Genomic DNA, 54,913 nt, shown 5'->3' on the forward strand with positions numbered 1-54,913 from the left:
ACGGCAGGCAAAAGCCTGCACATTGGCGACACCTGTATAAAAATCAATCCGCGTCATCTTCAGTCGTTTCTACCACTTCACGACGGGGACGGCCGCGGCGTACCACATTACCCAGGGCGATGTCGGCGCGGTCTTGCAGGAACTGCACCAGCATTGGCACCGGGCGACCGGTAGCACCTTTGTCCTTGCCACCACGCCATGCGGTACCGGCGATATCCAGGTGAGCCCAATCATAAGCTTTGGCAAAGCGCGACAGGAAGCAGGCGGCGCTGACGCTGCCACCGGCACGGCCACCGATATTGGCCATATCGGCAAACGGGCTCTTCAGCAGTTCCTGGTATTCGTCCCACAGCGGCATGTGCCAGGCGCGGTCGCCTACCTCTTCACCGGCAGCCCACAGCTCTTTGGCCAGGCTGTCCTGGTTGCTGTACAGGCCGGTAGCAATGTGGCCTAGCGCTACCACGCACGCGCCGGTCAGCGTCGCCACGTCTACCACGGTAGCCGGGTTGAAGCGCTCGACGTAAGTCAGCGCATCGCACAGTACCAGGCGGCCTTCGGCGTCGGTGTTCAGCACTTCGATGGTCTGGCCGGACATGGAAGTCACGATATCGCCCGGCTTCAGCGCACGGCCGGACGGCATGTTTTCGCAGGTAGCCACCACGCAAATCAGGTTGAGCGGCAGTTTCATTTCGACAGCGGCACGGAAGGCACCGATCACGGCAGCAGCGCCACCCATGTCGTACTTCATTTCGTCCATGCCCTCGCCCGGCTTCAGCGAAATACCACCGGAGTCGAAGGTCAGACCCTTGCCTACCAGTACGATAGGACGGTCGTTTTTGTCTTTGGCACCAAAGTGTTTGAGCACCACGAAGCGCGCTTCTTCGTCGCTGCCTTTGGCCACGGACAGGAAGGAATGCATCTTCAGCGCATCCAGCTCGGCCGGGCCCATTACTTCGGCCTCGGCACCAAAAGCCAGCGCCATGTCGCGCGCAGCTTCGGCCAGATATACCGGCGTGCAGACGTTGCCCGGTGCGTTGGCCAGATCTTTGGCCAGCTTCATGCCGGCAGCAATGGCCTGGCCACGCTGCTGACCGCGCTCGCCGTCGGTCAGGTCGCTGCGGCGTGGCACAGCCAGCGTCATCTTGCGCGGCTCGCGCACTTCATCCAGGCGCGACTTGAACTTGTCAAAACGGTACAGGGTATCCAGCGTTACCACGGTGGCCTGCTCTACCATCCACTCCACATCGTGCTTCTTCACGTGCAGTTCGGACAGGTAGCTCACCACTTCGTTGGACTGGGTCGCGGCCAGGGCTTTTACCGAGGCGCGGATGGCTTCACGGTACTCTTTGGCACGGAAGTCCCGCTCTTTACCCAAGCCCACCAGCATGACGCGGTCACACAGGGTATGCGGCACGGAATGCAGGATCAGGGTGGTGCCCAGCTTGCCGTCCATGTCGCCACGCTTGAGCACATCGGTAATGAAGCCGTTCGATATGCGGTCAAGCAGGTCGGCAGCAAAAGACAGCTTGCGGGTTTCGTAAACACCGACCACAACGCAGGCTACGCGCTGTTTTTCCGGGCTTCCGCTTTTAATGTTAAACTCCATGCAACGCTCCACCATGTGTGTTTGGTTCATCAAGACATACGTTCTGGCAGGCTTTTGGCCTGACCGGAACCGGCCGACAAGCCTTGATTTTCTGGCCGACAACCATTCAGGTTAACCTTTCCAATTATCACTATCCTTTTGACGAATTGTCAAAAACGGGCCTGTTTTATGCTTTTTCAGAAAAGCCTTACCCGAGAGCTGACTTATACCAGTATCGGGGTGTTTTCCATCTTGCTCGCCATTCTGCTGAGCACCCAAACCATCAACATGCTGGGCCGCGCCGCACAGGGGCGCATCGCCAGCGATGCCATTTTTGCGCTGATCGGCTTCTGGTCGATCGGTTTCTTCCCGGTACTGATGATTCTCACCATCTTCGTCAGCGTTATTGTCACGCTTACCCGCATGTGGCGCGAGCATGAAATGGCTGTCTGGATGGCCAGTGGCAAATCGCTCACGGATTGGGTAGGGCCGGTATTGCGCTTTGCGCTACCGCTGTCATTGCTGATTGCCGTCGGCACGACGGTGATCGAACCGTGGGCAGTGCAACGCAGCAAGGAGTACGCCGAAACCCTGAAACAGCGCGAAGAAATGACCGCACTGTCGCCCGGCGTGTTCAAGGAGTCGCGCAGCAGCGACCGCGTGTACTTCATCGAAAGCTACTCGGTACTGAGTGGCGCCACCCGCAATGTGTTTGTACAGAGCATCAAGGCGGGCGAGGTGTCATCCATTTTTGCCAAGGCAGGCCAGCTCAGCACCGACAAGGACGGCAACCGCGTGCTGATCCTTGCGCATGGCAGCCGCTACACCGGCGAGCCGGGCTCGGGCGCGTTTGAAGTGGCCGAGTTCGAGCACTACACACTCAAAATCAGCGATACCGAAAAGATTGTCCGCCCGGAGCTGGATAGCGAAACGCGGCCAACCTTGCAGCTACTGGGCAGCAGCAACCCGGCCGACCGCGCAGAGCTGGCATGGCGGCTATCCCTGCCGCTTTGTGCACTGATACTGGCTGTACTGGCCATTCCGCTGAGCTACTTCAACCCGCGAGCCGGCCACGCTTACAACCTGGTTTTCGCACTGGGCGCCTACCTGGTGTACCAGAACCTGATGTGGCTGCTACGCGACGCCATCGGCAGCGGCAAGCTTTCCAGTGCGCTGGCCATCCTGCCCGCGCACGCCGCCATGCTGGCACTGGCTGCCGCCCTGTTGTACTACCATAACCGCCCTGCCGAACCCTGGCTTACCCGTATGAAACGATTGCTGCGGAGGAAGTCCGCATGAGCATGCTGCGCAACTACCTGCTGACACGCTTCACCACCGCCACGCTGTTCACGCTGGCCTGTTTGCTGGGCCTGTACGGCTTTTTTGACGCCATTCGCGAGCTACCCAATGTCGGCAAAGGCAGCTTCGATTCCGGCACCTTGCTGATGTACACCTTGCTGCAAACGCCTGGCCACGCCTACGAGCTGATGCCGCTGGCCGTACTGATCGGCGCCATGGTAGCCATGTCGCAACTCTCCAGCACCTCCGAGTACACCGCCATCCGCACGGCCGGGGTGTCGCTGGGGCAGATTGCACGCATCAAGCTGCTGTTCGGCGTAGTCATGGCGATCGCCGCCTTGTTACTGGGCGAGTTTGCCTCACCACTGGCCGAAAAAAATGCCGAAAAGATAAAACTGCAGGCGACGCATTCGCTGGTGGCGCAGGAGTTTCGCTCCGGCCTGTGGGTGAAGGACGACAATAACTTTATCAACGTAGGGGAAATGCTGCCCGACAACACCCTGCTGGGCGTCCGCATCTACACCTACGACCAGGACTATCGCCTGGTCATGACACGCCACGCCGAGCGCGCCCAATACCAGCCCGCCAGCAAAACCTGGCTGCTCAGCCAGGTGCGCCAGTCCGAAATCCTGCCAGACCAGATCAAGGTTGGCCGCATGGCCGAGCAGACCTGGCGCTCTGTTATCCAGCCGGACATCTTGTCTGTACTACTGGTGGTGCCGGAGCAGATGTCCGCCATGGACTTGATGACTTATATTGAACACCTGCGTACCAATAATCAGAAAACGCAGCGCTACGAAATTGCCCTGTGGGGCAAGCTGTTCTACCCGCTGGCCTGTATTTCCATGGTGATGGTGGCACTGGCTTTTACACCGGTCTCCGGCCGCCACAACGACCTGGGCATCAAACTGTTTTCCGGCATCTGCCTGGGCATTGCCTTTCACTTTAGCAACCGCTTATTCGGCCACCTAGGCCTGCTGTACAACTGGAACCCTATAGCCTCTGCCACGCTGCCTACCCTGCTCTTCCTGATGGCAGGCCTGATAGCCCTGGCACGACAGGAGAGACGATGAGTACGCCAGACCAGACACAACAATACCGCCGCTGGCGCCAGGCGCTGCAGCAAGGCCGCGAAGCACTGGCCACGGAGTACCGCGAAACACGCAATGCGCGGCAGTATCTGGTCCGGCACGGGCTGCTGGTAGACGGCATCATCCGTTCGGCATGGGAGGTGCTTGGCATGGGCCAGCGCGCCGCCCTGCTGGCGGTGGGTGGCTACGGCCGCGGCCAACTCTTCCCCCATTCTGACATCGACCTGCTGCTGCTGCTGCCAGAAACCACCTCGCACAATCTGTCCGGCTTTGTGGAAACTTTTGTCAGCGCCATGTGGGATATCGGGCTGGAGGTAGGCCACAGCGTACGCACCATCAGCGAGTGCCTGAGCGAGTCGCAGCTCGACATCACGGTAGAAACCACCCTGCTGGAAAACCGCCTGCTGGCCGGCAATATCACGCTATATCACCAGCTGAACCAGACAGTAGAAAAGCACCGTGACCCGATGCGCTTCCTGGAAGGCAAGCTGCTGGAACAACAGCAGCGCCACAACAAGCACTTCGGCGTCACCAGCAACCTGGAGCCCAACGTCAAGGAAAGCCCGGGCGGCCTGCGCGACCTGCACACCATCCTGTGGATCAGCAAGGCTATTGGCCTGGGGCAAAACTGGGACAGCCTGGCCCGCAACGAGATTCTCACCGCCTCCGAGGCGCGGCTGATTCATTACAGCGAGCGGCAGCTGGAGCAGATCCGCATCGACCTGCACCTGGCCGCGCGCCGCCGCGAAGACCGGCTGATTTTCGACCTGCAGCAGCAGGTAGCCACCATGAGCGGCCTGGAAGACGACAAGGCCAAGCGCGCCAGCGAACAGCTGATGCAGCGCTTTTATAAGTCCGCCAAAAACGTCAGCCAGCTCAACGGCATCCTGCTGCCCAACCTGCGTGCCCGTCTGCTATGCGACGTGCCGCGCATCACCCAGCAGCTGGACGAACACTTCTATAGCGTCAATGGCCTGCTGGGCATTTACGACAGCCAGGTGTTCGAGCGCCAGCCGTCTACCATTCTGCGCGCCTTCCTGCACCTGCAGCAGCACGAACTGGGTGGCATGGCCCCGCGCACCCTGCGCGGCTTGTGGCACGCGCGGCGCCAGATCAACGACCGCTTCCGCCGCGACCCGGAAAACCGCCAGCTGTTCATCCAGCTATTTCGCGCCGGCGGCGGGCTTACCCGCACCCTGCGCCGCATGAACTTGTACGGCGTGCTGGGCAAGTACCTGCCGGCGTTCGGCCGCATCATGGGCCAGATGCAGCACGACCTGTTCCACGTTTACACCGTGGACGAACATATCCTGATGGTAGTGCGCAACCTGCGCCGCTTTGCCATACCAGCCTTCAACCACGAATACCCGCTGCTGTCGCGCCTGATCCACGAGTTCGACCGCCCGGAGCTGCTGTACGTAGCCGGCCTGCTGCACGACATTGCCAAAGGCCGCGGCGGCGACCACTCCGAGCTGGGCATGGTGGACGCAGCCCAATTCTGCGAAAACCACGGCATTAGCGGCGACGACCGCGACCTGGTGGTGTGGCTGGTACAGCAACACCTCACCATGTCGAGCGTGGCACAAAAGCAGGACATCTACGACCCGGACACCATCCAGCAGTTTGCCGAACTGGTGACCACCCCCAGAAGATTGGCCGCACTGTATATCCTGACCGTGGCAGACATTCGCGGCACCAGCCCCAAGGTATGGAACGCCTGGAAAGCCAAGCTGCTGGAAGACCTGTTCTACGCTACCCGGCGCGCACTGCAACGCGGCGGCCATGTAGATATCAACTCCGAGCTGGAAGAGCGCAAGCAAGCTGCGCTGCGGCTGATGCGCCTGAATATCATGCCCGAAGGCGCCGAGACCCACTTCTGGCAAAAGCTGGAAACCGTGTACTTCCTGCGGCACGAAGCCAAGGAAATCGCCTGGCACACCCGCATGCTGGGGCGACTGGTAGACACCAAAGAGCCCGTAGTGCGGGCACGGCTATCCGAAGACAAGGAAGGCTTGCAGCTGCTGGTTTACACCCCCGACCAGCCCGACCTGTTTGCCCGGCTGTGCGCTTTTCTGGGCCGCCACAACTACAGCATTGCAGACGCCAAGATCTACACCACACGCCATGGTTACGCGCTGGATACTTTCCATGTGTTCTTGCCAGAACACCACGAAGGCAACTATCGCGACCTGATCAATTTTGTAGAGTTCGAGCTGGCCGCTACCCTGCTGCGGCAAGACCCGATCAGCCTGCCGGCAAAAGGGCGGCTGAACCGGCACCAGAAGAACTTCCCCGTCAAACCGCAGGTACTGATTCGCCCGGACGACAAAGGCCGGCATTTTGTGCTGTCCATTGTGGCCGGTGACAACCAGGGCCTGCTGGCGCGCATTGCCAAGGTGCTGTCCGGCTATCAGGTGAGCGTGGATTCCGCCAAAATCATGACGCTGGGCGGACGCGTGGAAGACTCGTTCCTGCTCTCGTCGCCGCGCCTGTCCGACGACAAAGCGCTGCTGGCACTGGAAGCCGACCTGATCGAAGCATTGCGCGTCTAGCTGCGACACCAGCCCGTGCTGGCCGCATACAAAAAGCCCCTGCAGAGCAAATCTGCAGGGGCTTTTTGCTTTGAGCGCATCACAGCTGCGGCATTATGCTTCGCGCCGGAAATCCCGCGTGAGCTTTTCCATATCGCTGGCAGCCAGCTCCAGTCGCTGGGAGCTATCACAGACTACCTGTGCCGTATTGACGTTCTGCTCGCCCAATGCGGCCAACTGCTCCACCGAGGCTGCAACCTGATGCACCGACTCAGACTGGCTGGCCATCTGGGAAGATAAATTCAGCGAGAAATCACGCGCCTCATCCGCCACCCGCTGCAGGCTTTGCAAATGGCCGGCAGACTGGCGAATCTCGTCGCTGACGCGGCCAACTTCAGCCGCAGACAAGTCCATCTTGCCCGCCACACCGTCGGTAATGGTGACAATGTGCTGCACCAGCCGGGTAATGCTTTCCGTGGTCTGCGCGGTACGTTCGGCCAACTTGCGCACCTCGTCCGCCACCACGGCAAAGCCGCGCCCCGACTCGCCTGCCCGGGCAGACTCAATCGCCGCGTTCAACGCCAGCAAGTTGGTCTGGTCGGCGATCTCGTGAATCAGGTCAGTCATGCCTTTGATCTTGGCAATCGCCGACTCCAGCTCGCCCAACTCGGTCTTGGACTGATTGACCACCGCAACCGCTTGGCCTGCCGTGGCCTCGGCCAGTTTCATGACAGCCTGGCCATCAGTAGCGGCACGGCGTGTCGCCTCGGCACCGCGCACGCTTTCTTCGGTCATGGCCACAATACGGCCCACCGACTCGGTAATCGCCATCATGGATTCGCTGATGTGATTCAGCCCTCCGCCCTGCTCGCGGGCGCGGTCTACCAGCGCCGACATTTCGCTACCCAGCTGCGCTGCCTGCTTGTGCGTAAGGCTACTGGTTGCCAGCGTATCCGCCACCATGGCACGCAGGCTGAGACGCAGGGTTTCCAGGCTATCGGTCATACGCCCGATCTGCCCGCCCAGATTAGCGTGCAATGGCTGCTCCAGACGCCCCTCGCCCAGCGCACGCAAACCACGGTGAATCACAGCCATCGCCTGGGCTTCACTACGACGCCACCAGAACGAGGTAGCACTCAAGCCCACGACCCCCACCAGCGCCAGACCCAGCCGCGGCATATCCTGCAGGCCAGGCACCGCCCCAGCCGCAAACAGCAGGCTGACAAACAGGCCGGTGAGGCCGAAACCAATCTTGCCACTATCTTTACGGCCGGCGTACGCCTTTAACGTAGAGCCCAGCACCGCTTGCTTGTTGCGCACCTGCTGGTATAACGCCTCGGCCGCAGCAACATCCTGCCGGCTAGGCGTACTGCGCACCGAGACATAACCCTGCACTTGGCCACGCACGGTAAGGGGCGTTACGTATGCCTCCACCCAGTAAAAATCGCCATTCTTGGCACGGTTTTTCACGATGCCACGCCATGGCTTACCCGTTTTTACCGTGTCCCATAAATCGGCGAACGCCTCGGGCGGCATGTCCGGGTGGCGGACAATATTGTGATTCACCCCCAAGAGCTCGCTCTCCTCGAAGCCGCTGATGTCGATGAAAGCCCGGTTGGCATAGGTAATCGCCCCCTTCAGGTCTGTCTTGGTAACAATCGGGCGCTGCGGGTCGAGGAACAGCTCATTGGCCGTTACAGGGGTATTGATCTTCATGGCGGATTCTTCTGTGTGTGGTCGCAGAATTCTATCATTTATAAGTGAATACTAATCAAATATACATCTATTGCCATGTGAAACACTTCTCACCGACCGCGTAACGCAGTACATTACTGCTAACGATAATTAATATCAAAGAACATGCCGCCCCTGTCAGACACCCCAGGCTTCGACACCGAAACCCTGCTGGACATCATCGAGCATCAGCGCATTGGCGCCGAGTTCCAGCCCATCAAGCACACTTACACCCTTGACACTATAGGCCACGAGGCACTGGCACGCTTCTATAGACACAGCGGCCAGCCCATACCGCCACAAAGCGTGTTTGCCACCCTGCACGACTCCCCTGTTACCCTGGTGCAGGCCGAGCTGATGAGCAAGCGCTGGCAAATAGAAAGCGCCCCGTCTGACGGCCTGCTGTTTCTGAACCTGGACCCGGATGCCTTTACCGTCAGCAGCGCGGCACCCGACCAGCACCCCATGTTGCAGCTACTGGGTGAGCCAGACCGGATTGTGGTTGAAATCATCGAAAACGCCAGCATCCAGGATGCAGACCGTAGCATGTGGCTTGCCCAATGCCTGGCAGAGCGCGGCATACAGACCGCACTGGACGACATAGGCGGTGTCGGCACCATGCTATCGCTACCGATTTTGTGCAGCGTGGACATATTCAAATTCGACCGCCACTGGCTGCAAGCCATCCATCAGCCGGCACAAAGGCGCATGCTGACCATGCTGCTGCGCTATGCAAAAGAAGAAGGCAAAAAAACCATTCTGGAAGGAATAGAAACGGAAGAAGACCTGGCTATTGCCAGACAATTGGAAGTGGATTACGTACAGGGTTATTTATTCAGACCTGAATTTATCAATACGCGGGTCTGAAAATATAGCGGCCAACCTTTGCAAGTTGGCCGCATGGTTTTATCGCGCTACGACAATCAATTCAACCTGGCGAAGGGCAGCAATATCTTTACCGCCAGCATAGCTGATAGACGATTGCAAATCTTCTTTCAACTCGACCAGCACACGCCCCATTCGGCCTTTATATTCAACCAGGATTTTTTTACCTTCTACGTTTTTGTATTCACCCTTGTTGAATTGCGAGGCACTGCCAAAGTATTCCTTGTAGTGTTTTCCGTTTATTTCCACAATCTCGCCCGCAGATTCATCATAACCGGCAAATAAGGAACCCGCCATCACCATGGTGGCGCCGCAGGCCAGTGCTTTGGCCACATCGCCGTGCTCCACAATACCGCCGTCAGCAATCACCGGTATGGTTACTGCCGCGGCACAATCCTGCACCGTGGAAATCATCGGCCGATGGAAGCCGGTTTTGTTCTTGGTAATGCACACACGCCCGCCGGCAATGCCCGCCTTGATGGCATCGCAACCCCATGCCTGCAAGTCACGCGCCGCTTCTGCCGTCGCGATATTGCCACCAATCAGGAAACTGGCAGGGAACATCTGCTTGACCAGCTTGATCATGCGCTCGGCCTTGACGCACCACGCATTGGCAATATCCAGGGTGATGTATTCCGGCGTAAGGCCTGCGTCTTTCAGGGCCTGAAGCTGCTCGATAGTATCGTCATTCACACCAACGCTAATCGAAGCAAACAAGCCTTTTTGCTGCATATCGGCTACAAATGCAACGGTATCCACATTAAAGCGGTGCATGGTGTAAAACCAGCCTTGTCGGGCGAAATATTCACACGTTTCAGCATCGACAACACTTTTCATATTCGAGGCATACAACGGCATATCAAAACGCCGCGGGCCAAACTGTACCGAGGTATCACACTCTTTACGGCTATCCACAACAGTTTTTCGTGGTACCAGGTAAACATCGCCATAGTTCAATTCGGTCTTGTGCATGATGCGCTCCATCTATTTGGGGTGACATGCCGCCGTTCCGGATAGCGACATAAATATGGGGGCCCCAAAAATAAAAGCGGAAGCCAATGGCTCCCGCTTGCATTTATCCCTGCGCTTGCCTCCGCAGAGGGCGCGCACAAACATTTCAAATCTACAGCTCAAGCACCCTAGTGTCAACCACAAAAGACAATTTCTTGCCGCCAGCCGTCATGTTCAATTGTCCAGCCAGTCGATAATGCTTTGCCAGGCTTCACGTTCCTTGCTGGCGCGGGCCGGAGGCAGGTCGAATAGTGTCTGGCCCATGGCAACGGCCTGGACGTATAGCTGGGTATTACGCAAATAGCCGATCACCGGCACCCCCAGCCCGTCTAGGAATTGCTGCAGATCGCGCGCAGACTTGGTGCGCGAATCAATGCGCATCCCCACCACGCCGACAAAGGCCTTCTGCTTGCGCACTGCCTTCTCCTGCAGCAGCACCTCAAAAAAATCACGGCTGGCCCACATGTCAAAAGGAGACGGCTGGATGGGCACGATGACGCGATCCACCTTGGCCACCAGTGCGGCCAACTTCTTACCATGCAAGCCGGCGGGGCTATCCAGCACAATAACCTGCGTACCCTTCGGCGGACGAGCCGGCTCCCCTGCCACCACCTTCCAGCCGTCAATCGGTGGCAGTGCCTCATCGCGACACGCCAGCCAGGCCAGCGAAGACTGCTGGCGATCCACATCGCCCAGCATGATGCGCGTGCCCTGCGCGGCATAAAAACCGGCCAGATTGGTAGACAAGGTCGATTTGCCACTCCCCCCCTTGGGGTTGGCCACCAGTATCGAATACGCCATAAATACTTTCTGCTATGCAAGCTGCGCACCCCGTAACGTGCACCCTACTGCCTGCTGGTTTATGCTGCGAAGTCCAAACTGATCATGATTTTGCCATGACAACACCTGCCCGCCCCTTTGCCGCCCTGCTGTTCGATATGGATGGCCTGATGATAGATACCGAGGCGCTGTCCGAGCGCGCGTGGCAGCAAACTGCTGCCGAGCAGGGCATCCCCCTGAGCCACGCGCAACTGCAGATGATGGTGGGGCTATCCACCGAACGCTGCCTGCAGTACCTGGCCGACACCCTGCCTGACGGACATGATGTGCAGGCTTTTGGCCAGCTGGCACGGCAGCGCTACCACCAGATGCTACACCAGGAAGAGATCCCGCTTAAGCCCGGCATACTTGATCTACTGGACTGGTGCACCAGGGAAAACCTGCCGCGCGCCGTAGGCACGGCCACGCAACGCTCACTGGCAGACCTCAAACTGGCGCGCACTGGCTTGCAACGCTATTTCACCCATACCGTAGCCGGCGATGAAGTAGCACATAGCAAGCCGGCCCCGGATGTCTACCTGCAGGCCGCCACGCTGCTGGGCGTTGCACCCGCAGACTGCATCGTGCTCGAAGACTCGCCGCATGGCGCCCAGGCTGCGCTGGCCGCCAATATGCGAGTCATCATTATTCCCGACCTGGCACCACCGCCTGTCCATATAGCAAAACAGGCCCTGGCGGTGTGCCAGGACCTGTATGCAGCACAGGCCTTGCTGGCAAGGCTGATTTAACCGTCGGCATTAATCCGACCAATCAGCTCACCCAGCACCGCAACGGCCTGCTCGTTCTCAACCTGGCAGGTACCGGCGGCTTCGTGGCCGCCACCACCGTATTCCAGCATCAACGCACCCACATTCGTCTTGCTGCTGCGATCCAGGATGGACTTGCCGGTGGCAAATACCGTGTTTTGCTTGTTCAGGCCCCAAAGCACGTGAATGGAAATATTGCACTGCGGGTACATGGCGTAGATGGCAAAGCGGTTGATCGGGTGGATCAGGTCCTCTTCACGCAGATCCAGCACTACCAGGTTGCCGTGTACCGTTGCGCAGCGCTCGATCTGCTCACGCGCTTTGGGCTCGTGCTCGAAATACAGCTCAACCCGCTCTTTGACATCAGGCAAAGCCAGAATTTCTTCGATGGTATGATTACGGCAGTACTGGATCAGATCCATCATCAGCGCGTAGTTGCTGATACGGAACTCGCGGAAACGCCCCAGCCCCGTGCGCGCATCCATCAGATAGTTCAGCAACACCCAGTCTTTGGGTGCCAGAATTTCGTCACGGCTGAATTGCGCGGCGTCTGCCTTGTCAACCGCCTCCATCATATCGTCGCTGATACTGGTAAAACGCGCTTTGCCACCATAGTAGTCGTACACCACACGGGCTGCCGATGGCGCATCGGGGTCGATCACATGGTTGGTGATTTCACCGGTGTTACGCAAAGTCTCGGAAAAGTGATGGTCAAACGCCAGATAAGCGCCCGGCACGTAAGGCAGGTTGGTAGTGATATCTCGACTGGTGATCTCCACCTTGCCGTCCTGCATGTCTTTCGGGTGGACAAACTTGATCTCGTCTATCAGATCCAGCTCATTAAGCAGTACAGCGCAGACCAAACCATCAAAGTCACTGCGGGTTACCAAACGATACTTTTCATAGGCCATAATGGATCTCCAGCTTGAAGCCGTATTAATCAGGCGAACAGCCCATAATAGCGTGCCGGCTGCATTTTGCGCGCAGGAAATCAGCATATTCACCATGCCGCCGCCAACATCGCATTGAAATTTCCTTGCCATTCATCCACTTCGCTGCAGCACGCAGCACGACACTGCCGTGATAGCTGCAACCTAAATGATGCACAGTTGGGCAACAGGCTACGCAACGACGACGATTGACGCCGAATGAACGAAAAGCCTGCCCCATTGTCACACTTGTCTTGCATTTAGCCTGCCCCCATAATCCTGCACATGAAATTTCTCTCCGACCTGTTTCCAGTCATCCTGTTCTTTGGCTGCTACTGGCTGACCAAGGACATGTTCCTGGCCACCGGTATCGCCATTGCCGCTACCACAATCATGGTGGCGCTGACCTGGTTCAAACACAAAAAAGTGGAAACCATGCAATGGATCAGCCTGGGGCTGATCGTCGTTATGGGCGGCGCCACACTCTTGCTGCACGACAAGCATTTCATCATGTGGAAGCCTACCGTGCTGTACTGGCTGATGGGCAGCGGCCTGATCATTGGCCAGCTCACCGGACGCTTCGGCATGAAGAGCCTGATGGGCAGCCAGTTACAGCTGCCTGACGCTGTGTGGAAAAAGCTGAATCTGGCTTGGGCGGCCTTCTTTCTGGTCTTGGGTGGCATCAACCTGTTTGTTGCCTTTACCTTCAGCGAAGAAACCTGGGTGAGCTTCAAACTGTTTGGCGGCTTCGGCCTGATGATTGCCTTTGTCATTGCGCAAAGCCTGTACCTGTCGAAATATATTGAGGAGACACCTTGATGCTGTACGCCATTACCGGCCAGGACGTTGCCGACTCGCTGGCTCAACGCATGGCCGCACGCCCTGCCCACCTGGAGCGCCTGCAAGCACTTCAGGCGGAAGGCAGGCTGATACTGGCCGGCCCTTTTCCTGCCGTAGACAGTAACGACCCTGGCACTGCAGGCTTCAGCGGCAGCCTCATCGTCGCCGAATTCGCCAGCCTGCAAGCGGCACAAAGCTGGGCAGACGCCGACCCTTATGTTGCGGCCGGCGTCTATGCCTCGGTTAGCGTCAAACCATTCCGCAAAGTATTGCCTGCATGAGCATTATTGACACCATGCAAGCGCGGCTTGCCGTATTGGCACCAAGCCACCTGGACATCCAGGACGACAGTGCATCCCACGCTGGCCACGCCGGCGCAGGCTCGGGCGGGCACTACGACGTGTTGATCGTATCAGCCGCTTTCAACGGCAAAAATCGCGTGCAGCGCCAACGCCTGGTCTACCAGGCACTGGGCGACCTGATGCAAAACGGCATCCACGCCCTTGCCATGCGCACCCTTACTCCAGAAGAAATCTGAACATGACCACATTGAATAAAGCACTGGGCATCAGCCTGCTCTGCTTTGCGGCCAACCTTGCCGCAGCCGCCCCTATTGCTACCGTCAACGGCACCGTTATCGACCAGACCGTACTGGATAAAGCCGTCAGCCAAATCGTTAACGCCAATGGCGGCCGGGTACAAGACAGCCCGGCCCTGCGCGAAGACGTGCGCCAGCGCCTGATCAACCGCGAACTGGTACTGCAAGCTGCCAACAAAGCCGGCCTTGATAAAAACCCCGAGTTCATTAGCCGCCTGGACGAGGCCCGCAACGATCTGTTGCAGCAGGCATTCTTTGAAGCAGCCAGCAAGAACCGCCCGGTAAGCGACGCCGATGTAAAAGCTGAATACGACCGCTACGCCAGCCAGTTCAAAGACGCCAAAGAGGTTCAGGTACGCCAGATCATTCTTGCCGACGAAGCTGCGGCCAACAAAGCCATCGCCACGCTGAAGAAAGGCGCCAAATTCGACCAGATGGCCAAGGCTCAATCCCTGGATACCGCCAGCAAAGAACGTGGTGGCGACCTGGGCTGGGGTAATCTGGCCGCGATGGAGCCGCCACTGGCAGACGCACTGAAAGCCATTGGCAAAGGCCAGATCAGCGCCAAACCACTGCAATCGCAAATGGGCTGGCACATTTTCAAAGTAGAAGACATCCGCAATGCACAGCCAGTGCCGTTTGACAGCATCAAGGCGCGCATTGCCCAGGACCTGCAGGAAAAAGCCGTGCGCGACGCCGTCCTCGAGCTGCGCCAGAAGGCCAACATCCAATAACCCGAACGGAACAGAACGATGAATACTCGCTTCAAACATTCCCTGATTGCTGCCACCCTGCTGCTAGCCGGCTCCGCCGCCATGGCTGCCCCATCCGTCAACGGCGTAGCCATCAGCCAGCAGCGCATTGATGCCATTGCCCGCATGATGGAAGCGCAAGGCCAGCCGGCCAACCCGCAAATGAAAGAGATGATCACCGACCAGCTGATCACCGCAGAGATTTTGCGCCAGGAAGCCGTTAAAAAAGGCATGGATAAATCTGCCGATTTCCAGGCTGAAATGGAGAATGCCCAGGCTATGGCGCTGGCGAACCGTTTCATCAAGGAACATGTGCGCACCAACCCGATTACTGACGCCCAGATCAAGGCCGAGTACGACAAGGTTAAAGCCGAGTTCCCGGAAAAGAAAAGCTACCGCGCCCGCCATATCCTGGTGAAAACCGAAGCCGAAGCGCAGGCAGTATTGTCTGCCCTGAAAAAAGGCAAACCGTTTGACCAGCTGGCCAAAGAGAAGTCCATCGACCCGGGCAGCAAGGTAAACGGCGGCGATCTGGGCTGGAACGAGCCTGCCACCTTTGTGGCCCCGTTCTCCGAAGCCATGATCAAGCTGGCCAAAGGCCAGGTGAGCGCCACTCCTGTGAAAACCCAGTTTGGCTTCCACATCATCAAGCTGGATGATGTGAAAGTAGAAGCAGCCCCGCCAGTAGACGCACTGCGCCCGCAGCTGGAACAACGCATTCAGTCCCAGCGCATCGAAGCGCTGATCAAGGACCTGAAAGCCAAGGCCAAGGTTCAGCAATAAGCAGCAAGGCCGCGATAGCGGCCCTGCAAAATGAAAAAGCCAGCGCTAGCGCTGGCTTTTTCATTGGCTGATCCACGGTCAATAATCGTCGTCCTGCCATGAGGGCGGGCGCTTTTCCAGAAACGCAGCCACACCTTCGCGCTGCTCATCGCCGCCAATCAGCTCCAGGAAGGCTGCTTTTTCCAGCAAGAGCTGACGCTCCAGTGTGTTTTGTGCACTCACTTCGATCAAACGGCGCGCCGCCAGCACCGCACTGCGCGACTGGTTGGCCACCTTGCCGGCCAGACTGATCGCCACGATCTTGGCCAGACCCGTGTCTACCACCTCTTCAGCCAAACCGATTTTCAGCGCCGTATCAGCATCCACCAGCTCGCCACCCAGAATGATACGCTTGGCCCAGGGCACCCCCACCCGCTCGGTCAGCGCCTTCGTCCCCCCGGCACCCGGAATCAGCCCCACCACCGCCTCAGGCAAGCCCAGCTTGGCACCACGCTCGATCACGATGTAATCGCACGCCAGCGCACACTCCAGCCCCCCACCCACGGCAAAACCATTCACGGCAGCCACTGTGACGCCGCGAAACTGGCGCACACTGTTGAAGGCGGCAGCGAAAGCATCGATTACGCGGGCTGCCGCATCACGGTCCGAGCTGGCAAACTGGGCCAAGTCGGCACCCGCAGAGAAAAAGCGTTCGCCAGCACCCGTCAGTACGACACTGCGCACCCGGGAATCGGCATCCAGTGCCTCCATCGCCAGGGTAAGCGCCTTCAACGACTCCAGCGTCCAGGCATTGGCTGGTGGGTTGTTGATGGTAACAATGGCCGACTGACCCAATCGTTCAACCACAATATACTTGCTCATTCGTTACCTCCCCACCTGTGCTACACGGCTATTCGACTTTTCTACCGTGCCTGTACGTCTAGACATTGAAACCACCCCATTCACGGAAAGGCGACCATTTTGTGACGAAATGTCGATATTTTCTAGTACTAAAAATGGACTATCACCATGATTTTTCAAGTATTTCCAACGAGATAACACCAACGTCATTAATAGTCACTTGAAATAAACCATAGTCGTATTTGGTCAAAAAAATAGCAGTTTTTATTAATATCACTGCTACAATCTTTTTTTAGTTTTAGAACTGTTTTCACCAAAATGCTGGAAATCAGCCTGCTTTCCCTCTTTCTTACCGGCCTGCTGGGCGGCGTGCATTGCCTGGGCATGTGCGGCGGCATTGTCACTGCCATATCGGTTGCCGGCACTGGCCAGAAACCGCTACTGCTACTGGGTTACAACCTGGGGCGGCTTGCCAGCTATACGCTGATGGGTGCGCTGCTTGGCGGCCTGAGCGAATGGGGCATGGCACAAGCCAGCTACCGCCCACTGCAAGTCGGCCTGTTTGCCTTGGCCAATATTCTGCTGGTTTTGCTTGGCCTGTATCTGGCGGGATTTTCGGCCATGGTTGGCCGCATAGAAAAACTAGGCTCACCGCTGTGGCGGTATTTGCAGCCGCTGGCACGGCGCTTCCTGCCGGTACGCCACCCGCTACACAGCCTGGTGGTAGGCGCGATTTGGGGCTGGGTACCCTGCGGCCTGGTCTACACCGCCAGCCTGGCGGCACTGGCTACACAATCGGCCAGCGGCGGGGCTTTGGCCATGCTGAGTTTTGGCTTGGGCACGCTGCCCAACCTGCTGCTGATGGGTACCTTCGCCGCAAAGCTGCAGCAGCTCAAACAACAACGGCCAGTCCGGCTGTTTGCCGGGCTGACCGTCTGCGCTATCGGGCTGTGGCACTTGGCCAACCTGATTATTTCATAGCAGCAACCAAGGCACCTACGTTGGTCTTGAACAGCTGCACATAGCTAGCTGCCTCTGGCGATGCCGACAGCGCGTCAGAGTACAACTTGCCCCCCACCTTCACGCCCGCCTCACGGCTGAGCTGGTCTAGCAGGCGGCGATCCGCCATGTTTTCAAAGAAGACGGCACTTACCTTTTCTTTGCGCACCTGGCGAATCAAGGCGGCTACACCTTTGGCCGACGCCTCGGCATCGGTACTTACGCCTTGCGGCGCCATAAAGCGCAGCTTGTAGCGCGCGGCCAGATAGGCAAAGGCGTCATGCGAGGTTAGCACCTTGCGGCGCTCGGCCGGGATGGCCGCAAAGCTCTTTGCGGCCCAGCCATCCAGCTCCAGCAGCTGGGCTTTGTAAGCTTGCGCGCGCTGGCGATAGTAAGCAGCCCCCTCCGGGTCGGCCTTGGCAAAACCGGCGGCCAGCGCCTCGGCATACAGTGCTACGTTCTGCGGGTTATGCCACGCATGCGGGTCTTGCTTGCCGTGGTCGTGATCATGGTGATCATGGTCGCCATGCTCTTCATGTTCGGCCATCACCAGCGGCTTTACCTTGGCCGCAGCAGTCACGGTCAGCCCCTTGAAGGCAGCAGACTTGCTCAAGCGCGCCATCCAGCCTTCAAAACCCAGACCATTGACGACAAAGACTTTGGCTGCGGCCAACTTGCGCACGTCGGCTGGCGATGGCTGAAATACGTGCGCATCCTGGTCGGGCGCCACCAGCGATACGACATCCACCCGCTCGCCGCCCACCTCGCGCGCTACATCGGCAACGATACTGAAACTAGCAACGACGGGCAGTTTGGCGCACGCCAGCAAGGGGGTCATCGCCAGGGTGATGGCAAATAGTTTACGCATGACTCTTCCTAATTGGTGAAATGACGGGCACGCACCAGTCGTGGCAGCAAACCACCCTGGGGTGCAAACAAAAGCGATAGCAGGTAGACCAGCCCCGCCAGCAGAATGATGGCCGGCCCCGATGGCAGCTCGTAGTGGTAAGACAGCAGCAAACCACCCACGCCAGACAAGGCTGCAATGGCAAACGAGGTCAGCAGCATGCCACCAACCGAGGCCGCCCACAGCCGCGAGGCAATGGCGGGCAGCATCATCAGCCCCACCGACATCAGCGTGCCCAGCGCCTGAAAACCGGCTACCAGATTCAGCACCACCAATAGCAGGAACAGTAGGTGCCACACACCGCCGCGGGCACCAATCGCCCGCATGAACACCGGGTCCAGACTTTCCAGCAACAGGGGCCGGTAGATAACAGCCAGCACCAGCAAGGTAAATGTCGCCACACCGGCGACCAATAGCAGCGCGGCGTCGTCTACAGCCAGTACAGAGCCGAACAGCAGGTGCATCAGGTCGACATTACTGCCGGATTTCGATACCAGCAGCACGCCCAGAGATAGCGACAGCAAATAGAAAGCGGCAAAGCTGGCGTCTTCTTTTACTTCGGTGTAACGCGTCGCCAAGCCGGCCAGTATAGCCACCAGCACGCCTGCCACGAAACCACCCAGGCTCATGGCAGGCAGGCTGAGCCCGGCCAGTAAGTAAGCCACCGCCGCCCCGGGCAATACGGCATGACTCATGGCATCCCCCATCAGGCTCATACGGCGCATCACCAGAAAAAGGCCTACCGGCGCACTGCCCAGCGCCAGCGCCAGGCAACCCACCAGCGCTCGGCGCATAAAGGCAAAATCGGCAAAAGGCGAAATCAGCATCTCTTGTATCCAGCCCATCACGCACCCTCCCCGTCTACCTGGCAAAGTGGCGCTCTGGCCAGCCAGTGCGCCGCCGTTTCACTGGCCTGGCGCAAGCGATCTTCCGTAAGCACACTGGCCGTATCGCCCCAGGCGATGACCTCACGCGCCATCAGCAATGTCTGCGGGAAGTGACTACGCACCTGGGCAATATCATGCAGCACGGCAATCACGGTACGCCCTTCCTGCTGCCAGCGCGCCACTAGCTGTAGCAAGTCTTGCGTGGTGCGGGCATCTACCGCATTGAATGGCTCGTCGAGCAAGATCAAGCGTGCATCCTGCACCAGAATGCGGGCAAACAGCACACGCTGGAACTGCCCGCTAGACAAGGCAGACACCGGCCGCGTAGCAAAGTCCTCCAAGCCAACCGACACCAGGGCATTCCAGCTGGCCTCGTCATGATGGCGGCCAACCCGGCCAAACAAGCCGCTCTGTCGCCAATGGCCACTGCTGACCAAATCAATAACCGACACCGGCAAAGAGCGGTCGATCTCGGACTGCTGCGGCAAATAGGCCAGGTCGCGCCGGCTAATGCCGTGGAATGCTACCTGCCCGCTATCGGGTTTCAGCGCCCCCATGATGGTTTTCAGCAGCGTGCTTTTACCGGCACCATTCGGCCCGAAGATGGCCGTAGCCGTCGCAGCCGCAAAACGGCCGCTTACGTGGTGAACAGCAGGGTGGCGCTGGTAGGAAACCGTCAGATTATCCAGCGCTATCATGCCTCCCCTCCTAGCGCCCAGATAACCAGCAACCAAAGCAGGCATAGCGGCAGCGCGGCCAGCAACAGGCGCTGCCACGCCGACATGGCCAGCAAACGCCAGCGCGGCAAATGGTTTTCCTCCCCAGCACCGTGCGGGTGAGGATGGGAATGGGCATGGTGGGTATGACTATGTTGATGGGACATGCAATACGTTCTTTATTGTTTTGGTAAAACACAGGCCTGCAGCGCTGCCTCGACGCGGGTCACGTCAATCTGGCTGGCAATCAGCTCAAAGCGGTTGTCACGGCGCCAGGCCACCTGGTTAGCCGCCCAGCGCCCTTCCGTCCAGTTCAGCCACAACCAGGTATCCAGCACGCGGAATACCCCTTTGGCGCGCACCAGGCCCGACACCATGTCGGGCAAGGCATCAAAAAACGCGGTCAAGGCCTCGCCGGAAAACTCGGTCTCCGGTGGTAGTGTCCAGCCTTGCGACTGCCAGCCTGCCTGATCCTCGCTCTTCACCGCCGGACGATAGCGCGACTTGGGCTGGACTGCCGCATCCAGCCAGGCGGGGTTGGCCGCACCTTCCTGTATTTCGGCAATCAGCGATTTGGGCGGGAACAAACCCGCTGCTTTCTGGCGGTATGATTCCAGCGTATCGGCATCACACAGGTCGGCCTTGGTGGCCAGCAGGACATCGGCAATCATCACCTGATCGCGATATAGCGGCTGGCGGAAGTAGTCGTTATTGGCAAACTGGCGCGGGTCTACCAGCGTCATCACCGCCCCCACCTCCAAGGCCTTACCCAAAGGTTCGGCGCGTAGCTCGTCTATCAGGCCGGCAGCGTGTGCCAGGCCACTGGCTTCAATGATCAGCCGGTCGGGGCGTTCGCGACGCACCAGGTTAGCCACGGTTACCGTCATCTGTGGACCGGCCACGCAGCACAGGCACCCCCCCGCGATCTCTGCTACCGGCAGCTCACCGTTATCCAGCACAGCACCATCGATACCGATCTCACCAAACTCGTTAACAATAATGGCCCACTTTTCATTGGCCGGACGGTGGGCAATCATGTGGCGCAATGCCGTCGTTTTACCGACACCCAGAAAACCGGTCAGTACATTCACCAATGTCTTTTTCATACGGCGCACTCCTTGCAACGCCCGGTCAGCATCAGGTTTTGCTGGCTGATGGCAAAACCGGCGCCACCCGCTTGCTGGCGCAGCACATCCAGCACCGGCGTTGCATCCAGCTCCTCTACGCGGCCACAATCCCCGCACACCAGAATCAAACCCTCGTGGCTACAACCCACGTGATGGCACACGATATAGCCATTCAAAGCATCGACCTTGTGCAGCAGCCCTGCAGCCACCAGGAAATCCAGCGCGCGGTAAACGGTTGGTGGCGCGGCAATACCACGCTGCTTTTGCAGATCGGCCAACACCTGGTAAGCCTTGACCACACCGGGGTAACTCAATACCAGCTCTAATACCTGGCGACGCAGCGCAGTCAACTTGACACCCTGCTGCTGGCAGTGGCGGTCAGCCGCATCGATAAAACAGGCGATTTCCATAGAATGTAGGCATCCAAACAAAAGGAGTTCTCAAATGTTACTTTATAACAAGCCCATTAACAAGGCTTAATATCTGCATAAGCCAGAACAGCAGCATGCTGTGCTATGCTTCGCTGAAATTGGCTTGTTAACGTGTAACCGCGAGGTGAATGATGAAAAAACTGCTTCTAGCTTTGTTGTCCTGCGCCATCCTGACCCCAGCACTGGCTGCCGACCCGATCAAGGCTCGCAAGGATGTGTTTGAGCAATACAAGAAAACAGTCGGCCCGATGTCCAAGGTTGTCAAAGGAGACAGCCCATTTAACAAAGACGAGTTTGCCAAAATGGCAGCCCACCTGGATGAACTAGCGCAGCAACCATGGCAGTACTTCACACCAGGCAGCGACAAAGGCAAAACCGATGCCAAAGCAGAAATCTGGTCCAAACCTGCAGAATTCAAAGCCGCAGTAGATAGCCACAAAACAGAAGTTGCCAAGCTGAAACAGACCGCCGCTGCAGCCAAAACACTTGACGACGTCAAGCCGCAATTCGGCGCCGTGATGAAAACCTGTAAAACCTGCCACGACAGCTTCCGCGCCGACTAGGCATATATCGCCTCACCGCGTACGCCTGACAAAACAAACCCTGCTCGCTTGCGCCAGCAGGGTTTTTCAATAGCAGACCCGACTATGCGAGCCTTCTACATACCGAGTCGCTTACTTTTTCGGCCCACGGAAAGCATCGTGGCAGCTCTTACAGCTCTGGCTGACCACATTGTACTTGTTCCGTACGGTAGCCAGGTCATCACTTGCGGCCCCGGCCTGCAAGGCAGATACCGCCTGCAAAAAGCGGGTTTCTTCCTGCTTCCAGCGTGCTGACTGCTGCCAGATCTCCGGCTTGGCGCGGCTAACCTCGTCAATGCTGCCGGGTGCAAACTGGGTAAAAGGCACAGGCGCTGCCAACTTTAGCGCGGCCGCGTGCTTGATAAACTGGTCCTTGCGAAAAGGGCCATCGCGCAGCATGACACCAATAGGCTCATAACTGAGCAGCATCTTCTTGAAACTTTTTTGCCGGTCTTCACCAGCACCCGCCATGGCATGCATCGCCACCGCCGCCAGCACTACAGCAGTCATTAATTTCTTCATCATCACCCAAACCAGTTTGACAAAATTGCGGCCAACATAGCCGGCACACCAGCACCACGACATCAAGGCGACCCGAGCACCCCCTCCTGCGCCAATGTCAGGATAGTTTGCGCGGTCAAAGTATCTGCCTGCTGATAAGCCGACTTCAGATACGGCACATAGTAGCCAGGGTCATTGGTATCGCTTGTGACAGGCCCATCCGGCAAATCGTTCTCGTACACAAAGCGGATGAACAAATGGCCAGGCTGCGGCTCTTCTATAAACATGGCCAGTTTACTGGCCGCGTAGTGCTCGCTGGGAAGCGTTTCGTAAGCCACCTGCGTATCCGCCACAAAGCGCACACACTCTTTTACGATCAAGTTGCCGAACACGACCTCGCGCTGCATTTCGCGCTGGTCGTAGGACAAGATGCGGGCCTCGGTGATGTTCTCGTCAAAACGGCACGGATCTTCCGCCCGCAAGACCAGTCCAAGCCAAAGTTGCCGGCGCGAAATCAAGGGCATCGCCGCACGCTCATCAAACATCCTTACCAAGTGCTCAAACTTCATCTTCCCGCCTTTCATCACCGTACCGACCGTAATTGTACGCCCGGTTGCCAAAAAGCAACAAAATCACCAAAAAAAATTTAGCGAAAATTTTGCTCGAAATAGCCAAACTTAAAAGCATGGAAAAAAGTTTTTAAACCAAATGATTTAATATAAAACACCATTGTCATACTTGCAGGCAATGCAAAAAACAACGTCATATTGAAGGGTTGTGAAAAGAATTCAATGTGAGAGAATATAAATTGAGCCACGCACAAACGCCTTATTACAGAATGCGGGCCAAAGCACGTAACGCCTAAACACAACTTACCGCTCTCTGCTACTAGGGTCCTGTTCAGAAATATGAATTTAACAAGCAAAACAGAATATCTTCAGCGTCAGCCTGTCCAAGACTTCATCGGACAGCTCACTGGCTGGATAGACGGTGAAAGTTTCGGAGAACATGCGTTCAAGGTACGTGACAAGATACTGCCGGCCAATTACGACCGGGATTTTTTTGCCAACACCCTGGAACAAGCATTTTCCCGCTTTTACTGGAATGGCAACTACTTCAAGGAAAACCAGGTTCACCTGAGCAGCATGCGCACGCGCTTGCGGCATGCACTCACCACGGATGATGCCGCCGCGCTCGTTGCAGTCATCGATGACATCCTGCTTTGGGGGTCCGGTGGCAAAGTCATCAAACTCTACACGCTAAACCGCGACTGGGCTCGGCATAACCAGCACCACCTGGTAGGCAAAATCAAGCAGGCACTAGCCATTCTGCAGTCTGACGAACCCGACGTGGCTCGTTTCGACGGTGAGTTACGCATGAATGCCGGCTTTACCAAGGTTTACGCACTCGCTGCCGACAACGTCATGATCTACGACGGCCGCACCGGCGCAGCCATGGGTTACCTGGTACGCCAGTTCTGTGAAAGCCGCCGCATGCTATTACCGGAAGAGCTCTGCTTTCCCTGGGCACCCGGCGCCTCAACGATGAACAGAAACCCGAGCACGGAATTGTTACACTTCAAACAGCTCGCCAATCGCAGCCGCTTCCATGCCGAATGGAAAATCCGCGCCGGATGGGTTGTCAACGCCGCGCTAGCGCAATCGACCTCCGACTGGTGTCAACAGCCGGACGCGCTGCGCAAATTCGAGTCTGCCATGTTCATGCTGGGCTACGAAATACCAACCAGCAGTCCGGGTAAAAACCAATCCCGCGTTACAGTCACCATCTGACGCGCCCGCACAAAACACCCCCGCTACGACGGGGGTGTTTTTATTGTTTTACCAAGGGCGCAATCACATAAGCACAACGCCGCGCACCACCCAGCAAATGCTCGGCACGACTAACCACAGCATCGGGAAGCAACTGCTGGAACTGCTGCAGCTCTGAGCGACAAAAGCCCTGGCAAGCCTGCGCAGCAGCACAAATCGGGCAGTGGTTTTCCACCAGCAACCAGCCTTGCTCCTGAACCAGCAACTCCGCCATATAACCTTCTTCGGTGCGCGCCTGCACTAGCAGTGCCAAGCGCTCTGCCAGCGTATGCGCCGCTGCCAGCTTTTGCTGATAGGCTTCCATTGCCTGCTGCTCACGAGCCAACACCAGCGCATCAAGCGCAGCCTCACCCAGGCTGCTGCGCACCAGCGTAATAAGCTGCGCAGTAAGCTCGCCATGCCGGTCGGGAAAACGCGCGTGCCCGGCATCGCTCAGCAGCCAAAACCGTGCCGGGCGCCCCTTGCCTGCGGCTCGGTCTTCCGCCACGACCAAACCACGCTGCTGTAGCTGCTGCAGATGCTTGCGCGCCCCCATGCTGGTCAGCGCCATAGCCTCTGCCACTGCCTGCGCTGTTAGCGGCCCCTGCGTTTTCAGCAGATACAATATTTGTTCCTGGCTACGCATCACACCCCCTTGGCCACGGCCCAACCGACGCGTAGCAAGCGATTCAGCATAACCACGGCCAACAAGCACATCAAACCACCCAGCGCGATGGTAAAGCGGGTGTCCAGCAACGTCAGCAAACTGCCGAAGATCGCAATCAGCACATTACTGATACAAAAAATGGTACTGAGCAGCCCCATGATGCTCCCCTGCCCATAATCGGCAAAACGCTCGGCGCACCAGCTCGGCAGCACCGCGTTATAAATGGATAGTGGCAAACCCAGCACCACCAGCAACAGCAGGCCTGGCATCGCGGGCAATACAGCCAGTAACAATAACCCGGCGCCCACCAGCACCGCCTGCTGCCGGGCACGGCGCAGCGGATCCACCCCCAGGCCCAGCTTGCCCACCAGGGTACTGGTCAGCGCCATGATCAGACACAAGCCAGCCGTTACCCAGGCAATGCCGCTACTCCCCAGGTGGGCATACTCCACCAGCCACAGCGGATAAAACTCGTAAAAAGCATTCACCCCCAATGCAAAAGTCAGCTGCATCCAGAACAGCGCAGCCAGTACGCCATCCTGCCGCAGCAGCCGGAATGCATGCTGCTCGCGCACGGCCGCCAGCATGCTCATGCCCTGCAAGCCCTTGGCTTCGCCGGTTTCCGGCAACACCCACAGCAAAATGGCCAAACACGGTAGCAAGGTAAACGCGCCAATCAGAAACGGCACCGGCTCCCCGAATGGCAAGGTGAAACCACCAATCATCGGCCCCACCAGCCAGCCCATGTAAAGCACGGCATTCAGAGTGGCAAAGCTGCGCGTACGGTCAAGCTGCGGATGGAGATCTGCCACAATCGCCCGCGCCACCGCCACGTTGCCTTCGGTAACGCCAGTCAGGAAGCGAGCAAACACAAACAGCAAGTAGCTGCGCATATCAAGCGACCAGGCGGTCAGCAGATAGCCCAGTAGCGTCAGGGTCAACGTAGACAGCAAGACACGGCGCCGCCCCAAGCGGTCAGACAGGGCGCCGATAAAGGTACTGCCGAGCAAAATACCCAGCGGGTTGGCCGCAAGCGAGATACCCAGCAATAGCTTGGGTGGCAGGCCGGCAAAATGGTTGAAAGCATCAGCCGGCGCATCCACAAAAATGGGTGCCAGGATCGGGTAAGGCATGGCCACCCCTGCAGTACTCATCAAGGCAACCAGACATACTGCCAATAAAATCAGTTTGGGGTGGGCAACCGTCATGCCATGCCTTCCTGCAGCGCTGCTGCCAGTCTTATCGAAACGCACAGGCTAGAACACGCAAGCAATTTTGTAAACATTTTGGTTTATATAAAAGCCGCCGACAGCAAGCCAGCGGGTTTCTGGCATGATAGCGGCAACTCCCTTACGGTAAGTGCCATGAATACACCCCGCATGCAGTGGCAGCAATTGCTGTCTACACGCCGCTTCAAGCTGATCAACCAGGAAGTACGCCAGACCCGCACGCCAGCCACCCTGGAAGGGGCTGCGGGACTGCGCAGCGACTTTCACATCGACCATGACCGCGTGGTGTTCTCCAGCGCTTTTCGCCGCCTGGGTCGCAAGACACAAGTCCACCCGCTGGCCCACAACGACCATACCCACAACCGCCTGACACACAGCGTAGAAGTTGCCAGCGTTGGCCGCAGCCTGGGCAACCGCGTGGGCGCCATGATGCAGGCGCAAGGCCTGCTGCCGGATGGCTACACACCGTTCGATATTGGCGGCGCGGTACAGGTGGCCTGTCTGGCGCACGATATCGGCAACCCGCCTTTTGGCCACACCGGCGAAGATGCATTGCGCGAGTGGTTTCGCCACCCGCAGCACCAGCACCTGCTAGCCGGCCTGAGCGCAGCCGAGAGGCAAGACATCCAGACTTACGAAGGCAACGCCCACAGCCTGCGCATGGTAGCCAGCCTGGAGATGTACCGCGGCGAAGGCGGCATGCGGCTAACCAGTGCCGCGCTGGGCGCACTGATCAAGTACCCGTGGACATCGGATGCCCCCAGAGCCCAGGCACGCGGAAAATTCAATATCTACCGCACCGAGCTGCCGTATTTCGAGCATGTCGCTGCCGAGCTGGGCCTGCTGCGCAAAGGCGAGAATGAATGGGCGCGGCACCCGCTGTCCTACCTGATGGAAGCCGCCGACGATATCTGTTACGCCATTCTGGATCTGGAAGACGCGGTGGAAATCGGCATTCTGGACGTGCGCGAGTTTGAAATGCTGTTCAGCCACTTTGGCGAAACCGAGCGCATCTGGCAGACCCACGATGTCAGCCAGAAATGCGCCATGCTGCGCGGCATTGCCGTGGGCCGCTGCGTGGCCGAGGTGGCCGAGAAATTCATGCTGCACCAGGACACCCTGCTGGCCGGCACCTTCCCCGGCAAAGACCTGATCGACGTATGCGCCCCCGAGATCAAGCACACCCTGCTGAACGCCAAGGCATTGGCCAGCCAGAAGGTATACCGCCACCGTACCAAGCTGGTGACCGAGCTAGCCTCTTACCCATGCATCGGCACCGTGCTGGACATTCTGGTACCCGCCGTACACACCCGCATCACGCAGGGAGACGATGCCCTGAATGCACGCCAGGCCTTGGCTTTGGGCTTGCTGCCGCAGCCACTGCCAGAAAACCAGACTTTGTATCAGGCCTATATGGGCGTGCTGGACTATATTGGCGCGATGACCGACAACTATGCGGCCAACCTGGCGCGCGAGATTTCTGGCGTCGGCATTCTGTAGCCACAACAGGCTGTTTGCCGAACAGCCTGTTTTCCAGCCTGCGCGGCAAGCAAGGGTAAACCCTTGGGCGCATCACGCCGCCCCACAGCGACAATGCCAGTTCCCCTATTCGGCAGGCCATCATGATAGAACGCATCGTTACCATTATCCTGCCCGTGCTTATCATTGTATTGATAGGCTGGGCGTATGCCCGCCGGGTGCGCCCCGATATGCGCGCGGCCAACAAGCTCAATATGGATGTCTGCGTCCCGTTGCTGGTTTTTAGCGCCTTGTCTGCAAAAGACTTTCAGCTGGTAGCACAATGGAAGCTGATGCCCGCTGCCGCGATCGTGGTGCTGCTCTCCGGCTTGCTCGCCTGGCCCATCGCCCGTCTCGCCGCAGCCAGCCCGCGCACCCTGCTACCACCGGTGATGTTCAACAACTGCGGCAATATGGGGCTTCCGCTGGCCCTGCTGGCCTTTGGCCGCGATGGCTTCAACGCCTTTGTCGTGCTGTTTGTGGTGTCCAACCTGCTGCACTTCACACTGGGTGCCTTCATTTTTAGCCGCCACACCAGCTTGCGCGGCCTTAGCCGCAACCCCATCGTCATCGCTACCTTATTGGGCCTGCTGTTTGGCCTGGCCGGCTGGCACCTGCCAGACTGGCTGATCCTGGGCATGAAGATGCTGGGCGACATGACCATCCCGCTGATGCTGTTTGCCTTGGGTGTACGCATGGTAGATGTCAGCCTGTCCGGCTGGCGCATTGGCCTGCTGGGTGCCGTGCTGTGCCCGCTTACCGGCCTGGCCGCCGCCCTGTTAGCCAGCCCGCTCCTGCAGCTGGATAGCAACCAGCACGCGCTGCTGATCTTGTTTGGCGCCCTGCCGCCTGCGGTGCTCAACTTCCTGATGGCCGAGCTCTACCAGCAGGAGCCAGAAAGCATGGCCTCCATCGTGCTGATCGGCAATCTGGCCAGCCTGCTGTTTGTCCCCTTGGGCTTGGTGCTGGCGCTAGGCTGAGGCCGGAAATCCATTACACTGCCGGCATAGCACTCTGGAGCCCGCCATGCCCAATCGCGCTCTTACCCGCTTCTGCCTGGTTCGCCACGGGGAAACCGACTGGAACGCCGAGCGCCGCCTGCAAGGCCAGCTCGACATCCCGCTTAATGCCCAAGGCCAGCGCCAGGCCCGGCAGCTGGCCGACGCCGTCGCTGCTGCCGGCCACCGCTTTGATGCGCTGTACAGCAGCCCGCTGCGCCGCGCCTACGATACTGCCGAACCACTGGCTCACGCCGTAGGCCTAAGCGTCGCCACCCTACCCACGCTGATGGAGCGCCACTTTGGCGCCATGCAGGGCGCACGGCTGGGTGATGCCGCGCAGACCCACCCGCAAGCCTGGGCCGCCTACGCCGAGCGCAGCTTGCACCACGACCTGTACGGCGGCGAAAGCATCCAGGTCTTTGCCGACCGCATTCACGCAGCGGTCAACCAGCTGGCGCGCCAGCACTGCGGCCAACGTATCCTGCTGGTGGCGCACGGCGGCGTACTGGACATGATCTACCGCCTGGCCAGCGGCCAGCCGCTACAAGGCCAACGCATGATCGTGGTACCTAACGCTTCGCTGAACTGGCTGAGCCACGATGGGCAAGGCTGGCAGGTGGACTTGTGGGCCGACACCCGCCACCTGGGTGAAACCGCACTGGACGAAATCTGACACGGCCAAACCTGGCCGCAAGGAGTACACCACATGACTGACAAAATCCTGAAGACCCCTCAACAATGGCGTGCCCAGCTAACGCCGGAGCAGTATTACGTGACGCGCGAAGCCGGCACCGAGCGTCCGTTTACCGGCGAGCACTATTTCCACAACCGGATTGGCCGCTACTACTGCCTGTGCTGCGACAGTTTACTGTTTGAGTCTGCCACCAAATTCGATGCGGGCTGCGGCTGGCCCAGCTTCTGGCAAGAGGCCGTACCAGGCAGTATCCGGCGCATTCGTGACACCAGCCACGGCATGATCCGTACCGAAGTACGCTGCGAGCGCTGCGATGCCCATTTGGGCCACGTCTTTGACGACGGCCCGCCGCCTACTGGCGAACGCTACTGCATCAATTCGGTAGCACTGCGCTTTGAAGATGCCTGACCCCTCACCAACCGCCCGCAAAAAAGCCCCTGCATACTCTGCAGGGGCTTTTGTTTAACCGGGCTGCCTGGAGGTTGGCCGCACTTACTCGGTAAAGGGTAAAGGCTTGTCGCTACCATCCCCCAAGGGCACATTCATGGCAGCCAGCATCCCGCCCAAGCCTTCCGCCAGGCCTTCCAGCTGCGCCGGCGGCAGCTTTGCCAGCGCCTCTGGCATCCAGCCACGAGGGGCACAGCCCGTTTTTCCCAACAGGCTACGCCCTTGCTCGGTCAGCGACACTTCCACCACGCGCTGATCCTTGTCACTGCGCTGGCGCACCAGATAACCCAACTCCACCAGTTTGATCAGCATATTGCTCAGTGTTGCGGGTTTGATCGCCATGCGCGCAGCCAGATCACCTGCCTTTTGCGGGCCATGCTCGTACAACTCGGCCAGTAGCCAGGCCTGGGCACCGGAAATGCCCAACGCTTTCTCGGTATCGGCGGAGTACTGCTGCGCCGCGCGAAACACCACGCGAAACAACTGCAGCACCGTCAGAGGTGAAGCCGGAACTTTCTGCTGTGTGATGGACTCAGTCATGAATAATAGTTTTGTACAAAAAATAAATAAGGAGATGACGATGGAGACAACCGCATTCCGGCAATCCGAGGCCGGCACACTAGGCATGGAGCTGGAAATACAGCTGCTATGCAAGCACAGCCTGGACCTGAAACCCTGCGCCCCGGCGCTGTTGGCCGCACTACAGGCCGATGGCCACCACCAGTTCAAGCAGGAAGTTACCTGCTCCATGCTGGAAATCAACAGCACGATACACCACAATGCCGGCACACTGTTGCAGCAAATGTATGGCAACGGCCAGCTACTACGCGAGTATTGCCATACGCTGGACGCCCTGCCCTGCGGCGGCGGCACCCACCCTTTTCAAGACTGGCGGCAGCGCCGCATCAGCGACCACCCGCGCTACCATGACTTTGCCAGCGAATACGGCTACCTGGCCCGCCAGTTCACTGTCTTCGGCCAACACGTGCACATTGGCTGCCCCGATGGCGATACTGCCGTATGGCTTTGCCACGCACTGGCCTACTACATACCGCACTTGCTGGCACTCTCGGCAGCCAGCCCCTTCGTACAGGGCGAAAACAGCGGCTTTGCGTCAGCGCGCAGCAATACTGTTCACGCCTTTCCCAATAGCGGGCATATGCCTGCACCACTGCGTAACTGGCAAGACTTCCAGCAACACACCAGCATGCTTGCCAGCCACGGCATCATCAGCAGCCTGAAAGACCTGTACTGGGACATCCGCCCCAAGCCGGAGTACGGCACGGTAGAGATCCGCATCTTCGATACACCGCACAGCCTGCGCCACGCGGTACGGCTGGCAGCCCTGAGCCAGGCACTGGCGCTGTACTTCATACAACAACGCCCCAGCTTGCCGGGGCGCGAAGCACTGTATAGCGTTTACGGGTACAACCGCTTTCAGGCAGCTCGCCACGGCCTGGACGCCGAATTCATCGATGTGTGCAGCGGCCGACGGCGCCGCCTGCGTGAACACCTGCTGGTAACGCTAACCATCGTGCGCGACTTTGCCAGCTGCCCGCAAAGCCTGGCGCTACTGGACGAGCTGGCCAGCAGCCTGCAAGGCGGGCAGCCAGGCCAATACGCCACGCAGGCCGACACCAACCTGCAGGAAAGTTTGCGCGAGCAGGCGCTACACTGGCTGGACTAACCGCCGGTGCCACCAATCGTCAGGCCACCGTCGATGCGCAAGGTAGGCTGCCCTACGCCTACCGGCACGCTCTGGCCTTCCTTGCCACACACGCCTACGCCTTCGTCCAGCGCCATATCGTTGCCTATCATGGCCACGTAGTTCAGCACTTCCGGCCCGTTGCCGATCAGGGTAGCGCCTTTCACCGGGTAGGCCAGCTTGCCGTTTTCGATCTTCCACGCTTCGGAGGCGGAGAACACGAACTTGCCGCTGGTGATGTCCACCTGCCCGCCGCCAAAGTTGGCCGCATAAATGCCATCCGGCACCGACGCAATGATTTCTTCCGGCGTTTTATCGCCACCCAGCATATAGGTGTTGGTCATGCGCGGCATGGGGATGTGGGCGTAGGACTCGCGACGGCCATTACCGGTGGGGGCTACACCCATCAGGCGCGCGTTCATGGCGTCCTGCATATAGCCTTTCAGGATGCCGTCTTCGATCAGTACGGTGCGGTGGGTGGCATTGCCTTCGTCGTCGATGGAGAGCGAGCCGCGGCGGTCGGCCAGCGTACCGTCGTCCACCACGGTGACCCCTGCTGCTGCCACACGCTGGCCGACCATACCGCTAAAGGCCGAGGTGCCTTTACGGTTAAAGTCGCCTTCCAGACCATGGCCAATCGCCTCGTGCAGTAGCACGCCAGGCCAGCCGGCACCCAGCACCACGGTCATCTGTCCTGCCGGCGCCGGGCGCGCCTCCAGGTTCACCAGCGCCTGTTTCACCGCCTTTTGCACGTGATGGGCAATTTGCGCATCGCCAAAGCGGGTCAGGTCATAGCGGCCACCACCGCCACTACTGCCCACTTCGCGGCGGCCGTTTTGCTCGGCAATCACAGTCACAGACAGGCGTACCAACGGCCGGACGTCAGCGGCACGCACACCATCGTGGCGCGCGATGTACACCACGTCATACTCTGCGGCCAACCCTGCCATTACCTGGATAATGCGCGGGTCCGCGGCGCGGGCCAGCTTTTCCACCTGCTGCAAGATAGCCACTTTGGCCTCGGCCGGCAGGCTATCCAGCGGGTCTTGCGCCACGTACAGGCCGCTGCCATGGCGCGTGGCCACCGCGCCAGCGCTACCGTGCCCACCCGCAGCACCAATGGCGCGCACGGCGTCGGCAGCTTTGCCCAAGGCAAACGGGCTGATGTCGTCAGAGTAGGCAAAAGCAGTCTTGTCGCCAGCGACGGCGCGCACGCCCACGCCCTGGTCGATACTGAAGCTGCCTGCTTTCACAATGCCTTCTTCCAGGCTCCAGCCTTCGCTGCGGGTGTACTGGAAATACAGGTCGGCGTAATCCACCTGGTGGCCCAGCATGCGGCCCAAGGTGGCATCGATCACGCCTTCGTTCACACCGTAAGGTGCCAGCAGCAGCTGCTCGGCAATGGCTATTTGGCTCATGTCTTGTTCTTTCAGGAAAACACGCGGTGATCCAGCGCCGGCAGGCGGCTACGCACCGAGTGTAGGGTATTCGGGTCGATCTCGCCCACAACCACGCCTTCGCCTTTGCCGATCTGGGCCACGATATTGCCCCAAGGGTCGATCAGCAGACTCTGGCCATGCGTGTGGCGGCCATTTTCGTGTTCGCCGCCCTGTGCCGACGCCAGCACATAGCACTGGTTTTCAATAGCACGGGCACGCAGCAGCACCTCCCAGTGCGCCGCACCGGTGGTGGCGGTAAAGGCGGCGGGCAGCACCAGCAGGTCAAACGGGGCCATGAGGCGGAACAGCTCGGGAAAGCGCAGATCGTAGCAGATACCAAAGGCAATATCGGCCAGCGGCGTGCTGGCGCGCAGCGGTTCGGTGCCAGCCAGGATGCTGTCGGACTCGCAATAGCGCTCACCCTGCCCGGTAAAACCGAACAGGTGAATCTTGTCGTAACGGCTGTGCACGCTACCATCCGGCGCGTACAGCAGCAGGGTATTGTAGACGCGGCCATCGTCCGGGCAAGCCAGCGGGATGGTGCCGCCCACCAGCCACACGCCGTTATCGCGCGCCATGGCAGACAGCGCCGCCTGCAGCGGGCCGCTACCGTAGGCTTCACGTATCGCGACCTTGTCGCCATCCTGGCGGCCCATCAGGCAAAAATACTCGGGCAATACCACCAGCTGCGCGCCCTGGGCAGCGGCCTCGGCCACTAGCTGCGCGGCACGCGCAATATTGCGCTGTGGCTCGGTACCCGACACCATCTGCACAGCGGCAACCTTGAAAGCTTTATCCATCTCGACACTCCAGCATCAGGGGGCAGCAGGCGCTGCCACCGGTTTGTTTTCTACCCATTGCCCAACCTTGCGCACCTGCGGGTCGGTAAGGCTGCCGGTGACTTCGTAATCGAATGACAATATCTGGCTCACCGGGTCTTTCAGCAGCTTTTGCGCGGCAAAGGTAATGGCACCCAGCACCGGGTTCAGCAAGGAGGCGCCGGTGAGTACCGCCACTCCTTCCGACAGGGTGGGGGTAATCCGCACCGCTACCTGCTGACGGTTATTGGCCAGGTCGGCCTCGCCCTGCAAGGTAACTTTCGCCGCAGGCCCCTGCAATAGCACATTGCTGGAGCGGAATACCCCGGCGTCGATCTCGGCGCTGCCCGTCAGGCTGTCAAACGCAAAGCCGCTGCTGAATACATCGGTGAAATCCAGGCGGATACGCCGCGATAGCGACTGCAGGCTCAGCACCCCCAGCAGGCGGGCGGCGCCCGGGTCGATCTGGGCAAAGCGCCCCTTGCGCAGGTCCAGCTTCACGCTGCCGCTCATGCGGGCTAGGTCAAACGCCGCCGCGTGGCCCAGCCAGTTTACCCGGCCGTTCAGCTCGCCCTCGCCGCCTACCAGCGCGTCGGGCACACCCAGACGGGCCAACAGGGCGCCAGCGTTCTGACTGTTGGCCGCAAAGCTGATTTCCGTGCGGCGGGCGCCGCTGCTTTTACCCTCCGGCGCGGCACCGCTCATGGTGAGCTTGCCTTCCGGCGTTTGCAGCAGCACTTCATCCAGCAACCACAGCTGCGGCTGATGCTGGGCCTTCAGGCTGAGGCTGCCCAGTACCTTGTCTTTCCACTGCAAGGCGGCAATATCGACATCCAGGCCAGGAATGGTAATTTCCGGCTCCGCCTCGCTAGCCGCTGGCTGCCCATCGTCTTCCAGCGGCAAGGCCAGGTGTGCCAGCCGCGCTTGCAGCCTGCCCTTGCCACGCGGCATGTATTGCAGCGTGCCTGATACTTCGCGTGCCTTGATGTTCAGCGCTACCGGGCTCTCGCCGCCATGCCAGCCCAGTGCGGCCTGCACATTGTTCAGTACTTTGCCCTGCGCCATGAAGCGTGGCGTAGCGATACCCAGCGAGAGTGGCAACGCCCACTCGCCACCATCGGCCTGGCTTTCTGGCAAGGCGGCCAGCCAAGGCGCCAGCTGTAACACCGGCGCATCCACCTTGATGGCGATGCGGCCTTCCAGCACAGGCGCCTCGGCACCTACGCCCACCCCGGCACCCAGCAGCTGGCCATCATGACCCAACGCTACCAGCCCCTGTGCGTGCTGCGGTATCTGCCAGTCCACCTGCCACCCTGTCTGGGTAGCAAATACCCCTAGCTGCAGCGGCCAACTTTGCTCCGCAGCCTTGGCCAGCGGGGCAGGCACAGTGGTGCTTACACCTTGCAGGCTGGACTGCACCGCCAGCGCATCCAGATTATTACTAACGGTAAAGTCGGCCTTGTAGTCGGTCTGGCCCTGCGCATACGGGGTCAGAAAGGGCACATACTGCTGCAGCACCTGCTGCACATCCACCTGGCCCTGGCTGGTGAACTGCATGCGGCCGCGCGCATCCAGGCTAGCCTGCAGGCGGCTGCGCCCGCCAAACGCGCGGTAGTCTATGCCCGGGCTGGCAATACCATGCTCGTTAAAATGCAACACCCCCTGGATATCAGTCAGTTGCGGCAGCGGCAAGCTACGCAGCTGCAGCGTATTCCCCGCCAGACTTACATCACCGCTGACCCGGGTTTTCTCAGCGTCATCCAGCGGTATGGCCAGGCCAAGCTTGAGTTTGCCCGGGCCGCTGGCATCCAGCGTAGACAAAAAGCCGCCCAGCCAGCCATCTACCGGGCTTAGGCGCGTATAGCCCAGCATGGTAGCGAGCTCGCCATCAGCCAGGCCCGCTATCTGCAAGGTTTGCGTGTCTTTCATGGTGTCAGGCAAACGTACCTGCACCTGCTGCAAGCGAATGCCCGCGGTACTAGCCCGCGTCGCCGCCACTTCGATGGCGTCATTGCGCATGCGGTATTCACCATCGATGCCATCGATCAACGGCCAGGCCGGGTCAAAGCGCAGCTTGCCACCGGCCACGCGCGCATCCACGGTAAAGCGCCCGCCCACCCCACCGGCAAACGGGAACTGCATCACATCGCCCTGCAGCGTGGCACGCACCTGGCGCGCCTGCCCACCTTGCAAGGCAGCTTGCAGCCAGGCCAGCGTGTCAGCACCAATAAGCTGCGGCAGATAGGCCGGCACGCGATTGATGGCCACGTTGTCGATCGCCAACTGCAAATCGCTTTGGCTGGCGCCTTGCCCGGGCAGGCGCACCTGCCCCTGCAAGCGGGCACTGAAATCCGGCGTCGCCACGGCCAGCGCCGGGATAGCCAGCTGCCAGCCTGCACCCTGTCGCTGCCAGCGCAGTTCGCCCTCGCCACCCAGAATACGCAGTGGCTGTTTGAGCTGGCCAGGCAGCGCCAGCTGCATGGGGCTGACCACCAGGCTGAGCTGCCCTTGCTGGCTACCGGCCAGCAGCTCGCCAGACAAGCCGCCCGTCAGCGTCATGTTGGCCGCATCGGTTTGCGGTGCCAGCTCGCTAAAACGTGTCTTGAACAAATACTGTCGCGGCTGCTGCAGCGGCCCCTGCCACTGCCAGCGCATGCCCTGCAACTGACCTTGCAGCTGACGGATGGCGCTATCGGCTACCGCCGGCACGTGTGGCCGCAATAGCGGCAGCACCGGTGCCAGCTGCAAACCGCTGGCTTCGACAAAGCCACCTTGCGTATCGTGCCAGCGTGCGCTTACCGCAGCATCCTGCAGCAGGCTGCCAAAAAGGGTTTGCAGGTATAAGTGTTTGGCCGACAGCTGGTGCTGGCCCGCAGCCGGGCTGCGGTAATCCACCTCGCCCGCCAGCCGCGGCAGCGCCGTGGCCTTTTCGCCAGGCAGCCCCAGCGCGGCATTTTCCAGCTGCCATTTACCCTGTAGCGAGGTTAGCCGACCGGCCTCGAAGGCCAGCTGCACTTGCGACGAGGCTGCCCCGCCGGCCGACAACGGCGAGCCCGGCCAGTAGCGCTGCAGCCAGTTCAGCTGCTGCGCATCGGCCTGCAGTGTGGCGCTGCCATGCCACTGCGGCCAGTCACGCAGGCGGCTACCTTGCCAGCTGGCGTCAAAATCCACGTGCGACAGCTGGCTGGCCGCCGGCAAGGCCACTGCCCGCAAGCGGTGTCCCAGCAGGGTATTGTTCAAGGTGGCGGTGAGCTGGCGCGCCGTAAAAGCCGGCAGGCCCAGCAAGTGATCTTGCCAGGAGAACCGCTGCAGGCTCACACTGACCTCGCCCTGGCGCAGCAGCCAATCCACCCCGGCGCCATCGCCCTTGCCGGCGGACAGGTCAATGCCGTTCAGGTACAGGTGGCCATTGGTGCGCCGTGACAAGTCCAGGCTTAGCCCATCCAGCCGCAGCAAGGCCAGGCGCGGCTCCAGAAAAAGCAGGCTCTGCCAGGATGGCTGCACCAGCGTGCTGCGCACGGTGATCGGCGGGCTGCCCGGGTCTGGGCGCACTTGCAGCTGGCTGATGGTGAAACGCGGCCCCAGCCACTGCCACTGCCCCTGCAGCTTGCCCAGCGACACCGGCATGCCCACCGCAGCACTGACCTGACTCGCCAGCCAGGGCCGCCAGCCATCCAGGTTGGGCAGCACATAAAAACGGAACAGCAAGAAAGCCAGCAACAGCAGTAGCAGCACGCCCGACAATAGCCAGCCCAGCCAGCGGCTAAGGCGGCGCAGCCAGAAAATCACCCGCAAACTTTGATCTGCGTGTGCTGCGGCGGGGTCGGGAGTGGGGGTAGAATGTTCTGTCACGATTTCGTCATTGCGTGGAAAGCGCATTATGCCAGCAAATACCGCCGCTATCGCCTGTGCCCGTACATTCAGTTACTACCTGGACCGCCAGCTGACGGCCCGCCCGGACGAGGCCGACAGGTTGGCCGCACGGCTTGACCACCCGTTTGACGCCGCCGAAATGGCCGGCTTTGCCAACTGGGCTGCTTTCGACAGCATCGACACCCTCACCCCGGCACTGCGCAAGCTGCGCATTGCCGTCATGGCGCGGCTGATTACCCGCGACCACGCCGGCCTGGCCGACCTGCACGAGGTGGTCACCACCATCAGCCTGCTGGCCGACTTTGCCGTACAAACCACACTGCCGGTAGCACGCCGCACGCTGGCCAACCTGGGCGACCCGATCGGCGAGGAAAGCGGCGAGATGCAGGAGCTCATCGTCATCGGTATGGGCAAGCTGGGCGGGCACGAGCTGAACGTCTCCAGCGATATCGACCTGATCTTCATCTACCCGGAAGACGGCGACACCAGCGGCCCGCGCCGCCTGTCCAACCACGAGTACTTCACCCGACTGGGCAAGCTGCTGATCAGCGCCATCAACGACCTGACCTACGATGGCCAGGTTTTCCGCGTGGACATGCGGCTGCGCCCCTACGGTGATAGCGGCCCGCTGGTGATGAGCCTGGCGGCGCTGGAAAACTACCTGCTGACCCAGGGCCGCGAGTGGGAACGCTACGCGTGGATCAAGGCCCGCGTGATGAGTGGCGACGCCAGCCAGCTGGAAGCTCTGGTGCGCCCTTTTGTGTACCGCAAATACCTGGACTACGGCGCCTACGGTGCCATGCGCGAGCTGCACGCCCAGATCCGCCGCGAAGTGGCCCGCCGCGACATGGCCGACAACATCAAGCTGGGGCCCGGCGGCATTCGCGAGGTCGAGTTCATCGCCCAGGTATTCCAGCTGATCCGCGGCGGCCGCGAACGCCGCCTGCAGCTGAAAAGCACGCGCGACACCTACGCCGTACTGGCCGAGCTGCGCCTGCTGGAACCAGACACCGTCACCGAGCTGCTGGACGCCTACACTTTTTTGCGCAACCTCGAACACCGGCTGCAATACCTGGACGACCAGCAAACACAAAGCCTGCCCGCCAGCGAAGAAAACCGCCAGCGCATCGCCCGCAGCATGGGCTTTGCCAGCTGGCAGGCCTTTCTGGACGAGCTGAACCAGCACCGCCGCCGCGTTACCCGGCATTTCGAACAGGTATTCTTCCTACCCACCGAAGGTGCCGCCGCCCACCCGCTGGAGTCCGACTGGCGCGATATTGCCAACGTCGACATCGCCCCACGCCTGGCCAGCCTGGGCTACCACGCCCCGGATGACATGCAGCGCCAGCTGCGCAGCCTAGCCTGCGGCCAACGTTACCAGCAGATGCCGGACGCCAGCCGCAAAAAGCTGGACGCGCTGATGGGCCCGCTGATGGAAGTGGCCGCCAGCTTCGACAACCCCGACACCACGCTGCAGCGCATCCTGCAGCTGATCGACGCCATCAGCCGCCGCGCGTCCTACCTGTCGCTGCTGCTGGAATACCCGCAAACCCTGCAGCGGCTCGCCTCGCTGTATTCGTCCAGCGCCTGGGTGTCAGACTACCTGTCGCGCCACCCCATTCTGCTGGACGAGCTACTGGACGCCCGCGTGCTGTACGCCACGCCAGACTGGCCACAGTTGGCCGCACAGCTGGAGCAACAACTGGCCGAGTGTCACGCCGACGTGGAGGCCCAAATGGACGCGCTGCGCCACTTCCAGCACGCACAGACCTTCCGCCTGGTAGCGCAAGACCTGGCCGGCATGTGGACACTGGAAGCACTGAGTGACGAGCTGTCGCGCCTGGCCGACCTGGTGCTGGATGTCACCGTGCGCCACGCCTGGCTGGACATCCCCAAACGCCACCGCGACACCCCGCTATTTGCCGTGGTGGGCTACGGTAAACTCGGCGGCAAGGAGCTGGGCTACGCCTCGGACCTGGACGTGATCTTTTTATACGACGACGCCCACCCGGACGCTGCCGACCTGTACTCGCGCCTAGCGCGCAAAATCATTACCTGGCTCACCAGCACCACCTCGGCTGGCGTGCTGTACGACATTGACATTCGCCTGCGCCCGGACGGCGCCAGCGGCCTGCTGGTGAGCAGCGTAGAAGCCTTCGAGCACTACCAGCACCACAAAGCGTGGCTGTGGGAACACCAGGCGCTCACCCGCGCCCGTTTCGTGTGCGGCAACACCGAAATCGGCGCGCGCTTCGAAGCCATTCGCCAGCAAGTGCTGGCGCTACCACGAGACAGCGCCGCGCTGGGCGCCGAAGTGGTGGCCATGCGCAACAAGATGCTGGAAAGCCATGCGGCCAACGTAGAGGATGTGAAACACGCCCGCGGCGGCATTGTGGACGTCGAATTCATTGTGCAGTACCTGGTACTGGCGCACGCAGGCCAGCACCCGGCACTGCTGGCCAATAGCGGCAATATTGCCCTGCTAGGCGCCGCTGCCGAAGCCGGCCTGATTCCCGCCACGCTGGCCGAAGCAGCGCGCCAGGCGTACCGGCTATACCGCCGCCTGCAGCACGCCAGCAGGCTTGATGGCAACGACAAGTGCAGCCACCCGCCCATCGAGGCCTACCAGCAGGTTCAGGCACTGTGGCAAAGTGTGTTTGCCGCCGTCGGCGAGCATGCGGAAAAGCCGGTTCACTTTCAGTAGGGCAACTGTATAATCGCAGCACAGCAAAAACAGGACTCGGAGAATTCATCATGTCGATGGCAGACCGCGACGGTTTCATCTGGTACAACGGCGAACTGGTCGAGTGGCGTAACGCTACTACCCATGTATTGACCCACACCCTGCACTACGGCATGGGCGTATTCGAAGGCGTGCGCGCCTACGAAACGGCACGTGGCCCGGCTATTTTCCGCCTGCAAGACCATACCGACCGCCTGTTCCGCTCTGCCAAGATTCTGGGCATGGACCTGCCGTTTACCAAGCAGCAGGTCAACCAGGCTCATCTGGACGTGGTGAAAGCCAACCAGCTGAAATCGTGCTACTTCCGCCCCATGGCCTTTTATGGCTCGGGCAAACTGGGCGTGGCACCGAAAAAAGACGACGTACAGCTGATCGTAGCCGCCTGGCCGTGGGGTGCGTACCTGGGCGAAGAAGGCCTGGAAAAAGGCATTCGCGTAAAAACCAGCTCGTTCACCCGCCATCACGTGAACATCACCATGTGCAAGGCCAAGGCCAACGGCAACTACATGAACTCCATCCTGGCCAATAACGAAGCCACGGCAGACGGCTACGACGAAGCCCTGCTGCTGGACGTAGACGGCTTTGTGGCAGAAGGCTCTGGCGAAAACATCTTTATCGTCCGCAAGGGCAAGCTATACACTCCCGACCTCACCAGCGCGCTGGAAGGCATCACCCGCGACACCGTGGTGCAGATTGCCGATGAAATGGGCCTGGAGCTGGTAGAGAAACGCATCACCCGTGATGAAGTCTACAGCGCCGACGAAGCCTTCTTCACCGGCACCGCCGCCGAAGTCACCCCGATCCGCGAGCTGGACCGCCGCGCGATTGGCGAGGGCAAACGCGGCCCGATTACCGCAGAAATCCAGAAACGCTACTTTGACTGCGTCAAAGGCCTGGATGAAAGCAAGCAACACTGGCTGACCCACGTCGCCTGATTACAGCAAGACGGCCCGCCCTGCGGGCCCCAACCGGAAGCTAACAGCATGGCCGAACTGAAAGAAAACACCGCACGCATCATCGAAGTTACCGCCAAGGACCTGCCGCTGCACTGTCCTACCCCGGACATGGTAGCGTGGAACTCGCACCCACGCGTCTTCCTGCCGGTAGCCAAAAATGGCGGTGAAGCACTATGCCCTTACTGTGGTACCCGTTACAAGCTGACCGGCCCGTTGCCGCACGGCCACCATTAAGCCTTTTTACTGACAGCCTGAACAAAGGTGTGGCCTGGCTACACCTTTTTTGCTTGTATACATGATCAAAAAAATACTGGTAATCGGCCCGTCGTGGGTAGGCGACAGCGTGATGGCGCAGCCACTGTACCGCCGCCTGCACGAACGCCACCCCGGCCTGGAGCTGCACGTCTTTGCCCCGGCATGGACCCTGCCCCTGCTATCGCGCATGCCCGAAGTCGCCAAGGCCCACCTGAACCCGTTCGGCCATGGCCAGCTGCGCCTGGGCGAGCGCTGGCGGGTAGCGCGCGCGCTGCGCCGCGAGAACTTCGACCAGGTCGTGGTACTGCCCAATTCGCTGAAGGCGGCGCTGATTCCGTTTCTGGCCGGCATACCGCTGCGCACCGGCTTTACCGGCGAGCTGCGCTACGGCCTGCTGAACGACACCCGCGAGCTGGACGAGCACGCACTACCAACCATGGTGGAGCGTTTCTGTGCGCTGGGCGAGCCACCACGCCAGGCGCTCAACCGGCCCATTGCCCACCCGCAGCTGCGCTCCACGCCAGCCGCCCAGGAAAACACTGCCCGCAAACTGGGCCTGTCACTGGCACAACCCATCGTCGCCATGTGCCCCGGTGCGGAATATGGCCCGGCCAAGCGCTGGCCAGCGCGCCACTTTGCCGAGCTGGCACGCCAATACCATGCCGAAGGCTACCAGGTATGGCTGTTCGGCTCGGGCAAAGACAAGGACATCGGCGACGAGATCGCCCGCCTGGCCAACGGCTGCGCGCTGAACCTGTGCGGCAAGACCGGCCTGGAAGAAGCCATCGACCTGATGGGTCTGGCCAAACTGGCGGTATGCAACGACTCCGGCCTGATGCACGTCGCCGCCGCACTGGGCGTGCCGCTGGTGGGCGTTTACGGCTCCTCCAGCCCCGACTTCACCCCGCCGCTGAGCCATAGCGCCAGCATTGTCTCGCTGAACATGGACTGCAGCCCCTGCTTTGAACGCACCTGCCCGTACAAGCACACGCACTGTCTGGAAAACCTGGCGCCAGAACAGGTACGCGGTGCAGCTGACGGGCTCTTGAAACTGGCTGCCAGCAGCAGCGAACCTACCACCACGAGCGAAGCATGAGCCGCAACGATCTGAACAACCACCAGGAAGCCAATAGCCGCCGCATGGAGCTGATCCGCGCGGCAGCCAAACTGTTTCGCGACCAGGGCTACGAGCGCACCACCGTACGCGACCTGGGCAATGCGGTAGGCCTGCAATCGGGCAGCCTGTTTTATCACTTCCGCACCAAGGAAGAGATTCTGGTTGCCGTGATGGCCCTGGGCATTACCGCCACCACCGAACAACTGGCCCTGACCCTGGCTGCGGCCAACGATACCCGCAGCAAGTTGGCCGCACTGTTCCACGTGCACTTGCACTCGCTACTGGGTGACAACCAGGCCGCACTGGAAGTAATGCTGTACGAATGGCGCAGCGTTTCCGACAGCGCCAAGCCTGGCCTGATCGTACTGCGCGACCGCTACGAAGCACTGTGGCAAGGCGTGCTGGACGAAGCCGCTGCAGAAGGCCTGATCAAACAGGACACCCACCTGCTGCGCCGCACCCTGCTGGGCAGCCTGCACTGGACGGTGCAGTGGTACCGCAACGATGGCGAGCTATCGGTAGCCCAGCTGGCCGAACGCATGCTGGCGCTGACCCTGCAAACGCGCTAGCCGTATGACAAGGCAGGCACTAAGCTGCTAGAAACACACCGCAAGCAGGGGGAGACATGGCAACACATACTGCGCGCAAGCACCTGTGGGCCGTACTGGGCTGGCTGAACCTGGCACTGGGCATCATCGGTGCCGTCACCCCCCTGCTTCCCACCACCGTGTTCATCCTGATGGCTGCCGCCTGTTTTTCCCGCAGCCACCCCGCGCTGGAACAAAAGCTGCTGGATCACCCGCGCTTTGGCCCCGCCATACGTGACTGGCGAACTTATCGCGGCATGCGCAGACAAACCAAACGTATCGCCCTGCTCGCCATGGCGGCTTCATTCAGCATCAGTCTGGCCATGCTGGGCAGCCACCCTGCGCTACAAGCCATGCTGGCCGTATTGTGGCTAAGCCTGTCCGCCTGGATCTGGCACCTGCCCACCATTACCGCCAGCAGCACGATGCAGCCACTACCGCAATGCGCCTTGCGACAAGTGGCGCAAAAGGAGGAGTCTCATGGACATCAGCAGCACTAACCCGCTCAGCCCCAGCCCGCTATACCGCGACAGCGTAGCCGCACGCCAGCGCGAGCTGCCGCAAACCGGCAGCCTGGAATCAGCCGGCCAGCAGGCACTCGAAGCCAACACCGCACGCGAAGCCCAACTGCAGGCAGCCACCCAGCAAGTAGCCAACAAACCCGAAAATGCCGCTGCCCAACTTAACAACCGCGCTACCGACCTGCAGTTCAGCCTGCAGGCCCAGCTACTCAGCACCCAGGCGGTGCGTGTGCAGCAGGCGCAGCAGCGCGCCGACAATGCTGTTACGCCAAACAGCGAGCAGCCTGTAGCCAGCCCGCCTGCGGCCAACCTTGCCAGCAGCGGCAACGACAGCAATGCTGACACCACCACAGCCACTAACCCGCCACCACAAACAACAGCCCAGCAAACAGCAGCCCCGCGCAGCACGCCACAACCCGCAGCCCGCAGCGAGGACAGCAGCCGCGCAGAACTGAACGCCAGCGCCCAGCAGCAAGCCGTGGCTCAGTACCAGGCCTCTCAGTCCCTCTTTCAAAGCAGCGGCCCGACATTCAGCGCCTGAACGCAGCCCATGAAAAACCCGCCTTGCACGGCGGGTTTTGCTGTTTGCAGACGCGGTCAGCTCAAGCTTTTACATCCACGGTCTGCCCCAGGTGAGGCGGGTTGTTTGTTTTGGGCGCGCTTTGCTCTACAGACGCCATCAGCGTCTGCATGGTGTCGCTGGACACCTCCATGGCTTTTTTCAAGACAAACGTTTCCGCCGCCTGCTTCACGTTTGTGCTGGTGCTGGAACCAATCTCCATCGTATTACTCCTTCCGGTAGCCAGAAACTATTTGGCAAGTAGAAACACTTTATCGGCCACATTCCCGATTACTGATAAAATAATACTAATCCGTTCGCACTAACAGGAAAACCCACATGAGCCAAACTCGTCACTGCCCCCTGCTGATCCTCGGTTCCGGCCCGGCTGGCTACACGGCCGCCGTGTATGCTGCACGCGCCAACCTGAAACCCGTACTGATCACCGGCATGGCGCAAGGCGGCCAGCTGATGACCACCACCGAGGTGGACAACTGGCCAGCAGACGTGGCTGGCGTACAAGGCCCGGAGCTGATGCAGCGCTTCCAGCAGCACGCCGAGCGCTTTGGCACCGAAATGATCTTCGACCACATCCACACCACCAAGCTGGATGAGAAGCCGATCCGCCTGATTGGCGATAGCGGCGAATACACCTGCGATGCCCTGATCATTGCCACCGGCGCTTCCGCGAAATACCTGGGCCTGCCATCCGAACAAGCCTTCTCCGGCAAAGGCGTATCCGCTTGCGCCACCTGCGATGGTTTCTTCTATCGCAATCAGGACGTTGCCGTAGTAGGCGGTGGTGACACCGCGGTAGAAGAAGCCCTGTACCTGGCTAATATCGCCAAGCACGTTACCCTGATCCACCGCCGCGACACCTTCCGTGCGGAAAAGATCATGATCGACAAGCTGATGGCCCGCGTTGCCGAAGGCAAAGTCACCCTGAAACTGAACGCCAACCTGGACGAAGTGCTGGGTGACGACAGCGGCGTGACCGGCGCCCGCCTGAAGTTCAACGACGGCAGCACCGAAGACATCAAGCTGATGGGTGTATTCATCGCCATTGGCCACAAGCCGAACACCGACATCTTCAAAGGCCAGCTGGAGCTGGATGAAACCGGCTACATCGTGACCCGTGGCGGCCGCGAGGGCAATGCCACCGCCACCAGCGTGCCAGGGGTGTTTGCTGCGGGCGATGTGCAAGACCACATCTACCGCCAGGCCATCACCAGCGCCGCATCGGGCTGCCAGGCCGCGCTGGACGCCGAGCGCTACCTCGACCACGGCTAAGCCACGTTGAAGTCGCTCAAAGAGCAGCTAAAGCCGATAAAACCACAGGCAAGGCCCGCAAGGGTCTTGCCTGTGGCCGTTGCGGCACCGCCGCCGGAGCCGGACTTCCCCAGCCTGATGCGCGACGTACGCCCGCTCAAGCCGGATGGCCGCATACAACACCCCATGCCCCGCCCGCGGCCACGGCCGCTTCACCATGCAGCGCACCGCATGCACCACTCGGGCGAGAACGAGCAAGGCTTGTTTGCGCAGATGCTGGGCTGGTTCGAACCAGCACACATCGATATCGAGCACCGCAGCCCCGGCATGCCGGCCCATACGCTGAAAAAGCTGAAAGCCGGCCACTGGCCAGTATGTGCCGAGCTGGACCTGCACGGCCTGGACCGTTTCGAAGCGCACGAGCAGCTGGCGTTATTCCTGCACCGCGCGCGCCATCAGGGCCAGTGCGTACGCATCATCCACGGCAAGGGCTTGAGCTCGCGCGGCGAACCGGTGCTACCCAAAATGGTCCGCAGCTGGCTGACCCACCACCCCGAAGTACTGGCCTTTTGTGAAACCCGCACCCAGCACGGTGGTAGCGGTGCCGTACTGGCACTGCTCAAACGCCCCGGCTGACACAAGGAAGCAAGATGGAACATTGCCCAAGCTTTACCGCCCCCGCCACCTCTGGCCAGAGCATCTCCCTGCCAGGCAACGGCCTGACCGTGCTGTACTTTTACCCCAAGGACAACACCCCGGGCTGCACCACCCAGGCCACCGGCTTTCGTGACCACCATGCTGCGTTTGCTGCGGCCAACGTCACTATTGTGGGTGTATCGCGTGACAGCCTGAAATCGCATGAAAACTTCAAGGCAAAGTACGAATTGCCATTTGAATTGATCAGCGATCCGGAGGAAACTGTATGTAATCTGTTTGCTGTCATGAAGCTGAAAAATATGTACGGCAAACAGGTAAGAGGAATCGAACGCAGCACTTTTGTCATCGACAGCGCGGGCAATATCCTCAAAGCCTGGCGCGGCCTGAAGGTCCCTGGCCATGTCGAAGAAGTGCTGGCATTCGTGAACACCATTTAAGCGACGGGCCTGGCATACCGCGAGGCCCCGCTCATCAAGGGGCCTCACATCATGGCAAGCCGCAAAAAGACCAAAACCGTCAAGCTGTTTGTTCTCGATACCAACGTGCTACTGCACGACCCTACCTGCCTGTTCCGCTTCGAGGAACACGACGTCTTCATCCCCATCATCACGCTGGAAGAACTGGACACCCACAAGAAGGGCATGACCGAAGTCGCCCGCAACGCGCGCCAGGCCAGCCGCTTTCTGGACGAGATCGTCAGCCAGGCCGCCGGCAATATCGACAGCGGCATTCCACTCAAAAGCGCCAGCCGCGATGCGGCCAACGGCAAGCTGCGCTTGCAAACGCAAGCCATCCACGCCGTGCTGCCTGCCAGCATGCCGGTCGGCAAGGCGGACAACCAGATTCTGGGCATCGTGGTAGCACTGAAAGAGCGCGAGCCGGAGCGCAGCGTGATCCTGGTGTCCAAAGACATCAACATGCGCATCAAGGCCAGCGCACTGGGGCTGGAGGCGGAAGACTACTTTAATGACAAGGTGCTGGAAGACACCGACCTGCTGTACACCGGCACGCGCGAAATCGATGCGGCCTTCTGGGAACGCAACGGCAAAGACCTGAAATCGTGGCAGGAACACGGCCGTACCTACTACCAGATCAAGGGCCCCGACGTGACCAGCCTGCACCTGAACCAGCTGCTGTGGCAGCAAGGCGAGCAGCTGCTGCAGTGTCGCGTCACCCAGATAGACGGCAAGAGCGCGGTACTGGAAACGCTGAAAGACTACAGCCACCAGAAAAACAATGTGTGGGGCATCACCGCGCGCAACCGCGAGCAAAACTTTGCCCTGAACCTGCTGATGAACCCCGAGGTCGACTTTGTCACCCTGCTGGGCCAGGCCGGCACCGGCAAGACCCTGCTGACGTTGGCCGCAGGCCTGGCCATGACGCTGGAACAAAAACTGTACAGCGAAATCATCATGACCCGTGTTACCGTGCCGGTGGGCGAAGACATTGGCTTTCTGCCCGGCACCGAGGAAGAAAAAATGCTGCCGTGGATGGGCGCACTGGAAGACAACCTGGACGTGCTCAACCGCAACGAAGACGACGGCGGAGACTGGGGCCGCGCCGCCACGCGCGACCTGATCCGCAGCCGCATCAAGGTCAAGTCACTGAACTTCATGCGCGGCCGCACCTTCCTCAACAAATACCTGATCATCGACGAAGCGCAGAACCTGACACCCAAGCAGATGAAAACCCTGATTACCCGGGCCGGCCCCGGCACCAAGGTGGTCTGCCTGGGCAATATCAGCCAGATCGACACGCCCTACCTCACCGAGGGCAGCTCCGGCCTGACCTACGTCGTTGACCGCTTCAAAGGCTGGGACCATTCCGGCCATATCACCCTGCAGCGCGGCGAACGTTCGCGCCTGGCAGACCACGCCGCCGAGGTACTGTGAGTTCTCTTCATCTTGAGCTGATACACCAAGCCGCAGCAGGGGTAGCGCGCCGCGCGCCACCCCTGCTTTTTATTCATGGCGCCTACAGCAGCGCCAGCTGCTGGCAGATCAACTTTATGCCCTGGTTTGCCGCACAAGGCTACGACTGCTGGGCACTGAGCCTGGAAGGCCACGGCCATAGCGATGGCAAAGCCTGGCTGGCCGCCGTGAGCATAGACGACTACGTGGCCAACGTTGGCCAGGCCATACGCCAGATCGGCAGCATGCCGGTATTGATCGGCCACTCCATGGGCGGCTTCGTGGCGCAGCAATACCTGCAGCAGCACAGCGCCGCCGCTCTGGTACTGCTGGCATCGGTGCCGCATACCGGCCTGGCCGCCTCTACCTGGCGGCTGTTTCAGCAGGCGCCAGACGTGCTGATCGGGCTGAACATGTTCCAGAGTGGCCGCCAGTCACCCGAGGTGGGCGACTTGCGCCACATGCTGTTCTCGGACGACGCACCAGCCAGCACCGTGGCCTGGATGGCGGCCAACAGTCAGGTGGAAAGCCTGCGCGCCATCATGGACATGTCCATGGTATCGCCGTTTAGCCGCACGCAGCTGCGCCTGCCCACCTTGCTACTGGGCGGCGAACACGACCACTTGGTCAGCGCCGCCGAAGTACGCCAGATGGGCGCAGCGCTGAACCTGCCTGCCGAGATCCTGCCTGCCATGGCGCACATGATGATGCTGGACACGCGCTGGCAGCAGGTGGCACAGCGCATTGATCAATGGCTGCAACAACACTTGATGACATAGTCACGCTTTGCTACCGTGTACACCCCCGCCCGGCCATTGCCGGGCTTTGCACGCATGCCAGGCTTTGCTGGCACCTTTTTTACCGACAGGAAATACATAATGGCTGGTAGTAGCCTGCTGATGCTGATTGATGACATTGCCACCATCCTGGACGATGTTGCCGTAATGACCAAAGTTGCCGCCAAGAAAACCGCCGGCGTGCTGGGTGACGACCTGGCGCTGAACGCCCAGCAAGTAGCCGGCGTACAGGCTGACCGCGAGCTGCCAGTGGTCTGGGCGGTAGCGGTAGGCTCCCTGCGCAACAAGGCTATTCTGGTGCCACTGGCACTGGCTATCAGCGCTTTCGCACCCGTACTCATTACCCCGCTGCTGATGATAGGCGGTGCTTTTTTGTGCTTTGAAGGCGTAGAAAAACTGGCACACAAATACCTGCACGCTGCCGAAGAAAGCGCCGAGCACAACGACAGGTTGGCCGCACTCACCAACCCGGCCGTGGATATGGTGACCTACGAGCAAGACAAGATCAAAGGCGCCATCACCACCGACTTTATCCTGTCGGCCGAGATCATCGCCATCACCCTGGGCACGGTGGCGAGCCAGCCCTTCATGTCACAGCTGGTGGTACTGACAGGCATCTCGCTGATCATGACCGTTGGCGTGTACGGCCTGGTAGCCGGCATCGTGAAGCTGGACGATATCGGCCTCTACCTTACCCGCAAACCTGGCGCCGGCAGCCAGCAGCTGGGCCGCGCGCTGGTTAACGCCGCTCCGCCGCTGATGCGTTTTCTGGCCGTGGCCGGCACCATCGCCATGTTCCTGGTAGGCGGTGGCATCCTGACGCACGGCCTGCCATTTGCCCACCACGCGATCGAAGCCGCCGCTCACAGCGTGGCCAGCGTCGCTGGCATTGGCGGCCTGCTGGCAGCCATCGTACCGGCCGTGCTGGATGGCTTGTTCGGCATTGTGGCCGGCGCGCTGGTACTGGCCGTGGTGATGCTGATCGGCAAATTGCACGGCAACGCCGCCGCACACTAAGAAGCAATCTGCACAGTAAAAAACCCGCCAGCTGGCGGGTTTTTCTTTGACAGGCCAACAGGCGGCCAACCATTGCTCAGGCAAAACGCCGCGAGGCATCCAGCGCCAGGCCGCTGCCGATACTGCCGTAGCGGTCGCCTTCCACCGCGCGGGCAGCTGGGAACATGGCAGCGATACGCTCGCGCAGCAGCGGCACGCCGCTGGAGCCGCCGGTAAAGAACACGGTATCCACCTCGCCCGCCTGCAGCTGCGCGTCGGCCAGCAAGCGCGCCACCGTCGTTTCAATGCTGACAATCTGCTTTCCGATGGCCTCGTCAAAATCGCCGCGCAAGATGTCATGAAACAGCCCCCGCTCGATCTCGCCCATCTCCAGGCGGGTTTGCGGCGCGTCGGACAGCGCAATCTTGGCCGCCTCTACCTGGATCGCCAGCCAGTGGCCAGCGCGCTTGTCGATCAGCGAGAACAGGCGGTCCAGCTTGCCCTGCTCCAGCGCGTCCGGGTACACACCCTGCAAATCGGACAAGGCTTTGCGCGTATAGGCAAAGTTGATGGTATGCCAGGTAGCCAGGTTGAAGTAAAAGCCCGATGGCACCTCGGCATTGTTCTTCAGGCGCGAGCGGTAGCCCAGCTGCGGCATTACCGAATACAGGCTCAGCTGCTTGTCAAAATCGGCACCGCCAATATGCACGCCGCCATTGGCCAGAATATCGGCGCGGCGGTCCAGCAGGTGGGCGCGTTCGGGCGCCAGGCGCAGCAAGGAGAAGTCGGAGGTACCACCGCCGATATCCACGATCAACACCAGTTCTTCGCGCTGGATGCGGCTTTCGTAGTCGAAGGCTGCGGCGATGGGCTCGAACTGGAAGGCCACCTCTTTGAAGCCCACTTTGCGTGCAATCTCGCCCAGGGTGTCTTGCGCCAGGCGGTCGGCTACCGGGTCGTCATCCACAAAGAAAACCGGGCGGCCAAACACCGCCTGCTCGAAACCTCGGCCGGCGTTCTGCTCGGCGCGCTGCTTAAGCTGGCCAATAAACATGGACAGCAAGTCCAGAAAACGCAAAGGCCGGCCTTGCACCTCGGTCTGGCCGTTCATCAGGCTGGTGCCCAGAATGCTCTTGAGCGAGCGCATCAGGCGGCCTTCGTAGCCATCCAGGTACTCGGCAATGGCCGCGCGGCCAACGGTGGTGCTTTCTTCTTCGGCATTGAAAAAGATCACCGATGGCAAGGTGGTTTTGCCCTCTTCCAGCGCCAACAGGCTGGGCACACCGGGGCGGCACCAGCCTACTGTCGAATTGGACGTACCAAAGTCCACGCCACAGGCTTGTACAGTCATGTTTATCCACCCCTCAGGCAAAAGGAGCGGGATTATAGCGAATCTTCAGCGACCTGCCGCGACTTTCTGCACTGCACGCACCGGGCCGGCACCTTCTATGATGCGCGCTTGCAAATCACGGTAAAACCCCAGCAAAAACAGCCACTCAGCCATCACGAACAGCGGCCCCACCAGCAAACCTACCAAGTCGTCGACAAAGGCCGGCTTGCGCCCCTCGTACCAGTGGCCGACAAACTGTATTACCCAGCCGGCCACAAACAACATCAGCCCCAGCCAGCCACCCCATGGCAAAGCAGCCAGCTGCACACCGGCCCAGCCGGCCAACAGCATGAATGCCGCCATGAGTGCCCCCAGACCCAGATCCAGCCGCAGATAGAACACGATGGCACCCAGCAATACCGGGTGCAGCGCCGACAGCCCCAGCACCAGCGGTAAACAGGCCAGCAATACGGCCACCGCCAGCACGATGAGTGGAATGCCGACAAAGTGGGTATGGATATTGCGCAGATCGCGGTGATAAGCGGCGTAATTGACTAAATGCGCTTGCAGCGTTTTCATGGCGAACCTCCATCATCAGGAAGCACCATCATGCCCTTGCCGCACGAGGCGTTCTGTCAAGCTGGCGACAAAACCGGGGCTTTGCGCCTGCTGGCTGACAGCAGCTGGTTTGCCAGCCTGCCAGACACCCTGCAAACCAGCCTGCAAACGCTGGGTCGCAGCCGCAGCCTGCCCGCGGGCGGTTATCTCTTTCTGCAAGGCGACCCGGCAGACGGGCTGTATGGCATTTTGCAAGGCAGCGTGCTGATTGGCAGCAGCTCGGCAGTAGGCAAAAACAGCGTGCTGGCGCGCCTTGCCCCCGGCCAGTGGTTTGGCGAGGTCGCGCTGTTTGACCAGGGCCCGCGCACACACAATGCCCATACCGATAGTGGCTGCCTGCTGTGGCATGTACCACACGGCGCACTACTGGCCTGGCTGGAAGGTTGGCCGCAGGGCTGGTACTACCTGGGTCAGCTCATGGCAGGGAAAACCCGCCAGCTCATGAGCGGGCTGGCGCAACAAACGCTGCTGTCACCGGAAGCCCGCGTGGCACAGCGCCTGCTCTTGCTTGCCGGCGATGGCCAAGCCGTGAGCCTGAGTCAGGAAGCATTGGCCAGCGCCACCGGCATTAGCCGGCAAACCTGCAATACCATTCTGGGCCAGTTGGCAGACGCCGGGCTGATCAGCATAGCGCGCAAACAGCTTACCCTGCTGAACCGGCCAGCCCTGCTGCGTATTGGCGCAAATTAGCTGTGCAAAACGCCCCCGATGCACAAGCCAGCCATTAAAATAGCGGCATGAGCCTGCTAAACACCCACGCCATGGGGCGAGCCCTGGCCAGCCGCCTGTTATTCCTGTTTGCCCTGGTGCTGAGCGCTGTCGTCATGGGTACGCTGGGCTACCACCTGCTGGAAGGGTGGAGCCTGTTTGACAGCCTGTACATGACGGTGATTACCCTGGCCACCATCGGCTATGGCGAAACCCACCCGCTGGACATGGTTGGCCGCGCCTTTACCGTGGTGCTGATCATTTTTGGCACCGGCGTTATGGGCTACGGCATTTCTTCCCTCACCCTGCTGCTATTCCAGGGCGACCTGCCCCACTACCTGCGCGTACGCAAAATGGACAAAATCATCTCCCGCCTGGAAAACCACATCATTATCTGCGGCCTCAGCCGTACAGGGCTGTATGCGCTGGAAGAGCTGACACGCAGCGGGCACGATGTGGTGATAATCGAAAAAAGCGAAGCACAGATACAGCAATGGCTAGGTGGCAAAGAACGCCCCTATATCGTGGGCGACGCCACCGAAGACGACAATCTGCTGGCAGCAGGCATCGAGCGCGCCCAGGCCATCATCACCAGCCTGACCTCCGACGCCGACAATGCCTTTGTGGTGGTAACCGCGCGCAGCCTAAACAGCCAGCTGTCCATCGTGTCGAAAGCCGAAACCGAAAGCGCCCGCAAGAAACTGCTGGCGGTCGGTGCGGATCAGGTAGTGATTCCGTCCTACCTGGGCGGGATGAATATGGCCAATCTGGTGATCAAACCGGAAACCCTGCATTTTTTCGAGCGCCTGCACACGCGCTACCCCAACACCTTCCGCGCGCAGGTAGTGCCGGTAGAGCCGTTGTGGGTTGGCCGCAGCATTGCCGAGTGCATGCCGGTAAGCGACGGCAGCGTGATTGTGGTGGCACTGGAAATGCCGGGTGGCGAAGTCGCCTTCAACCCACCGGCCGAAACCTTGCTATACGAAGGCCAGTCGCTGATGATCATCGGCCGCAAAGCCGTACACGCCCCACCGGTCACCCAGGCGTGACACCCATGAAAAAAGGTTGGCCGCGGCCAACCTTTTTTCATGCTTGCAAACACATCAGCCGAAGTGGCACACGTAGTGCACGGTCTCCAGCACCTCGATCTGGAACGAGCTCTCGCCCGGCACATTAAACGACTGCCCCGCGCCATAGGTCTTGGCTTCGGTCTCGCCCGCCAGCGTGACTTTGCACTGGCCGTCGATCAGTTCCATCACCTCGGGCGCGCCGGTGCTGAACAGCAGCTTGGCTGGCAGAATCACCCCTACCGACTTGCGCGTACCATCCGGCAGCACCACGGTATGGCTCACGCACTTGCCATCAAAATAGACATTGGCCTTTTTGACCACACTTACATTATCGAACTGGCTCATGATTTCTCCTTGCTTGGGCACGGCCGTTACACGGCTCTTACCCGCATCATGCCCCCAGCCGATTTGCAGCGTCAATAAATGAAACGGGGCATCAACCGCCCCGGATTCACCATCACCACTGCCGTGCGGGCAAGCCGTGCCAGCCATGGGGCAGCAGCGCCTGCCGATTCAGTTACTTGGCCTTACCCGCTAGCGTACGTGCGGCAACACAAAACCGCGCTCTATCATGTCGCGCACCACCAGGTTGAAGCAGGCAATCCACGCCGGGTCAAACTGCGACTCGCACGCATTGACCTCGGCCACCGCCCGCAGCAGGGAGCGCACCTGCCGACGCTGGCCGTGCTTCAGGATCACGGCCTCAAAAGTATCGATAATGGCCAGCAGCTTGGCCCCCTCGCAAATCATGCCGGCACGCTTGCCCGCCGGGTAGCCCGTGCCATCAATGCGCTCGTGGTGTTCACGCACAATGCGCGCCGCCTCCTCCCAGCCAGACATGCGCGCCAGCATGTCCGCCCCCCAGCCCGGGTGTGCGGCCAACTGCAAGCGGTCTGCATCACTCAGCTTGCCATGCTTGAGCCACAGCTCCTCCGGCAGGAACATCATGCCCACATCGTGCATACACACCGCCGCCTCCAGCTGCAGCGGGTCTATGGGCTGGGTAGA

General features: G+C 60.2%; 59 protein-coding genes (2 of these 59 running past the window's edge). 33 read left to right on the forward strand and 26 right to left on the reverse strand.

Annotated features, from left to right (window positions below; genetic code table 11):
* Positions 1 to 57, reverse strand: the 5' portion of a protein-coding gene (locus LCH97_RS04705) for a DNA polymerase III subunit chi (protein WP_227303659.1). The gene continues 369 nt to the left of window position 1, outside the view; 57 of the gene's 426 nt are visible here — the first part of the coding sequence; the start codon lies at positions 55 to 57; its stop codon lies off the left edge, out of view.
* Positions 44 to 1,606, reverse strand: coding sequence for a leucyl aminopeptidase (locus tag LCH97_RS04710; RefSeq protein WP_026107873.1), 1,563 nt, complete (start codon positions 1,604 to 1,606; stop codon positions 44 to 46). The genes LCH97_RS04705 and LCH97_RS04710 overlap by 14 nt, the downstream gene beginning before the upstream one ends.
* A gap of 168 nt (positions 1,607 to 1,774) precedes the next feature.
* On the opposite strand from LCH97_RS04710, the gene lptF reads away from it, so the two are divergent.
* Genes lptF through LCH97_RS04725 form a run of 3 tightly spaced genes read left to right on the forward strand, consistent with a single transcriptional unit; the run spans position 1,775 to position 6,527 of the window.
* On the forward strand, positions 1,775 to 2,884 hold the full coding sequence (lptF, locus tag LCH97_RS04715) for an LPS export ABC transporter permease LptF (protein WP_227303660.1): 1,110 nt from the start codon (positions 1,775 to 1,777) through the stop codon (positions 2,882 to 2,884).
* On the forward strand, positions 2,881 to 3,957 hold the full coding sequence (lptG, locus tag LCH97_RS04720) for an LPS export ABC transporter permease LptG (protein WP_227303662.1): 1,077 nt from the start codon (positions 2,881 to 2,883) through the stop codon (positions 3,955 to 3,957). Before lptF ends, lptG begins: the two co-directional genes overlap by 4 nt.
* On the forward strand, positions 3,954 to 6,527 hold the full coding sequence (locus tag LCH97_RS04725) for a [protein-PII] uridylyltransferase (protein WP_227303664.1): 2,574 nt from the start codon (positions 3,954 to 3,956) through the stop codon (positions 6,525 to 6,527). Before lptG ends, LCH97_RS04725 begins: the two co-directional genes overlap by 4 nt.
* A 93-nt stretch (positions 6,528 to 6,620) precedes the next feature.
* Here the strand turns inward: LCH97_RS04725 and LCH97_RS04730 are convergent, their stop codons facing one another.
* Entirely contained in the window at positions 6,621 to 8,222 is a 1,602-nt protein-coding gene (locus tag LCH97_RS04730; RefSeq protein WP_227303665.1) for a methyl-accepting chemotaxis protein, read from the reverse strand.
* Between the two features lie 144 nt (positions 8,223 to 8,366).
* Between LCH97_RS04730 and LCH97_RS04735 the strand changes: the two genes are divergently transcribed.
* Entirely contained in the window at positions 8,367 to 9,107 is a 741-nt protein-coding gene (locus LCH97_RS04735) for an EAL domain-containing protein (RefSeq protein WP_227303667.1), read from the forward strand.
* Between the two features lie 39 nt (positions 9,108 to 9,146).
* On the opposite strand, the gene LCH97_RS04740 is transcribed toward LCH97_RS04735, so the two are convergent.
* Together LCH97_RS04740 and LCH97_RS04745 are read right to left on the reverse strand one after the other, a co-directional pair.
* Positions 9,147 to 10,097 carry a GMP reductase gene (locus LCH97_RS04740; protein WP_227303669.1) on the reverse strand — a complete coding sequence of 317 codons (951 nt, stop codon included), beginning with the start codon at positions 10,095 to 10,097 and terminating at the stop codon, positions 9,147 to 9,149.
* A 213-nt stretch (positions 10,098 to 10,310) separates the two neighbouring features.
* Positions 10,311 to 10,937, reverse strand: coding sequence for a ParA family protein (locus LCH97_RS04745; protein ID WP_227303671.1), 627 nt, complete (start codon positions 10,935 to 10,937; stop codon positions 10,311 to 10,313).
* A gap of 95 nt (positions 10,938 to 11,032) precedes the next feature.
* Between LCH97_RS04745 and LCH97_RS04750 the strand changes: the two genes are divergently transcribed.
* Positions 11,033 to 11,704 carry an HAD family phosphatase gene (locus tag LCH97_RS04750; RefSeq protein WP_227303673.1) on the forward strand — a complete coding sequence of 224 codons (672 nt, stop codon included), beginning with the start codon at positions 11,033 to 11,035 and terminating at the stop codon, positions 11,702 to 11,704.
* Here the strand turns inward: LCH97_RS04750 and LCH97_RS04755 are convergent.
* Positions 11,701 to 12,633, reverse strand: coding sequence for an exopolyphosphatase (locus LCH97_RS04755; protein WP_227303674.1), 933 nt, complete (start codon positions 12,631 to 12,633; stop codon positions 11,701 to 11,703). The genes LCH97_RS04750 and LCH97_RS04755 overlap by 4 nt on opposite strands.
* 303 nt (positions 12,634 to 12,936) lie before the next feature.
* Here LCH97_RS04755 and LCH97_RS04760 point away from each other — a divergent pair, with 303 nt between their 5' ends.
* The 5 genes from LCH97_RS04760 to LCH97_RS04780 are packed head-to-tail and all read left to right on the forward strand — an operon-like array spanning position 12,937 to position 15,624.
* The gene (locus LCH97_RS04760) at positions 12,937 to 13,470 is read left to right on the forward strand and encodes a septation protein A (protein WP_227303675.1); all 534 of its coding nucleotides are present in this window, start codon (positions 12,937 to 12,939) and stop codon (positions 13,468 to 13,470) included.
* On the forward strand, positions 13,470 to 13,772 hold the full coding sequence (locus LCH97_RS04765) for a YciI family protein (protein WP_227303677.1): 303 nt from the start codon (positions 13,470 to 13,472) through the stop codon (positions 13,770 to 13,772). The genes LCH97_RS04760 and LCH97_RS04765 overlap by 1 nt, the downstream gene beginning before the upstream one ends.
* Complete coding sequence (locus LCH97_RS04770) at positions 13,769 to 14,029, forward strand: BolA family transcriptional regulator (protein ID WP_227303679.1); 261 nt, start codon at positions 13,769 to 13,771, stop codon at positions 14,027 to 14,029. Before LCH97_RS04765 ends, LCH97_RS04770 begins: the two co-directional genes overlap by 4 nt.
* A gap of 2 nt (positions 14,030 to 14,031) precedes the next feature.
* Positions 14,032 to 14,823, forward strand: a complete 792-nt coding sequence (locus LCH97_RS04775; protein ID WP_227303680.1) for a peptidyl-prolyl cis-trans isomerase — start codon at positions 14,032 to 14,034, stop codon at positions 14,821 to 14,823.
* Between the two features lie 18 nt (positions 14,824 to 14,841).
* Positions 14,842 to 15,624, forward strand: a complete 783-nt coding sequence (locus LCH97_RS04780) for a peptidylprolyl isomerase (protein ID WP_017508394.1) — start codon at positions 14,842 to 14,844, stop codon at positions 15,622 to 15,624.
* A 78-nt stretch (positions 15,625 to 15,702) separates the two neighbouring features.
* Here the strand turns inward: LCH97_RS04780 and LCH97_RS04785 are convergent, their stop codons facing one another.
* Positions 15,703 to 16,485: an enoyl-CoA hydratase gene (locus LCH97_RS04785; RefSeq protein WP_227303681.1), complete on the reverse strand. Its 783-nt coding sequence runs from the start codon at positions 16,483 to 16,485 to the stop codon at positions 15,703 to 15,705.
* A gap of 297 nt (positions 16,486 to 16,782) precedes the next feature.
* Between LCH97_RS04785 and LCH97_RS04790 the strand changes: the two genes are divergently transcribed.
* The gene (locus tag LCH97_RS04790) at positions 16,783 to 17,445 is read left to right on the forward strand and encodes a sulfite exporter TauE/SafE family protein (protein WP_227303683.1); all 663 of its coding nucleotides are present in this window, start codon (positions 16,783 to 16,785) and stop codon (positions 17,443 to 17,445) included.
* Here LCH97_RS04790 and LCH97_RS04795 read toward each other — a convergent pair.
* Genes LCH97_RS04795 through LCH97_RS04820 form a run of 6 tightly spaced genes read right to left on the reverse strand, consistent with a single transcriptional unit; the run spans position 17,435 to position 21,510 of the window.
* On the reverse strand, positions 17,435 to 18,331 hold the full coding sequence (locus LCH97_RS04795; RefSeq protein WP_227303684.1) for a metal ABC transporter solute-binding protein, Zn/Mn family: 897 nt from the start codon (positions 18,329 to 18,331) through the stop codon (positions 17,435 to 17,437). The genes LCH97_RS04790 and LCH97_RS04795 overlap by 11 nt on opposite strands.
* An 8-nt stretch (positions 18,332 to 18,339) precedes the next feature.
* Complete coding sequence (locus LCH97_RS04800; protein WP_370630721.1) at positions 18,340 to 19,197, reverse strand: metal ABC transporter permease; 858 nt, start codon at positions 19,195 to 19,197, stop codon at positions 18,340 to 18,342.
* A 17-nt stretch (positions 19,198 to 19,214) separates the two neighbouring features.
* Positions 19,215 to 19,955, reverse strand: a complete 741-nt coding sequence (locus LCH97_RS04805) for a metal ABC transporter ATP-binding protein (RefSeq protein WP_227303687.1) — start codon at positions 19,953 to 19,955, stop codon at positions 19,215 to 19,217.
* Positions 19,952 to 20,140, reverse strand: a complete 189-nt coding sequence (locus tag LCH97_RS04810) for a hypothetical protein (protein ID WP_227303688.1) — start codon at positions 20,138 to 20,140, stop codon at positions 19,952 to 19,954. Before LCH97_RS04810 ends, LCH97_RS04805 begins: the two co-directional genes overlap by 4 nt.
* 12 nt (positions 20,141 to 20,152) lie before the next feature.
* On the reverse strand, positions 20,153 to 21,079 hold the full coding sequence (locus tag LCH97_RS04815) for a GTP-binding protein (RefSeq protein ID WP_370630722.1): 927 nt from the start codon (positions 21,077 to 21,079) through the stop codon (positions 20,153 to 20,155).
* Positions 21,076 to 21,510, reverse strand: coding sequence for a Fur family transcriptional regulator (locus LCH97_RS04820; RefSeq protein ID WP_227303691.1), 435 nt, complete (start codon positions 21,508 to 21,510; stop codon positions 21,076 to 21,078). The genes LCH97_RS04815 and LCH97_RS04820 overlap by 4 nt, the downstream gene beginning before the upstream one ends.
* A 152-nt stretch (positions 21,511 to 21,662) precedes the next feature.
* On the opposite strand from LCH97_RS04820, the gene LCH97_RS04825 reads away from it, so the two are divergent.
* On the forward strand, positions 21,663 to 22,094 hold the full coding sequence (locus LCH97_RS04825) for a cytochrome c (protein WP_227303693.1): 432 nt from the start codon (positions 21,663 to 21,665) through the stop codon (positions 22,092 to 22,094).
* Between the two features lie 111 nt (positions 22,095 to 22,205).
* Here LCH97_RS04825 and LCH97_RS04830 read toward each other — a convergent pair whose 3' ends face one another.
* Complete coding sequence (locus tag LCH97_RS04830; protein WP_227303695.1) at positions 22,206 to 22,697, reverse strand: cytochrome c; 492 nt, start codon at positions 22,695 to 22,697, stop codon at positions 22,206 to 22,208.
* Positions 22,697 to 23,182: an AtaL-like protein gene (locus LCH97_RS04835; RefSeq protein ID WP_227303696.1), complete on the reverse strand. Its 486-nt coding sequence runs from the start codon at positions 23,180 to 23,182 to the stop codon at positions 22,697 to 22,699. The genes LCH97_RS04830 and LCH97_RS04835 overlap by 1 nt, the downstream gene beginning before the upstream one ends.
* A gap of 339 nt (positions 23,183 to 23,521) precedes the next feature.
* Here LCH97_RS04835 and LCH97_RS04840 point away from each other — a divergent pair, with 339 nt between their 5' ends.
* A complete protein-coding gene (locus LCH97_RS04840; RefSeq protein WP_227303697.1) occupies positions 23,522 to 24,403 on the forward strand; it encodes a hypothetical protein in 882 nt (293 codons plus the stop codon).
* Positions 24,404 to 24,443: 40 nt separating this feature from the next.
* On the opposite strand, the gene LCH97_RS04845 is transcribed toward LCH97_RS04840, so the two are convergent.
* Together LCH97_RS04845 and LCH97_RS04850 are read right to left on the reverse strand one after the other, a co-directional pair.
* Positions 24,444 to 25,136 (reverse strand): metalloregulator ArsR/SmtB family transcription factor, encoded by a 693-nt coding sequence (locus tag LCH97_RS04845; protein ID WP_227303699.1) that lies wholly within the window; start codon positions 25,134 to 25,136, stop codon positions 24,444 to 24,446.
* Positions 25,067 to 26,242, reverse strand: a complete 1,176-nt coding sequence (locus LCH97_RS04850; protein WP_255619284.1) for an MFS transporter — start codon at positions 26,240 to 26,242, stop codon at positions 25,067 to 25,069. Before LCH97_RS04850 ends, LCH97_RS04845 begins: the two co-directional genes overlap by 70 nt.
* Before the next feature lie 210 nt (positions 26,243 to 26,452).
* Here LCH97_RS04850 and LCH97_RS04855 point away from each other — a divergent pair, with 210 nt between their 5' ends.
* The 4 genes from LCH97_RS04855 to msrB all read left to right on the forward strand — a co-directional run bounded on the left by LCH97_RS04855 (position 26,453) and on the right by msrB (position 29,938).
* Complete coding sequence (locus LCH97_RS04855; protein WP_227303701.1) at positions 26,453 to 27,817, forward strand: deoxyguanosinetriphosphate triphosphohydrolase; 1,365 nt, start codon at positions 26,453 to 26,455, stop codon at positions 27,815 to 27,817.
* A gap of 122 nt (positions 27,818 to 27,939) precedes the next feature.
* The gene (locus tag LCH97_RS04860; RefSeq protein ID WP_227303702.1) at positions 27,940 to 28,815 is read left to right on the forward strand and encodes an AEC family transporter; all 876 of its coding nucleotides are present in this window, start codon (positions 27,940 to 27,942) and stop codon (positions 28,813 to 28,815) included.
* Between the two features lie 46 nt (positions 28,816 to 28,861).
* Positions 28,862 to 29,509 (forward strand): histidine phosphatase family protein, encoded by a 648-nt coding sequence (locus LCH97_RS04865; protein WP_227303704.1) that lies wholly within the window; start codon positions 28,862 to 28,864, stop codon positions 29,507 to 29,509.
* Positions 29,510 to 29,542: 33 nt separating this feature from the next.
* Positions 29,543 to 29,938 (forward strand): peptide-methionine (R)-S-oxide reductase MsrB, encoded by a 396-nt coding sequence (gene msrB / locus LCH97_RS04870; RefSeq protein ID WP_227303706.1) that lies wholly within the window; start codon positions 29,543 to 29,545, stop codon positions 29,936 to 29,938.
* Positions 29,939 to 30,022: 84 nt separating this feature from the next.
* Here the strand turns inward: msrB and LCH97_RS04875 are convergent, their stop codons facing one another.
* The gene (locus LCH97_RS04875) at positions 30,023 to 30,517 is read right to left on the reverse strand and encodes a MarR family winged helix-turn-helix transcriptional regulator (protein ID WP_227303708.1); all 495 of its coding nucleotides are present in this window, start codon (positions 30,515 to 30,517) and stop codon (positions 30,023 to 30,025) included.
* A 40-nt stretch (positions 30,518 to 30,557) separates the two neighbouring features.
* Between LCH97_RS04875 and LCH97_RS04880 the strand changes: the two genes are divergently transcribed.
* Positions 30,558 to 31,664, forward strand: coding sequence for a YbdK family carboxylate-amine ligase (locus LCH97_RS04880; RefSeq protein ID WP_227303710.1), 1,107 nt, complete (start codon positions 30,558 to 30,560; stop codon positions 31,662 to 31,664).
* On the opposite strand, the gene tldD is transcribed toward LCH97_RS04880, so the two are convergent.
* The 3 genes from tldD to LCH97_RS04895 are packed head-to-tail and all read right to left on the reverse strand — an operon-like array spanning position 31,661 to position 37,791.
* A complete protein-coding gene (gene tldD, locus LCH97_RS04885) occupies positions 31,661 to 33,100 on the reverse strand; it encodes a metalloprotease TldD (protein ID WP_227303712.1) in 1,440 nt (479 codons plus the stop codon). The genes LCH97_RS04880 and tldD overlap by 4 nt on opposite strands.
* A gap of 11 nt (positions 33,101 to 33,111) precedes the next feature.
* Positions 33,112 to 33,921 carry a carbon-nitrogen hydrolase family protein gene (locus tag LCH97_RS04890; protein WP_227303713.1) on the reverse strand — a complete coding sequence of 270 codons (810 nt, stop codon included), beginning with the start codon at positions 33,919 to 33,921 and terminating at the stop codon, positions 33,112 to 33,114.
* Positions 33,922 to 33,936: 15 nt separating this feature from the next.
* Complete coding sequence (locus LCH97_RS04895) at positions 33,937 to 37,791, reverse strand: YhdP family protein (protein WP_227303715.1); 3,855 nt, start codon at positions 37,789 to 37,791, stop codon at positions 33,937 to 33,939.
* A gap of 28 nt (positions 37,792 to 37,819) precedes the next feature.
* On the opposite strand from LCH97_RS04895, the gene glnE reads away from it, so the two are divergent.
* The 7 genes from glnE to LCH97_RS04930 all read left to right on the forward strand — a co-directional run bounded on the left by glnE (position 37,820) and on the right by LCH97_RS04930 (position 44,532).
* Positions 37,820 to 40,516, forward strand: a complete 2,697-nt coding sequence (gene glnE, locus LCH97_RS04900) for a bifunctional [glutamate--ammonia ligase]-adenylyl-L-tyrosine phosphorylase/[glutamate--ammonia-ligase] adenylyltransferase (protein WP_227303717.1) — start codon at positions 37,820 to 37,822, stop codon at positions 40,514 to 40,516.
* A gap of 50 nt (positions 40,517 to 40,566) precedes the next feature.
* A complete protein-coding gene (locus tag LCH97_RS04905) occupies positions 40,567 to 41,490 on the forward strand; it encodes a branched-chain amino acid transaminase (RefSeq protein WP_227303718.1) in 924 nt (307 codons plus the stop codon).
* Positions 41,491 to 41,538: 48 nt separating this feature from the next.
* Positions 41,539 to 41,745 carry a zinc-finger domain-containing protein gene (locus tag LCH97_RS04910; RefSeq protein WP_017508367.1) on the forward strand — a complete coding sequence of 69 codons (207 nt, stop codon included), beginning with the start codon at positions 41,539 to 41,541 and terminating at the stop codon, positions 41,743 to 41,745.
* A gap of 61 nt (positions 41,746 to 41,806) precedes the next feature.
* On the forward strand, positions 41,807 to 42,862 hold the full coding sequence (waaF, locus tag LCH97_RS04915) for a lipopolysaccharide heptosyltransferase II (protein WP_227303719.1): 1,056 nt from the start codon (positions 41,807 to 41,809) through the stop codon (positions 42,860 to 42,862).
* Positions 42,859 to 43,452: a TetR/AcrR family transcriptional regulator gene (locus tag LCH97_RS04920; protein ID WP_227303720.1), complete on the forward strand. Its 594-nt coding sequence runs from the start codon at positions 42,859 to 42,861 to the stop codon at positions 43,450 to 43,452. Before waaF ends, LCH97_RS04920 begins: the two co-directional genes overlap by 4 nt.
* A 56-nt stretch (positions 43,453 to 43,508) precedes the next feature.
* Positions 43,509 to 43,970: a YbaN family protein gene (locus LCH97_RS04925; RefSeq protein WP_227303721.1), complete on the forward strand. Its 462-nt coding sequence runs from the start codon at positions 43,509 to 43,511 to the stop codon at positions 43,968 to 43,970.
* The gene (locus LCH97_RS04930; RefSeq protein WP_227303723.1) at positions 43,951 to 44,532 is read left to right on the forward strand and encodes a hypothetical protein; all 582 of its coding nucleotides are present in this window, start codon (positions 43,951 to 43,953) and stop codon (positions 44,530 to 44,532) included. Before LCH97_RS04925 ends, LCH97_RS04930 begins: the two co-directional genes overlap by 20 nt.
* Before the next feature lie 61 nt (positions 44,533 to 44,593).
* On the opposite strand, the gene LCH97_RS04935 is transcribed toward LCH97_RS04930, so the two are convergent.
* A complete protein-coding gene (locus tag LCH97_RS04935) occupies positions 44,594 to 44,773 on the reverse strand; it encodes a YjfB family protein (RefSeq protein WP_017508362.1) in 180 nt (59 codons plus the stop codon).
* A gap of 116 nt (positions 44,774 to 44,889) precedes the next feature.
* Here LCH97_RS04935 and trxB point away from each other — a divergent pair, with 116 nt between their 5' ends.
* The 6 genes from trxB (at position 44,890) to LCH97_RS04965 (ending at position 50,200) form a co-directional block, all read left to right on the forward strand.
* Positions 44,890 to 45,840: a thioredoxin-disulfide reductase gene (gene trxB / locus LCH97_RS04940; protein ID WP_017508361.1), complete on the forward strand. Its 951-nt coding sequence runs from the start codon at positions 44,890 to 44,892 to the stop codon at positions 45,838 to 45,840.
* A gap of 72 nt (positions 45,841 to 45,912) precedes the next feature.
* On the forward strand, positions 45,913 to 46,455 hold the full coding sequence (locus tag LCH97_RS04945; protein WP_227305268.1) for a Smr/MutS family protein: 543 nt from the start codon (positions 45,913 to 45,915) through the stop codon (positions 46,453 to 46,455).
* Positions 46,456 to 46,469: 14 nt separating this feature from the next.
* Complete coding sequence (locus LCH97_RS04950) at positions 46,470 to 46,913, forward strand: peroxiredoxin (RefSeq protein ID WP_227303725.1); 444 nt, start codon at positions 46,470 to 46,472, stop codon at positions 46,911 to 46,913.
* A 51-nt stretch (positions 46,914 to 46,964) separates the two neighbouring features.
* The gene (locus tag LCH97_RS04955; RefSeq protein WP_227303726.1) at positions 46,965 to 48,368 is read left to right on the forward strand and encodes a PhoH family protein; all 1,404 of its coding nucleotides are present in this window, start codon (positions 46,965 to 46,967) and stop codon (positions 48,366 to 48,368) included.
* Positions 48,369 to 48,484: 116 nt separating this feature from the next.
* A complete protein-coding gene (locus LCH97_RS04960; protein ID WP_255619286.1) occupies positions 48,485 to 49,165 on the forward strand; it encodes an alpha/beta hydrolase in 681 nt (226 codons plus the stop codon).
* Between the two features lie 99 nt (positions 49,166 to 49,264).
* Complete coding sequence (locus tag LCH97_RS04965) at positions 49,265 to 50,200, forward strand: DUF808 domain-containing protein (RefSeq protein ID WP_227303730.1); 936 nt, start codon at positions 49,265 to 49,267, stop codon at positions 50,198 to 50,200.
* 76 nt (positions 50,201 to 50,276) lie between these two features.
* On the opposite strand, the gene LCH97_RS04970 is transcribed toward LCH97_RS04965, so the two are convergent.
* Together LCH97_RS04970 and LCH97_RS04975 are read right to left on the reverse strand one after the other, a co-directional pair.
* A complete protein-coding gene (locus LCH97_RS04970) occupies positions 50,277 to 51,530 on the reverse strand; it encodes an Hsp70 family protein (protein WP_227303731.1) in 1,254 nt (417 codons plus the stop codon).
* Between the two features lie 45 nt (positions 51,531 to 51,575).
* Positions 51,576 to 52,088, reverse strand: coding sequence for a DUF962 domain-containing protein (locus LCH97_RS04975; RefSeq protein WP_227303733.1), 513 nt, complete (start codon positions 52,086 to 52,088; stop codon positions 51,576 to 51,578).
* A 30-nt stretch (positions 52,089 to 52,118) separates the two neighbouring features.
* On the opposite strand from LCH97_RS04975, the gene LCH97_RS04980 reads away from it, so the two are divergent.
* Together LCH97_RS04980 and LCH97_RS04985 are read left to right on the forward strand one after the other, a co-directional pair.
* On the forward strand, positions 52,119 to 52,817 hold the full coding sequence (locus LCH97_RS04980) for a Crp/Fnr family transcriptional regulator (RefSeq protein WP_227303735.1): 699 nt from the start codon (positions 52,119 to 52,121) through the stop codon (positions 52,815 to 52,817).
* Between the two features lie 47 nt (positions 52,818 to 52,864).
* Complete coding sequence (locus LCH97_RS04985; RefSeq protein ID WP_227303737.1) at positions 52,865 to 53,884, forward strand: TrkA family potassium uptake protein; 1,020 nt, start codon at positions 52,865 to 52,867, stop codon at positions 53,882 to 53,884.
* Between the two features lie 54 nt (positions 53,885 to 53,938).
* Here LCH97_RS04985 and LCH97_RS04990 read toward each other — a convergent pair whose 3' ends face one another.
* Positions 53,939 to 54,250: a pyrimidine/purine nucleoside phosphorylase gene (locus tag LCH97_RS04990; RefSeq protein ID WP_017508353.1), complete on the reverse strand. Its 312-nt coding sequence runs from the start codon at positions 54,248 to 54,250 to the stop codon at positions 53,939 to 53,941.
* A 189-nt stretch (positions 54,251 to 54,439) separates the two neighbouring features.
* Positions 54,440 to 54,913: the final stretch of an HD domain-containing phosphohydrolase gene (locus tag LCH97_RS04995; protein ID WP_227303739.1), read on the reverse strand. 615 nt of this gene lie beyond the right edge of the window; 474 of the gene's 1,089 nt are visible here — the last part of the coding sequence; its start codon lies beyond the right edge, outside the window; the stop codon is at positions 54,440 to 54,442.

Origin of the sequence: Vogesella sp. XCS3, from assembly GCF_020616155.1 — a bacterium.
In the GTDB taxonomy this organism is placed as follows: Bacteria; Pseudomonadota; Gammaproteobacteria; order Burkholderiales; family Chromobacteriaceae; genus Vogesella.

Coding starts and splice junctions, on each gene's coding strand:
- LCH97_RS04775 (WP_227303680.1), top strand. CDS start 14,032: ATGACCACATTGAATAAAGCACTGGGCATCAGCCTGCTCTGCTTTGCG.
- trxB (WP_017508361.1), top strand. CDS start 44,890: ATGAGCCAAACTCGTCACTGCCCCCTGCTGATCCTCGGTTCCGGCCCG.
- LCH97_RS04780 (WP_017508394.1), top strand. CDS start 14,842: ATGAATACTCGCTTCAAACATTCCCTGATTGCTGCCACCCTGCTGCTA.
- LCH97_RS04890 (WP_227303713.1), bottom strand. CDS start 33,921: ATGGATAAAGCTTTCAAGGTTGCCGCTGTGCAGATGGTGTCGGGTACC.
- LCH97_RS04990 (WP_017508353.1), bottom strand. CDS start 54,250: ATGAGCCAGTTCGATAATGTAAGTGTGGTCAAAAAGGCCAATGTCTAT.
- LCH97_RS04725 (WP_227303664.1), top strand. CDS start 3,954: ATGAGTACGCCAGACCAGACACAACAATACCGCCGCTGGCGCCAGGCG.
- LCH97_RS04825 (WP_227303693.1), top strand. CDS start 21,663: ATGAAAAAACTGCTTCTAGCTTTGTTGTCCTGCGCCATCCTGACCCCA.
- LCH97_RS04840 (WP_227303697.1), top strand. CDS start 23,522: ATGAATTTAACAAGCAAAACAGAATATCTTCAGCGTCAGCCTGTCCAA.
- LCH97_RS04855 (WP_227303701.1), top strand. CDS start 26,453: ATGAATACACCCCGCATGCAGTGGCAGCAATTGCTGTCTACACGCCGC.
- LCH97_RS04745 (WP_227303671.1), bottom strand. CDS start 10,937: ATGGCGTATTCGATACTGGTGGCCAACCCCAAGGGGGGGAGTGGCAAA.
- LCH97_RS04935 (WP_017508362.1), bottom strand. CDS start 44,773: ATGGAGATTGGTTCCAGCACCAGCACAAACGTGAAGCAGGCGGCGGAA.
- LCH97_RS04815 (WP_370630722.1), bottom strand. CDS start 21,079: ATGAAAAAGACATTGGTGAATGTACTGACCGGTTTTCTGGGTGTCGGT.
- LCH97_RS04755 (WP_227303674.1), bottom strand. CDS start 12,633: ATGGCCTATGAAAAGTATCGTTTGGTAACCCGCAGTGACTTTGATGGT.
- LCH97_RS04750 (WP_227303673.1), top strand. CDS start 11,033: ATGACAACACCTGCCCGCCCCTTTGCCGCCCTGCTGTTCGATATGGAT.
- glnE (WP_227303717.1), top strand. CDS start 37,820: ATGCCAGCAAATACCGCCGCTATCGCCTGTGCCCGTACATTCAGTTAC.
- LCH97_RS04785 (WP_227303681.1), bottom strand. CDS start 16,485: ATGAGCAAGTATATTGTGGTTGAACGATTGGGTCAGTCGGCCATTGTT.
- LCH97_RS04865 (WP_227303704.1), top strand. CDS start 28,862: ATGCCCAATCGCGCTCTTACCCGCTTCTGCCTGGTTCGCCACGGGGAA.
- LCH97_RS04820 (WP_227303691.1), bottom strand. CDS start 21,510: ATGGAAATCGCCTGTTTTATCGATGCGGCTGACCGCCACTGCCAGCAG.
- LCH97_RS04905 (WP_227303718.1), top strand. CDS start 40,567: ATGTCGATGGCAGACCGCGACGGTTTCATCTGGTACAACGGCGAACTG.
- LCH97_RS04960 (WP_255619286.1), top strand. CDS start 48,485: ATGCCCTGGTTTGCCGCACAAGGCTACGACTGCTGGGCACTGAGCCTG.
- LCH97_RS04850 (WP_255619284.1), bottom strand. CDS start 26,242: ATGAGTACTGCAGGGGTGGCCATGCCTTACCCGATCCTGGCACCCATT.
- LCH97_RS04830 (WP_227303695.1), bottom strand. CDS start 22,697: ATGTCGTGGTGCTGGTGTGCCGGCTATGTTGGCCGCAATTTTGTCAAA.
- LCH97_RS04735 (WP_227303667.1), top strand. CDS start 8,367: ATGCCGCCCCTGTCAGACACCCCAGGCTTCGACACCGAAACCCTGCTG.
- LCH97_RS04790 (WP_227303683.1), top strand. CDS start 16,783: ATGCTGGAAATCAGCCTGCTTTCCCTCTTTCTTACCGGCCTGCTGGGC.
- lptF (WP_227303660.1), top strand. CDS start 1,775: ATGCTTTTTCAGAAAAGCCTTACCCGAGAGCTGACTTATACCAGTATC.
- LCH97_RS04740 (WP_227303669.1), bottom strand. CDS start 10,097: ATGCACAAGACCGAATTGAACTATGGCGATGTTTACCTGGTACCACGA.
- LCH97_RS04970 (WP_227303731.1), bottom strand. CDS start 51,530: ATGACTGTACAAGCCTGTGGCGTGGACTTTGGTACGTCCAATTCGACA.
- LCH97_RS04710 (WP_026107873.1), bottom strand. CDS start 1,606: ATGGAGTTTAACATTAAAAGCGGAAGCCCGGAAAAACAGCGCGTAGCC.
- msrB (WP_227303706.1), top strand. CDS start 29,543: ATGACTGACAAAATCCTGAAGACCCCTCAACAATGGCGTGCCCAGCTA.
- LCH97_RS04920 (WP_227303720.1), top strand. CDS start 42,859: ATGAGCCGCAACGATCTGAACAACCACCAGGAAGCCAATAGCCGCCGC.
- LCH97_RS04950 (WP_227303725.1), top strand. CDS start 46,470: ATGGAACATTGCCCAAGCTTTACCGCCCCCGCCACCTCTGGCCAGAGC.
- LCH97_RS04880 (WP_227303710.1), top strand. CDS start 30,558: ATGGAGACAACCGCATTCCGGCAATCCGAGGCCGGCACACTAGGCATG.
- LCH97_RS04765 (WP_227303677.1), top strand. CDS start 13,470: ATGCTGTACGCCATTACCGGCCAGGACGTTGCCGACTCGCTGGCTCAA.
- LCH97_RS04810 (WP_227303688.1), bottom strand. CDS start 20,140: ATGTCCCATCAACATAGTCATACCCACCATGCCCATTCCCATCCTCAC.
- lptG (WP_227303662.1), top strand. CDS start 2,881: ATGAGCATGCTGCGCAACTACCTGCTGACACGCTTCACCACCGCCACG.
- LCH97_RS04730 (WP_227303665.1), bottom strand. CDS start 8,222: ATGAAGATCAATACCCCTGTAACGGCCAATGAGCTGTTCCTCGACCCG.
- LCH97_RS04980 (WP_227303735.1), top strand. CDS start 52,119: ATGCCCTTGCCGCACGAGGCGTTCTGTCAAGCTGGCGACAAAACCGGG.
- LCH97_RS04985 (WP_227303737.1), top strand. CDS start 52,865: ATGAGCCTGCTAAACACCCACGCCATGGGGCGAGCCCTGGCCAGCCGC.
- LCH97_RS04965 (WP_227303730.1), top strand. CDS start 49,265: ATGGCTGGTAGTAGCCTGCTGATGCTGATTGATGACATTGCCACCATC.
- LCH97_RS04800 (WP_370630721.1), bottom strand. CDS start 19,197: ATGCTGATTTCGCCTTTTGCCGATTTTGCCTTTATGCGCCGAGCGCTG.
- LCH97_RS04860 (WP_227303702.1), top strand. CDS start 27,940: ATGATAGAACGCATCGTTACCATTATCCTGCCCGTGCTTATCATTGTA.
- LCH97_RS04930 (WP_227303723.1), top strand. CDS start 43,951: ATGGACATCAGCAGCACTAACCCGCTCAGCCCCAGCCCGCTATACCGC.
- LCH97_RS04910 (WP_017508367.1), top strand. CDS start 41,539: ATGGCCGAACTGAAAGAAAACACCGCACGCATCATCGAAGTTACCGCC.
- LCH97_RS04760 (WP_227303675.1), top strand. CDS start 12,937: ATGAAATTTCTCTCCGACCTGTTTCCAGTCATCCTGTTCTTTGGCTGC.
- tldD (WP_227303712.1), bottom strand. CDS start 33,100: ATGAGCCAAATAGCCATTGCCGAGCAGCTGCTGCTGGCACCTTACGGT.
- LCH97_RS04805 (WP_227303687.1), bottom strand. CDS start 19,955: ATGATAGCGCTGGATAATCTGACGGTTTCCTACCAGCGCCACCCTGCT.
- LCH97_RS04835 (WP_227303696.1), bottom strand. CDS start 23,182: ATGAAGTTTGAGCACTTGGTAAGGATGTTTGATGAGCGTGCGGCGATG.
- LCH97_RS04955 (WP_227303726.1), top strand. CDS start 46,965: ATGGCAAGCCGCAAAAAGACCAAAACCGTCAAGCTGTTTGTTCTCGAT.
- waaF (WP_227303719.1), top strand. CDS start 41,807: ATGATCAAAAAAATACTGGTAATCGGCCCGTCGTGGGTAGGCGACAGC.
- LCH97_RS04925 (WP_227303721.1), top strand. CDS start 43,509: ATGGCAACACATACTGCGCGCAAGCACCTGTGGGCCGTACTGGGCTGG.
- LCH97_RS04795 (WP_227303684.1), bottom strand. CDS start 18,331: ATGCGTAAACTATTTGCCATCACCCTGGCGATGACCCCCTTGCTGGCG.
- LCH97_RS04875 (WP_227303708.1), bottom strand. CDS start 30,517: ATGACTGAGTCCATCACACAGCAGAAAGTTCCGGCTTCACCTCTGACG.
- LCH97_RS04975 (WP_227303733.1), bottom strand. CDS start 52,088: ATGAAAACGCTGCAAGCGCATTTAGTCAATTACGCCGCTTATCACCGC.
- LCH97_RS04770 (WP_227303679.1), top strand. CDS start 13,769: ATGAGCATTATTGACACCATGCAAGCGCGGCTTGCCGTATTGGCACCA.